The following is a 49208-nucleotide window of genomic DNA, read 5'->3' on the forward strand; positions in this document are numbered from 1 at the left end:
AATAGCCTCAGCGCCGTTGTAATCGTTCTTCTGACCTTTGACGAAAGGCTTGGTGTATTTGGCGGCGATGATACGGGGATCGAACCCCAGTTTGCGCAATGTTCGGCTAACAAAATGCGCACTCATGCACGCTTCCATGCCCACAATACAGCGCGGCAACTTCTCGAACGTAGCCACGAGGGACAGACGCCTGATCTTTTTCCGAAAAGCGTAGCTACCATCGTCATTGAACCCAACGATGTGTAATGTATCTTTGCCAATGTCGATGCCGACGGAAAGAAGTTCTGTGGTCATGGGACTGCTCCGGTTTCATGAGAACAGGATCACTATAGAGCCTGCGCCTTAGGGGAGCAGGCGGTCCATACCATTACCGGCCATTCGAGCAGTTCTAGCTGAGGTTGAGACATCCCCAGCCGAAGGCTTCTAAAATAAACATGTTCACGAACAAGAATTGCTCAACTGACCATTTGCAGGTTAGATAGACAGTGCTTTGTGCTCTTACCTCCTCTGATTACAAGCCATTTTGCAGTTTTTTCAGCAACTCTTCCGCAGCAGTTTCATTCCCGACAGCATGCGCCTTAAGCTCACCTGAGCAAAATGCTGAAAACCTGCTCAGATGATGGATAGATTCTGCAAACTGGCGTGGCACAATGACTTGGTAAGCGCTTGTTGAACCCGACCTGCCGATACTCGCTTTGCTGGTCTATCATGCGTGTAGTTTTAACTGCATGGATAATGATGATGACAGAAAGCCAAGGACGGCGTTGGAGTGATGAGGACAAGCGCTTACAAACTTGAGAACGTTCATGCTCTTTAATCCCTACCGATATTGGCGAGACCTTAGACAAAAAAGCTGCCTCTCGGCAGCTTTACTCTAAGTTTGGTTTTTCTTTGCACTCACTCATAGTTCCCCTGACAACCAAGCATTCATTGGCTTGTGGAGCCAGTTGTCAGGGAAGTACAGATACTAAGCAAACTGGAAATCATCCACATGAAGATCAGACTTCAACACATTTTGTAAGGTGATGACATTCTCTTCATCCAACTCAATTTCTGTGTTTCGTCCATTTTGAGTCGCTGCGGCGAGCACTGCATCTAGATCTGCAAACACATCAACATCAAACTTGATTATGTCTTCTGATCCTTCACCTGCTTCAAAGTCGGTGATTACATCCTTCCCAAAGGACGAGCCGCTAAAGACAAATGTGTCATTTCCGGACCCTCCACTCAGAAAGTCATCGCCAGCCCCACCATTCAGTGTGTCATTGCCACCATAGGCTTTCAGTAAGTCATCGTCGGCTTTTGCATCTATGGCATCATCACCATCAGCAGTGTAAAACTCCTCGCCTTCAGCGCTTCCTTGCATATCATAGGATGCATTTAGCCCGAGCTCGTTTGCTTCACTAATGACATCAGACCATTTTTGAGCAAGTTCACTTGTTGGAATTTCAGTAATTAGTTTATCAATCGCCTCTCTGTGTTCGAGGTAATTTTGATAGTCCTCTGCCACTTGAAGCTTATCCAAGGCATCTGTAACGATTGACGAGTTGCTCGGAAGGTTAGATGGGAACTGTTCCGGCCATCCATAGAGCTCCCTGAGTTCCTCAAATGTTTCAAACTCAGCATCTCGATGGAAAGGATTGCTCAAAACGAACGCGATTGGGTCAAGTAGATTTTCTTCAAAATACCCCCAAGCACCCATATCATAAAGTGTTTCACGAATTTCGATGAGCTCATCTCGATAACTATCGGAAGATTCTTTGATTTCCCAGAAGGGCTCTTCGCCTACCGGAGACTCACCAATAAACTCCTCAAAGTTCAGCCCATGCATGTAAATGAACTCTGCTTTTTGCAGTGTGACTTGACCTGCGAAGTTTGACTTCTCCAACGCCCTGATTATTGAAGCCTTACCTTCGAACTGTTCACTTACTTTCTCAATTAAACGAAACAATCCATTCGGATCTGAAACCGCTGAGTTGAGGATCGATTTCACGGTACTGTTAGACTTTACGGTTTCACCAGGCGAAGTTAGTTCAATGCGAGAGCCATCAGCAAACTGCAAAGTTTCAATACGGGTGTTATCGTTCTGCCAGCCTTTGATCCGAACAACATCTGAAAGCTGATCTAACGGAGCATCAGCTTGGTTTTCGTCTTTCACGTAGACTAGAAGGTCTGCTCCATCAGTACGCAATACAACATCATTCTGGCTAACATCTGACAGGAACAGCATATCCTTGTCACCAGAGCTTTCAGAGATAGTGTCTTTGCCATCACCGCGCTGATAGGTGTAAACATCGTTGCCTGCGCCACCTTCAAGGCGGTCAGAACCTTCTCCACCTGTCAGCACGTCTGTGCTGTCACCGCCTTTAAGCGTGTCGTCGCCTTTACCGCCAACAAGCGTATCGATGCCATCTCCACCTTCCAGTGTGTCATTGCCATCACGGCCCTGTAGAACGTCGTTGCCATTGCCACCACGCAAGGTGTCATTTCCAGCATGACCTTCAATCCAGTCGCGCAGTGAAGAACCTGAGACTGTCTGTGTGCCCGTTGCCTGCAGGAGGTTACCTTTCAGGTCTGTCAGCGAGAACGTTAGTCCAGAGGCAAAGGTCAGCGCTTCAACCGCCTTGTTTGTGTCTCTCCAGTTCTTAATGCGAATGGTATCAGTGACATCGGTCAGTGGGATCGCATGATTGTCTTGCGGCAACACATAGATCACCAGATCATTGCCGTCTTGGACAAGGCTGAGATCTTCAAGATCGATGTTAAAGCCAAAGGATATTGAATCTGCTGCGCCTGAAGTATCTTCGACAACATCTTGGCCGTCGCCGCGGCTGAAGAAGTAGGTATCGTCTCCTGAGCCGCCATATAGCTTATCAGAACCAGTCCCTCCGCTTAGCTCATCATTATCGCCATCTCCATGCAGCTCATCATTTCCAGACGAGCCAAAGAGAGCGTCTTCTCCCTCACCACCATAGAGTGTATCAGAGCCTTCGCCTCCTTGAAGGGAGTCATCACCACCATGGCCACGCAAAGTGTCATTGCCAATGCCACCGGACAAGATGTCATCGCCAGCACCACCACTGACTGTGTCATTGCCATCATTGCCAAAAATAGCGACTGTCTCAGTTGCTCCTGAAGCGGTGATAGTATCATCACCCTTGCCAGCATGGAGTGCTTCAACTCCATGACTTTTCAAGTCAAATGTGAGTGCAACTTCACCTGTATAATTGGCAGTATCAAATCCATTTCCACCAAGTACGACAGTATCATGCTCATCAAAGAAGAGGGTATCAGCCCCATCACCTCCCCGAAGCTCATCTGCTCCGCTACCACCGGAGATCAGGTCATCCTGATTACCGCCAGTCAAAACGTCATCTCCACCAAGACCAGAGATCTGAACCGCGGTATCATAGCCAGAGGCATCCAGGCGGTTGCTGCGCTCATCGCCGGTAGCTCCACCCAGTGCATCTGCCATAAGGTTTACATCTGACGAGCCGGAACCAGCCAAAACCCTGTATTCGTAGTTCTCATTGTTTTCAAACTCAATACGGTAACCAGTTACGGTTGCAACCCGACGCCACCCCTCTGCAGTGTAGGATAGTGACATATCGCCAACACCGCCCTCAATCACTTCGCCGTCGCGCGTGTAAGAGGCTAGCCCGAGGACTGAGTTGTCTTCAATGGTGACGTCATTGCTCAAATCAGCATAATCTGTCCCATCATCATATTTGAGATTGATCTGAGTGATACCAAGCTGTTCAAGAGACTTAAGTTCACCTGCATCAGTAATACCGTTCTGGTTCAAATCCTGCCAGACATGCAACTCACTCCATACTTCATCTTGAGCATCAAGCACGCCATCATTATTCCCGCCTCGACTTTCCCATTCATCGAAAGTAGCGAGGGCCTGAAGGTCTGTGGCACCATCCCAATCAAGCCACTTACTCAGCACAAGTTCGTTGGTCTGATCAATTTTGCCATCACCGGCACCGCGGGTGCCATCCGCATTCAAATCAAGTACCAGGAACCCATCATCCACATCTGCCCAAGCTGTTTGCTCCAGATAGCCATCGCCATCCATGTCAAAATTCACTTCAGCGCTGTCACTGACTTCAATGCCGTCTCCGTCCAGATCAATGATCACCGGTTTGCTGTTATCATCTCCCTTTCCATCGTTAGTGTCATTGTCACCAAAGATGGAACCAACGAAGTCACTGATCCCCTGACCAACCTTGCTGATGCCCTCCATGAAGGAGCTGCCGATCTCGCTTACAACCTCAGCAGCTGTCCTTCCAATTTCTCTGAAAGCGTTGCCGATCCCTTTGCCAATTTCTGCAATGCCACCAAAAATGTCACCCTCGCCGAAGCGACCGATACCTTTACTGATCCCAGTCCCGATAGCGCTGACAGCTCGCGTAGCTCCATCCAGGATCTCACCTGCAACATGGAACGGACTAGTGACAATATCACCGATGCCGTCACCTAGCGTGCCGAGCTGATCAAAGAATTTTTCATCGATCGTGTTTCCAACTTGCCCAAGGAAGCCAGATTGGTTGTGAACACGCACTCCGCCAGCAATATAAGTATGCAAACCTTCAACCTCGAAGTTGTAGGTTTTCCAGCCTTCTGGCACTTCTTCATCTAAAACACATTGTCCATCGGCATAAATGGTGCGCTTAGAACTGCGTTCGAACAGATCAGCGGTGTCAGCATCAAAGCGCAATAACTCAGAAGTAACTTCAACGACACTTCCACTTTGATCAATCACACGAGCTGAGCCGTTGCCATCATCAACAAGCTCACCAATCTTGGTAAAGCCACCTGTTTCGTCCAGGAACGCATGGCCAGGTGTTACAATCAAAGGTTCACGGCCATCGGCAAAACTCAGACGCAAGAACTCTTGGGTGACGTTTTGGTATAGCTTAACAACCGTGCCCGCCTCCAAGGAGCTACGACCAAGTTCAAAACTACCTTTATAGCTCGACACTTCACTGGCTTCAGAAAGGAGCTCGATTGGTTGCGATGAACCATCTGGAAGAGAGATTAGTGTTCCTGCAGCAAAGCATTTGTCATCAAACTCAAACAGTTCTAAGCGATACTCATTCTCGTATTTGAAGTCGACGATCAGGGCTTCAATATCGACTACGCCTTTTGCAATTAAGTCGAGTGAGTCAGCATCAATCACCAACCCCAGGCGCAGTGAGGTGTCTAATCCAACAACGACGCCGAATGCGCCACCTTTCACGGCACCAGCAATCTTCGCCCCACCAAAGCCTTCTGCGCTGATTACTTCTCTTTTTTGACTGTCCCAGACGACCTTAAAGTCGCCTCCGCCACCGAAGGCAGAACCGCCGCCCTTTACTGTAACAACCTCTGTCTTAGGATTGTGTGAGACTTCGAAGTTGATGCTACCAAGGCCTGTTCCATAATTAGCAGCGAACTGCTTTACATCCTGGTCAGGAGCCTGATCAGCCGCGACATCTTGAACAGCACTAATAAGCTTGGATTTTGAGACTTCCAGCTTAACATCATTGCTAGTAAATCCAATAAAGCTATTAGATGTCACCTTGAACCCATTTCGAGTGGGCGTATACTCAGCCATTGAAGTTACTTCCTTGTAATACTTTTATAAAAGCCAACAAAAACAACAATATAAACAGGCATCAACAACACGTAACCGACGATGATCTTATAGATCGCACTCCAATACAGATCAGATATCAATTGTGAAGGCGCTAGTGCTACGGTCATGCAGATCAGCAAGCCAACCCACGATTTGAAACTGTTGTTTGAGCACCACTCGATAGCGTTCAAAAATTTGCTCTTTAGATTGCTCATTGTCTCTCCACTCGCTTGTTACGAATGCTCTCTTTTTTCTTGATTTCAGATGCTCAAAGAAGCCTTGCATAGCTCCCTCCGATCAAACCAAACCCAGCTCTTTTTGCTAATTTGTGTAATCGTGGCAGCTCTACATCTGATGTCGCATGCAGAAGGAGCTCACGTGCGTTCCGAGCATTTGCCCACTGCTTTGCACCACTCAGAAGGCCGAGCGCTGCACGACCACCACTGAGGGAAGCACGTACTTCTTTGAGCACATTGATGTTGTGAATGGTGGCGAGAAGGATCCCCTCACCGATATGATACTCACCCACACTGCAAAAGAGCAGGCCAACCGGCTGCTCGGCTTTTAGTGCCAACATCACTGCATGTCTTGTGGGATCCTTGATCGCATTTTCTGCGATCTTCTGCGTCTTCGCTTCTGAAAACGGAATATAGCCAAGGCGACTTTCTTCATGCGCGCACCGCGCTAGTTCTATAACAGCAGGGATATCCTGCTTACTTTCTACCAACCGAAACGAGTATAATTTTCTTGCTTCAGCAGGTCCTCGATCTTCATCTCTTTTCATGATGGGATCAGGCATGGTCACCGTCTGTGTTAATTCATCATATTTCCGGATAACCCAGATATTATGCGACTTACACAGGGCGCACCCATTTTAATATGAGTTTTGCACTCATATTAAAATGGGTGATTAGCTCAAATTGTGTCTATCAGTTCAATCTTCCTAATAGTTGCAGCAATCATTCCAACGCTAAATCATGTAAACGAGGTCTTCACCAACTGCAGGGATCTTCCGCCCTAACCCCCATTTCATGGTGAGCATTCGGTGAGGCCGGCCTGGAAAGCGTAGGCTGCCCCTGTTACGCTGCTTTCTCAGCGTAACACCACGGCATGAGGTCGTTGAGGCGGGTGATCTTGTGATCTGCGATTTGTGTCAATACCCACGGGAGTCTGGCTTGGGGATCTGCGCTGTTGAGCTTGGCGGTTTCGATTAGGGTATAGGCGATTGCCGCAGCTTTACCGCCGCCTTATTGAAGTTTCCGAGTGGCAGCTAGTGGTCTTAGGCAATAATAGCTACCTTTCGGTTGCCGGAATTTTCGCGCTGCATCGAAAGCCCGCTTAGTCCGCGAGACTATACGTGTACCTTTATAATGAGGTATCTGCTGCCTTCATCAGTCAGTCAGATGGACAACACTTGAAGTTGAAGGCAAGTCCAAACTCAGGATGTTTAAAGGTAGTGCGAATGACCGCAATTGGTCACACTACGACATACGGTGTTCGCGAATATTCAAGCCAATACCTCCACATTCATGCTGTCAGTTCTTACCCCCCTCCTTTCAACCCCGCCTCAATCCTCTCCCCAACCGTCTCTGACAACACCCGTATAGGATGTGCATCGTGGTTCACATAGCGGTTGGTGATGGTCACGTTGCGATGGCGTAGAAGGTGGCTGATGAGGAAAGCGTTGCTTCCCGATTGCGCGGCGAAGGTGCCAACCGTATGGCGCAGATCGTGGATGCGCACATCTGGGATGTCGGCATGATGGCGCACGCGTTGCCATGCGTTCTCCACCAGCTCCTTGGTAATATGCCGAGTGGGATCATTGATGCGGGCAAGCACATAAGGCGAGCCATCCAAGCGCGGTATATCGGAGAGGATGTCGAGCACATTCCCACTGATCGGATGAGGCTTGCGGCCATCCCCTTTTTTTGAAGGCAAGGCAATAGCCCCTTCTTCAAAGTCTACATGCTTCCATTCAAGAGAAGCGATCTCCATTAGCCGAGCCCCCGTATAGAGCAGCAATTTGAGACAATAAAGCGCCATGGGGTTCACAGGTGTCCGGCGCTTTTCAATATCGTGGCGCAAGTGCTTGCGGTTCTCTGGGCTAGCCTTGATGATCCATGGAAGCCCCTCTTTCTCTGCAAGCTCCAGCGTCTTACCCAAGCGCTGTAACTCATCACCAGATAAGAACCGGTCGCGCTCATTCTCCTTGTAACGCTTCACCAATCGCACCGGATTGCTGTGCTCAGGCCTCAAGCCCCATATTTCAGCCAGATTGAACGCTTTGGAGATGATTGCCAGCACATGGTTTGCTTGTCGCGGAGTTCTGCGCATGGAGCGATGTAGTTTGGAGATATCCTGCCGTGTAACTGAAGCCAGTTTCGCTTTGCCTAGAGGCTTACGCACACACCGTTCAAGAATGCGCCGTATCTCAACAGCCGACTTTGGTTTGTTGTGCACCTCAACATGTTCGCTCAGATACATATCCAGTAAATCGTCAACCGTCGGTGCATTGCGGATGATCTTGCGGTTAACGGTTGGGTCTTCCCCATTCCGCACCTTGGCCAGAACATCGACTGCCAGTCCTCGTGCCTGATCTGGTGTCAGCTCTCCGTATTTCCCGAGTGTCAGACGGCGGGAGCGCCCTTCTAGTGTGCGATATTGGACAATGAAGGTTTTACGCCCGGTTGGCGCCACCTGCAGCCCAAATCCTGAGAGCTTACCGTCCCAGACGAAGTACTTCTTCGCTGTTGGCTTGGCTGCATCGACCGTCCGTTTCGTGACATTGGGCATCAGACAAAACTCTCCCGCTGACGGCCCATGACAAGAGCCGCCCCACATGCGAAAATAGAAGTTAAAAGTATTCCCCGAATGCTGCTGTTTCTGACGGCCTGACAGCTTGTGACGACCTTTTGGGCTTCTCTAATGGCCCTGTGCAAAACACGGCCTCATCCCCTTACAGATCGCTTGCGCTATGCCTACCGTTTCTTGTCAGCATATTGTAAGCAAATGTACGAGTTTCGCAGCGAAATGCAAGGTAGGCAGGAGCAAATAATTTTCTACAACTCATTGAATCATAGTACTGAATCGTAGTAGAGTGTAAGTGGACGTGAGTTGCAAATTGCAACTTGCGATCAGGGGGGCGCCGGTTCGATCCCTGCTGCCGGCACCACTCTTCTTCTTGATTTATCAAGAGAATTTCAGAGCCTCACTCGAGAGGCTTTTTGCTTTTCTGAAATGAGCTCACCCCTCCTCATCCAGATCAATCGGATCGCTGTCAAACGATAGCCCAGGGACGAGCACGACAGAACCACCCTCTTCATTCCTTGCTGCCAGTGACAGATACAAGGTTCCCATGGATCCCACATCCATGATGGCGAAGAGGTAGGGGGTGTCGGGAGTTCCCATTCCGGTTGGGTGGTCCAGGCGACCTGTTGCGAGGCCAACCAGTGCGGCTCCCCATGCTTTTAGAGTTTCGCGATCGCCGGCAACTTTTTGGACCCAGTTCTCAATGGTCTCAGGCACATCACCGCCATTCGCGATCAGCAAGAGCCAGTCGATTGCAGGCACTTCACCCAGATCTCCAACATGGCCACCAAAACCGATAGCTGGAAAAAGAAGCGGATTCCATTTACTGAATTCCTCAGCAGCATTTTCAGCCTTATCACTGCTGCCTTTCTTCATGGCCTGCAATGCATCTTTTAGGCAACCGTTGAGATCTTTGCTGACGGTTTGTAGCTGCTTACGCAATTGAGCGATTGGGTCTTTCAACCAGTCTTTGTTGAGTTTGTATTCTACAGGGTCTTTCCCCTCGGGAAGAAGCAGCCCCACCAGAAGTCCAAACTCCAGAGTTGCAGCATCCAGCTCATCGGCTCCTATTATTTTTTTCATACCAAACTCCTCACGGTATTTGCGTTAAAACACTTGTGAGGAATGACGAGAGCCTGGCGACTGCGTGAATATCTGGACTTGTAGAACTCAGTAGATGGTTAAGGAATGAGAAACCCATCAGCAAGTTGGCCCCTGATGAAGCCGTTAAAATTCTCATAGAACTTTCGGGCAGGGTTTAGGCATCGACTTACCTCAACTCCAACGGACAACGCTCAATACCTCATTTTATGGCTATATGCTAATTACATATCGCCATAGGCACGACCGCATGCTCCCCCAGAACGAGGAGACCTGTAATGAGCTTAGAGAACCCAAACACTGGTGAAGATGTAAATGCGCTTGAAGGGATTATGAGCACCTATCATTCAGAAATCGCAGACAACACGATTTTGCTGGCAGAGCTGGCCAAACTGAAAGGTTTTCTGGAACACAGTGGCCAACATTCTCTCAAAGAGCGCGTACAGGTCTTTGACCATATTCTGGAAGAACTTCAGGAAAACTCCGGCGATCACCTTCGTATGACGGAAGAGAGCCCTCAACTGGATCACCACGAAGTAGAAGCCAACCGGCATCTGGATGAACAGGAAACCTTAAGAGACGCACTGAACAGGTTCGGCTCCCGCTACCTAAACTGACTTCCAACGCAAAGCACTCAAAAGCATCGCCAATTAAGGAGTGCTGCGTACGCCCCAGCACGTAGCACGGCAGTCTTGACGGCAAAGTCGGCAGCCTCTGTGCTTATGGCGATGTAAATATTCTCACTCCAGACCTTGGCACATCCAAGCTGGCACAGGGCAACTGCGGTCACACAGTCATCGCAGACTTTGAGAAGTTCGAAGGCGAATTGCCAGAAGTCAAAGTCTTCACCGCTCCAAAGAACGGATAAATCAGGAACCAAATCAACATCGAAAAGGGTTGCCACGCGCAGCCCTTTTTTTTGCACAATCCCAGCATTTTAGTCGATATTTAGGGCCGTCTATCAACTTTCAATAACTGCCATCACATAGCATTCAGGCTAGAAAACACGAGTATGCTAGAACCATCTATGAAATAGTCTTGCGGGGAAATGATGACAGAAAAACAGCAGAATACATCGGCCCATACCAAGGAAAAAATGGCGCGGCGCTATGACGACGATCATGAGCACAAGCATGATAAAGATCGACAAGAGTATGAGCGCGGCCAGAAAAGCCATCCGGAAACCCAACATGGTGGAGATCCGGAGGGCCACAAACACCCACACAAGCATCGCCCTGGGAAAAGTCATTCGGACGACGGCCACCACCATGCAAAAATGCATGACCATAAAGAGCACACCAGAGAGCATCATAAGAAAGACGAGCATTGATCTCTGGCTATAGATTCTCACAAAAACACCCCGACCATTTCTGATCGGGGTGTTTTTTATTCTCAGATTGTCAGCTGTATCAGCTACCCAGCAGCCCGTTCAGTATCTCCCAGGCACCGGCCAACGGAGCCATAAACCGCGTGGCCAAGGTCAAAAAATTCAACCAAACTAATACAACAAAGTAGTTCAGCCATCCACCAAGCATCACCCAGACAACCGCCAGCGGAGCGACGATCCGCATGATCCATGTGAAGGCGCCCATCCACTTGAAGGTCAAAGATCCGTCGTTGCTCAACTCTTTGCCCATCTTCTCAAGCACAACCCAACCAGCAAACAGCGAGGTCAGAATACCACCGATTGGCAGGGTGTAGTTGTCAACCGCATAGACCATCAGGTCGAAGAAGTTCATGCCGAACAGCTTGTACTCGCCCCAGACACCCAGAGCCAGTGAACATGGCACGCCGATCAGGAAGATCACAATGCCCACCACAATAGCAGACCACTTGCGCTCAATGCCGTATTCCTCTGCAAAGTAAGCCACCGGAATAGCCAACAAAGAGATGGAAGAGGTCAACGCTGCAATCAGCAACATAGCGAAGAAGATGATCTGAAACAGATAACCACCAATCATCTCGCCAAACACAGCTGGCAGAGTGATGAAGGTGAGGCCCGGACCTGCACCTGGATCCATGCCGAAAGCAAACACAGCTGGCAGAACCAGCAGGCCGCCCAGCACACCAACCAGCGCTGCTAAGAACACCACCCAGCAAGACGCATTCGGAATGTCTGCATCCTTATCCAGATAGGAACCATAGGTGATCATCGCGCCCATACCCAGCGACAGACTGAAGAACGCCTGACCAAGAGCTGCACGCAGCATCTCGCCATTCACCTGCGACCAGTCAGGGACGAGGAAGAACTCAATACCTTCCCAGGCACCTGGCAGGGTCACACTGCGCACCACCAGAACCATCAGGAGGATGAACAGCAATGGCATCAGGACTTTAACGGAACGCTCAATACCCTGGGCCACACCTGCGATCACAATCCCCATGGTCAACACCATGAACACACCGTGATAGAAGATTGGCTCCCATACAGCAGAGACCAATCCGCCAAACTGGGCTTCCAGAAGCTCAGGCTGCGCAGATTCAATGGTGCCAGCGATACTCTTCACCAGATACGCGATCGTCCAGCCGCCAACAACGGAGTAGAAGGATAGGATCAGGAACCCCGTGATCACCCCAATCACACCCGTAACTGACCACAAACGACCACCCAGCGCACGGAACGCACCAACGGGATTCATCTTCGCTGAACGACCAATGGCAATCTCTGCCATGATCAGTGCTGCGCCGATCGTCGCCATGATGACAAGATAGACCACCAAAAAGGCGCCACCGCCCTGTGTGCCTGCCAGGTACGGGAATTTCCAGATGTTACCAAGACCGACCGCAGACCCTGCAGCAGCCATAATGAAGCCGAAGCGGCTTCCCCATTGCTCACGTTTCATTTTTTGTTATTGCCGATCAACATGTGATGGTTTGTTTCAATCAAGCGCAAAAGCTTGAAATGAATTCGTTGTTCCAGCTCTTTTGATGAAATCTTTAGCCTTGTTGACCTGACAGATTGTCGCAGGTAATTTCACTTACCTCAAAAAATATAGGTTTTTTACAGCTGCACTTAATGGGCGAATTCAAAATATAGTCACATACACCCATATTCTACCAACAAACAACGAAACCAACCATTAAATACATAAATATTGGCTGATCATACCACTTATTACGTTAACCACGCGACAGCAACGCAACTTCCTGCCACCACATGCAGCCCACAAGTTTTTTCGTCGCAGGCTCGGCTCACGCACCGCACCAACACAGGTCAGACACAAAAAAGCACCGCTCAAACGGTGCTTCTTTCTCTCGTTGGGACGGTGATAAGGCCTTATTCCTGAGGCCAACGTCCCCTTACACTGCGATACCTGGCCTGTTTTTCCTCGTCCAGACATACCATCTCACGCGGCAATCTGGCATTCATGGAATGCACCCAATAGCGCTTCAGCTGCCTCAACATAACCCTGTTCCTTATCAAGACCATCTCGGGTGAAGGGACTATGCCCAACAGGTACATTCTCCTCCCTCTTCCGGCCCAGATTAAGTCAAACTACGGATGACCATAAAACAGCATTAAAAAAGGCCACCAAAACTGGCGGCCTTTTCATTGTTTTTGAGTGAAGCTTTATGCTCCGAAGATGGAATGGACCATCACCCAGATGATCGCAAGCGGTGCAACCACACGGCACATCCACTTCCATGCTGTCAGATAGGCAAACGGACGCTCACCGTTATTGGTCACTTCCGCAGCAAACTTGTCATAGCTCACCCAACCAGCAACCAGACAGGTCGCAATCGCGCCAAGTGGCAGGAAGTAGTTGTCAGTGAGGTAGCCAAGGAAGTCGAAAATGTTCAGCTCGAAGAACGTGATATCGCCCCACACGCCCAGCGCCAAAGAACTTGGAACACCAAACAGGAAGATCACAATACCAACCCAGATGGTGGCCGCCTTACGGCCAACATTGAACTCTTCGCAGATGAACGCAACCACGACCTGCAGCAAGGAGATTGCCGAGGTGATCGCAGCCACAAACAGCAGTACGAAGAAGCAAAGCTGAATGAACATACCGAACGGCAGCTCAGCAAAGATCGCTGGCAGTGTGATGAAGGTCAGTCCTGGGCCTGCAGCCGGATCCATGTTGAACGCAAACACCGCTGGCAGAATAAGGAAGCCAGCCAGAACAGCGACCAGAAGATCAAGACCAACAACCCAAAGGGCTGCGTTTGGAATGCTCTCTTTATTACCCAGATAAGAACCATAGGTGATCAAAGCACCCATACCCAGAGACAACGTAAAGAACGCCTGCCCCAGAGCTGCGGCAACCATGTCCGCATTCAAATGAGACCAGTCAGGAACGAGGAAGTACTCAACACCTGCCATTGCCCCATCAAGGGTCAGAGACCGGATAACCAGCAAAGCCAGCAGAACAAACAAAAGAGGCATCATGATCTTAGATGCCTTTTCAATGCCGCCGGAAATACCGTTGATCACGATCAGCACGCCAATCGCCATAAAGGCAGCGTGATAAATGATCGGCTCAACTGCGTCTGTCACCAGCGCACCAAAGTGTCCCTCAAACTCCGCGCCTGAATAGCCAGAGAAGCCACCGGTGATTGTCTTAACCACGTAGGCGATGGTCCAGCCACCAACAACGGAATAAAACGAGAGAATAAGAAACGCGGTGAGAACCGCCATGAGACCAAAAATTGACCAACCTGCGCCGCCAACACGTTTAAACGCACTGAATGGATTGGCCTGAGCATGACGGCCCAGCGCAATCTCCGCGATCATCACGCACACGCCGATCGCGATCAAAAACGCAACATAGACAACGAGGAACGCCCCGCCGCCTTCCGCGCCAACCAAATATGGAAATTTCCAAATATTACCTAACCCAACCGCTGAACCTGCAGCAGCCAGAATGAAGCCGATACGACTTCCCCAATGCTCTCGTTGCATGTGACCTAAGCCATTCTTGTTGATTTTGCTTAAGTGTATTTTTGAAATCAACTTTCACAAGTTGCCCGATTCTAGCAATATAACGCTAGAGATACACCCATTTCATGCAACAGAGTTTCTCATATATGACCATCAGGTGTCACGATACCTATAAAAGTGTAATACTGATTACTACGCGGCATTTGGTGAGATTAACTCAACAAGATAAGTAGTATTGATTACTTTAGGCATGCAGCAACCAATACTACCAGTGATATATCTTATACTCAATTACACTTGGCGCAAGAGTTCGGCCATAGTGTCGTATTGCAAAGGGACTGGATGTTACTGACGATTGCATCCGCACCAACAGCTTTCGCACTCTGACAAGCACCGTTTGCATTACCCACGGACAACTTGCCATTCGAGACAACGGACAGCGGAAAACTCAGGTTGGTGCGTTGATAAACCAGCGAGTTTTGACCGCATTTGATCATCGGCATAGGTCCGTCTGCACTGCTTCCATCCGCATACAGCACATCACCACGGTTACAATACTGTGTCATGGGTGGAGTGACCTGGTTGGAACTCCCCTGAGCATAGCCTTCAGAGGCAACCATGAAAGGAACGGCCAGTAGAAGGCCGAGACACCAAAAGATACGCATTTTTCTTCCTTCTTGTTTGGTCCCGCCTCTACAAAAACATGGCAGGACATTGATAAGGACGAAACATCCGCACAGATGTGAAAGAAAAGGCTGCTGAGCCAAACCCAGCAGCCTTGTATTATGTATCAATATCGAGCTGGCTTGCCGGTATCACGCAAACCACCACGCAAGACCAGCTTACTCAGTCGGCTCCAGTACAGAGGCTTGTTCCGTCACCGCTTTGCGAGCGGCATCATACTCTGATGACAACCGTGCAACCAGATCGCCAGTGCTGCCGATGGTTTTCACCGCACCAATACCCTGGCCGCAGCCCCAGATCTCTTTCCAGCTCTTCGGCTTTCCCTTGTCAGCACTGTGAAAATCCATAGTCTTCAGATCGCCTTCCGGCAGATTGCTCGGGTCCATTCCTGCCTGCTCAATGGATGGCTTCAGATAGTTGCCATGCACACCAGTAAACAAGTTGGAATAAACGATATCCTCTGCACCGCTATCAACGATCATCTGCTTATAGGCCTGCTGAGCATTTGCTTCCTCAGTCGCAATAAACGCAGACCCGATGTAAGCCAGATCAGCACCCATCACCTGTGATGCAAGAATAGACTTGCCAGTACTGATGCTGCCTGAAAGCAGAAGTGGCCCATCATACCATTCACGGATTTCCTGAATAAGTGCAAACGGCGATGTTGTGCCTGCATGACCACCAGCACCAGCGGCAACAGCAATCAGACCATCAGCACCCTTCGCAACCGCCTTATGCGCATGGGTGTTGGTAATGATGTCATGCAGCACGATGCCGCCGTAAGAATGAACCGCATCAAACACCTCTGGGCGCGCACCAAGAGAGGTAATCACGATTGGCACCTTGTACTTCACGCAAAGCTCAACATCATGCTGCAGACGATCATTGGAGCGATGCACAATCTGGTTCACAGCAAACGGAGCTGACGGTTTGTCAGGATTAGCCGCATCATAAGCTGCCAGCTCTTCCGTAATCTGGATCAGCCACTCTTCCAGCTTTTCCTGCGGGCGAGCATTAAGCGCTGGGAAGGAACCAACAATCCCTGCCTTACACTGTGCAATCACAAGGTCTGGATTGCTGATGATAAACAAAGGACTGCCAACAACTGGCAGGCGCAACTTATTCTTCAAAATATCCAGCAAAGCCATTTCAAACACACTCCCTTACAATTCAATCTGCTGCCTGTTTGATCTCAAAATCAGGCAACATCACCTCTCCGACGCTTCAATCTCTCCTGAATGTCCTGCATCATCTCACCACTCTGGTCATCAACCAGAGCCAGAACATCCCGGGCACTCAATTCTCTGTAGTCTTGCGAAAGCACGCGCACATCACGCACAGGCTCTCCGCTTTGCTTGTCCAGCAATTCCAGTCTCGGTCCGCCTTCACGAGCTTCCCAGCGCTCACTCCATTGGTGCAGCGCAATCATAACTGGATAAAAGTCCATACCCTTCTCGGTGAGCAGATAGACCGTTCCGCGCTTATCCTGCTGGTCTTGCTCCTTCCGCAGCAAACCGGCCTGAACCAGACGCCTTAGTCGGTCTGTCAGCACACTGGTGGAGATCTGCAAATGCCCCTGAAAGTCATCAAAGCGCTTGATGCCCTGAAACTGACATCTCAGGATAAGCAGGATCCATGGATCACCCATTTGCTCGATCGCTTGAGCAACCGCACAGTCAACACCTGCAAAGCTTCGTCGCGCTCCACTCATTCCCGGCTCCGGCACTTTCAATTTAACTTCGTTTAAAGAAGCTATTTCTAGTTGACCTAATGGGCAACCTATCTCTTTGGCCTAGTCCTCAATCGAACCACTGAGTCTTTTTCAAAACCTCTGCACAGCACCAAAATCGCTCTGGGTTGCCGCATTCAGTAGGGTCTCAGCAAACAGCCAATCTGTGTGCGAGCATTTCGCCCCGCCACTTACTAACTTCGCTTAAGAGCTGGTTCATACAGACGGCACACTGGCGGAACTTCTCACAGAGGAAAACAACAATGCATTCACTCATTTCTTTGGTATTCGTGGCAAAGAAATGCAGGTGAATAACGCAAAGATCCTGGAAACAGCCTGAAGCATCAGGCAATTCCAAAACAAAAGGCTTGGGTGCTCACACATCCAAGCCTAACTTTTTAAGCCACTAAAACCCACTTAGAAACGATAGGTGATACCAGCACCAACCAGCCAGGGATTCAACTCAGCTGTGCCCTTCAGCTTGTTACTGCCAACTTTCACGTCAAAGTCTGGCTCAAGGAACAGCTTCTTGACGTCAAGGTTTACACCCCAGTTGTCATCAATCATGTAATCGAAACCAACCTGAAGCGCTGCACCAAATGTGTTTTCAATATCAAGATCATCAACATCGTTGGCATCTTGATTATAGAAAATCGTGTAGTTCACGCCCGCACCGATATAAGGCTTGAAAGCGCCAAAGTTGGTGAAGTGATACTGCAAAGTCAAAGTTGGCGGCAGGATCCATGTGTCTCCCACATCGGTACCAGCAAGAGCACCATCACCATCTACGTTTGCCCACGTCGTTCCCAAAATAAGCTCAGCAGCAATATTTTCAGTGAAGTAATAGGTGATATCCAGCTCGGGCACCACTGTGTTGGAATAGGACAGATCTGAGCCGGAAACACCATTAACGTGCCCGCTATCTTCAGTAATCACACCCAGAGCGCGCACACGGATCTGCCAAGGGCTCTTCTCAGATGCAGCCGCAGCAATGATATCTTCCTGTGGCACAGGCATATCTGCCGCCAGAACCTGACCAGCAGGCACCACCATCGCAGCAGTGACCATAAGGCCCATCACCCTTTTCAAACTCATCTCCACCTCCAGTTGTATAAGCGAGCTTTACACTTATTCCAATTATTGAGAGTGGAGCACATGAGCATTGAGGTGCATCAAACCAGCATTGATAATATAAGTACTATTTATAATAGTAATTTTGCCGGATAAGAAATGTGAAATGTTGATTTCAAATAGACATTTCTTGCAGGAAAACTAGCACAATAGCCGGAACACAACAAGGCTAAGGAAACTCTCATCACTTCATTTCATCATAATAATTGATATGTAGCCCGTACAACAATGCCTCCTACCATCACAATCACCAACTGAAAACACAAAGGCTTCCATCACTCCAACGTTTGTCACTGCGCCCAGAACCCGCTATGAAGTGGAGACTTCGTGTAGGCAGATCCGTAAGGCACACACCTTCCTTGCAACATCTGGCTCTGACCGAAGTCTCTTCAGTTTTAAGTCTAGCGGGTTTTGTGAGTGGGGGAATAAATGGCTGCGCAGTGGTGCATCGGTCTGATGACCGGAACGGTAATGGACGGCAACGTCGACATCGCCATGCTGAAAACCGATGGACAAACCATCGAAGAGTTCGGCCCTTACACACTGGCAAGTTATCCCCCTGAAACCAATCAGCTGATCGCCGAAGCCATGGCCGCCGCTCAGGACTGGAATTTCGCATCCGAGGAACCTGAAATTTTTTCACGAGCGGAGAAAGCACTCAGCGAGGGACAAGCCCACGCAATTTCACATTTCCTTTCAAAAAACTCCATTTCAACGCAAAATATTGCGTTGATCGGTTTTCACGGCCAAACCGTCCTGCACCGCGCACCCAAAGGCGGCCAGAAAGGCGCAACCCGCCAACTCGGTGACGGCCAGATCATCGCTGATATCCTCGATATTCCAGTGATTTACGACTTCAGAACGCAAGATATCGAAGCAGGTGGACAAGGCGCCCCCCTCGCCGCCATCTACCATCAGGCCCTTTTAAGAAGCGCCGGTCTATCCGACAATCCAACGGACACAGCGATTCTGAACCTCGGCGGCGTCGCCAACATCTCATGGTGGGATGGGCATAACACCCTGATTGCCTTCGACACAGGCCCCGCCAACGCGCCCATAAACGACTGGATCAGCTCCCATAATCGTGGCGACATGGACCGCGACGGCCTTATCGCAGCCAGCGGACAAGTGGACGAAGACCGCCTCAAAACGCTGCTGGACCACCCTTACCTCACAGCCCCGTTCCCAAAATCTCTCGACCGCAACAGCTTCACAAAAGACATGGCAACCGGCCTTTCTCTGCAAGACGGCGCAGCAACACTCACTGCATTTTCAGCCAGCGCAGTCGGCAAAGGGTTGGACATGCTACCAAAACGCCCGGCCTGCCTGGTAGCATGCGGTGGAGGACGCAAAAACCCGCAGCTTCTGAAAGAGATCGAAGCACGGGCAAACGTAAAAATCATTCAGGCAGAGGAACTTGGCTGGCGCGGTGATGCAGTGGAGGCCGAATGCTTCGCCTTCCTCGCCGCCAGATGCGATCTCAATTTGCCGATCAGCTTTCCGGGAACCACAGGCGTTCCAACAGCTATGTCAGGTGGCACCAAGGCGCTTCCACACCAACACACCAGCTAAACAGCCGTACCAGAAGTAAAAAGGTGGGAGCCCTTGCCGCCGCGCAAGAGCTCCCACCGACCTCTTGTTTAAAGCTCAAAAGGTCTCAACTTCAAATATCTATAAGAAAAGGTAGGCAGTATATTCTGGTCGCAACATTGTAGATAATTGATATCTTAAAAGAATTTCAACTATCTGCAACACAATCAACATACTCGAAAGTTATTTTAACAAAAACCCCTCCAAACAACCGAAACAACGACTGTTGCAATTCAGTACCTTGATGTTTATTCGAACACAAACAAGTAGTATTGCACAAATACACAACACAATACTTATAGGGTCTATGTATTTTTTACAGTAAAAACGGGCAAGGCATGTGCTAATCCATTGGCAATCCCACGAGAAGCGACATAAAGGCAGTTTGAATTTTCCCAAAGTCATGCTACCTCCTTTTTGAGGGAGGAGCCGTCTTTGAAGAGAAGAACTATCAACCGCATTGCCTTTGCTTCCAGCGATACGCCAGAAGCACTTGCTGCACGCCAAGCTCTTGAAAAGATGTACGGATCTGCCTCGCAAGACGATGCGGACGTCATCGTCGCGCTCGGCGGCGACGGAGTTATGCTCTCTTATCTACATAAGTTTATGAACAAAGGCATGCCGATCTACGGCATGAATCGCGGTTCAGTCGGCTTTCTCATGAACGAGTACAAAACCGACGGTTTGATCGAACGCCTTGAAAAAGCAGAGATAACGCCTCTCCATCCACTCAACATTGAAGCTGTCGACAAAGACGGAAACGAGTTCACCGCCCGCGCAATCAATGAAGTGTCTTTCCTGCGCAAATCCCATCAGGCTGCGAAACTTCGCATCTCCGTTGATGGACGCGTCCGCATGGAAGAGCTGGCATGCGATGGTATCATTATCTCTACTCCCCAGGGCAGCACAGCTTATAACCTGTCAGCTCATGGCCCAATCCTGCCGATTGACGCTCCCCTGATGGCACTTACACCCATCAGTGCCTTCCGCCCAAGGCGCTGGCGCGGTGCCCTGCTCTCCACGCAGAATACCGTTAAAATTGAAGTGCTTGAGGCAGATAAGCGCCCGGTCAACGCAGCAGCTGATCACCGTGAGTTCCGAAATGTTATCAGCACGACAATCTATCAGGATGCAACAGCTCAAAGCTGCATCATGTTTGATAATGAACACAGCTGGGACGAACGTATCCTCTCTGAGATGTTTAAGTACTAAGACACAACCTGTTGATGCTGTGGCCACAGCTAAATATGCTACAAGAAGCAACTTCGGATTGGAATTGCTCGTAAAATAGTTAGATATTATTTCGAATTCGAAATATAATCGTGCCTACAGCAATGCAGGCTCAGGAATTACGCAGGACAATGGCTTCTTTAAATGGTTCAGATAAATCTTCTCAGGAACGCATCCGCGTTCCAAACGACCTTTCCAAAAAAGTCCGGAAGATGTCGACCATTGAAGCTGCCAAATTCGATCCAGTCAAAGCAGCTGAAGAAGCCATCGAGAAACTTTCTGACAAGTTCGAAAGTTGGATGGGGTCGGAAGTTGATTGCCTGAAAGAAACCCATCAGGCAGCACAAAGCGCTGATTTTACAGAGGAAACCTACGACGCATTATTCCGCTGCGCCCACGACATCAAAGGCCAGGCGGAAACTCTGGGCTTCCCACTGATTGGCCGTGTTGCAAACAACCTGACACTGCTGCTCGTCGCAGCCAGAACACAAGAGAGTTTCCCGAAAGAGCTCATCTCTCAGCACGTAAGCGCAATCAATGCAATGATTTCTGAAGATGCTCGCGATGATACCAATCGGCTTGGTGTCGCGCTTGTGACAAGGCTGGAAGAAGCAAGCGCACCGCTCACGGAACTCGTCGACAGCTAATCAGGCAATAAGCTGAATACCTTAAGCAACGTCGCCCAGCATTTCAGCAACACGAGTACGTGCACTTGCGCGCGCCGCCTCATTGGAGAGGCGATGCAACAAGTCTTGCAGATCTCCCAGGTCCTCAATACCCAGCTCATCTTCCAGTGCAATCAGATCACCCGCAACAATACGTGACTTAGACCAATGGTCGATCTGCATGTTTTCGACCCGCTGCCAGCTGGCAATGCACTCCTGGAAAAGCGCATGCGTGCGATCAGGCAAGCCAGCAGCTGACAAGACACGGCGCAGCGAAGCACCAAATGGCGTCGCCAATGCGTCAAACACCTGATCCTCATCATAATCAGATAAGCGAGCCAACGAGCTTGTAAGCAGGTTAAAGCAACCGGTTACTGCTGAACGAAGCAAAAGAACGCTTGTCATCTGAGCGGAAACAACCAGATGTTCAACAAGCCCGTGCAGCTCTTTGTCAGAGGCACTCCAGGCCAGTGAAATCGTGGAACGATCCTGCGCATCAGCGACCAGTTGCTCGGGAGCACGCATATTCCTTGCACCAAGCACCTGCGGATGATCACCAAGACCTTCAGTGTAACGCCGCAGCATCATATGTCGGATTTGCAAGGGAACATCATCACGAGACATCAGAGCATCTTTCACGTCCCGGCTTTCACCAAACCGCGCAACAACACGCTCCATGCTATTGGGTGTGATCTCTGCTTTCTCATTTGCAAGCAAAGCAACACAGGCCTCTTCGCAAGCAACTTCACAGATAGCAGCAGACAAACCCACGGTAATTTCAGGCCGGCTGGCGACTGCAACACAACGCTGAGTGGAGCCTGTCGCAACAAGATCCACCAGCTCACCTTCTGGAATAGTCGTCACACCAGAAAGCAAAGGCAGCGCAACTTCATCTTCGTCCACGAGCAAAGCAGAAATGATGTGAGAAGGAACAATCTTTGCAGCGCCAAAGGCTTCTGCAAGGGCGATCCGAACCGTAACATCACGATCATCAAGCAGGAAGGTCAATGCCGCCTCTGCTTCGCTGTACTCAGAGCTTTCAAGTTCAGAGTACAAGAAAGCACGCACCAAAGCACCAGCCGCCTGTGCGCGACTTCCACTTGGCGCATACTGCACCCAATTCAGAAAACTCTTGATAATCATGGCACTCAGAAACCTGTATCCACCAACTATGGGTAGAAATAATTAATCATAATTCTTAAGGCTTCGTTCACCGCACCCGCAGTTTCTCGTAAAACTTGTTTTTTGAAAGATTAGAGCAGCAAGAAACACCTGTAAGTCACAGGTTCTAGACCTTCTTACTTAAGGACTTTCCACTTGCTTGGGACGGCGCAAGAAATTTGGTCAGGTCCAAAGGTGCACCAGATGGTCGCGCAACTGGTTTTGGCGCAACAAACTGTTGGCTAATTGATTCCTGAACCTCAACACCGGATCGCTTCGTCTCACTCACAGCTTTGGACGCAGTTAATGCTGCCGCTTCATCAGTCCGAAACAGGGACTGAAAAGGAGCCTCATCTTTATCAACCGTCGTCGCACGCCATGCTGTCAGAATACGACTTTCAACGCGATGGCTGTCAATCGGCTTAGTGATCGGCCCCTTACGCACACCAACTGCCAGACGGTCTGAACCAGCAATCGTTTCATTAAAGCGCCCAACCAGGCGGCCATGCACATCACTAACAGTCCGTGCCTGTCCATCCTTGTTGTAAAATACAGCCTTATTGGACCGCGCTTGCAGCGGAAACAGGTCCGCAGCCGGGTGCTCTGGTCGGTCCTGAGCAGCATTCAAAAGCCGTAGACTACCATTCACCCCAAGAAAATGCGCAAGATACAGTTCACCAGCAGACGGATCCCGCCCCAGATTTGAGGAAAGCCCGGAGGCGTTATCTTTCGCCAAAGCACCGGCAACAAGCGAAGAGATATCAGGGTCATAACGCAGATCCAGAAGCTGTTGCTTCAGGTGGTTGTTATCGACGCGGTATTTGCCATTTGCATCAACACGAATGTGCTGCGCATAGTCTTGCAAACCCAATTCTTCGCCATTTTTCTTCAGCGTCTCAAGCCAGGTGGACTCGATGAATTGAAAAAGCCCTGAGGCAGAGGAGGTTTTAGCTTTGGCGTTCGGGTCAAAGGAAGATTCACGGGCAGCCGCTTGCAGCAGAAAGTCAAAAGACGTACCTGTTTTGGAACTGGCCTTTTGAAAAGCCGATTCAATACGCCCTGCAATGGAAGGATCGCCTGCAACCTTCACGAGAATCTGCCCCCTATGATACTATTAGTTAATATCCCTTAATATTAGTTAACAAATAGTTAAATTTTAATTTTACCCTACTGAGCTCACTGAGTTATTTGAGTTAAAACAGATTTTTCGCCTATCCTGTTCTCTACGAATTATGCATTACAATTCAATTTCTGATTGGATTCGGAGAAAAGCAATGAACTGCCTGCTGAGCGCGATGGCTTCAACATTCGATAAGACGGAAGAGCTGAAAGCTCTGAGGAATGTATCATTCGCCATCCTGGCAGAAAAGCCCGTCAGCGAGTTCGAGCCTTATGGCCCGCCAAACACTCTGGCAGAGCTGGGCAAACACCACGATCTCTACCTCATGCTGAACGAACCATCAGAGAGCACGATCCTCTCAACGCTCAAGCCCTATGCTCATGTGAAGCCAAGAGGCGTCATTCCAACCTTCATCAAGTCTCGGGCCGATATTGAACGTTTGCACGCAATACTTTCAGTCTTTGAGGCCGAACACGCATTGCAGGATTGCATAATGAAGATCATTCCTGAACTTGGCAGATATCCTGTGGCGTTTCACAACCTCATGAACCTCTCCGACACCAGTCCGCGCCTAACCGCGCTGACATGGAATGAAGAGGCGCTGAAAGAGGCACTGGATGCAAAACAGTCCAGAGATCAAAACAGAAGTTTGCTACCACCATTTCAATATGCACAAACACAATGCCTGTTTGCTGCAAAATCGGCTCATCTGATTGCTCTGGATACGGCACCAATCGCAGCACTCGAGGATCTGGAAAAATCAGTAGCACTCGGCTTTACCGGCATGAACGCAAACACGACTGAAGACGCACAACAGATACAACAGGTATTTTCGAGATAAGAAAAGGGGCGCCTAAGCGCCCGCCATCATGCTTTTTCTGGAAGAACTGGCCGGTCCATCTGAAATACAGAATCAACCACCGAGTAATCCATATAACCCAACCGGGCCAAGGGCTTCATTTTCGCCACATTGAGCATGCCGTTTTCGAGCACACTCTCGTCGATATGCACACCAACAACCTGACCCAGTATAAGCCAGCTGTTGGTCTCATTTCCGTCAATATCGACCAGACGCTGCACATTGACCAGCTTACATTCCAACGCAGTTTTTGCTTCTAAAACACGTGGAGCCTTGATCAATTTGGATGGCTCTGCCGTTAAACCGGAAAGCTCGAACTCATCAACATCAGAACCAACCATTGCAGAGGACAGGTTCATCGCATCTGCGAGTTCCAACGTGGCTTGGTTGCAGACAAACTCGCCAGTTTCTTCAATGTTGCGAACAGAGTCTTTGTAACCGCTGGAACCAATCACAACCATCGGCGGTGTATCACACACCGCATTGAAGAAGCTGTACGGAGCCAAATTGCGCACACCGTCTTTAGAGACGGTAGAAACCCAGCCAATCGGACGAGGCACAACAACAGCCTTGAATGGATTGTGGGGCAATCCATGCGGCTTATTCGCTTCATAAAACATATACTTACCTCAACTCCTACGCATCAACACCGGAAAGAGAACTTTCAAAATATTCAGTCAATCGGGCAACATCAGGCCGAGGGCGCTCACTCGGAACAATGCTAGCGCTTCCGATATGAATGAAGCCTGCAAACCGCTCCCCATCACGAGCGCCAAGATAGGCAGCTGCCTCATCATCAAAAGCATACCACTCAGAGAGCCACTGGCCTGCAAAACCCATTGAAAAGCAGGCATTGAGGAGCGAAACACAAACCGCCCCAACAGCAAGCTCCTGCTCCCAGACCGGAACTTTATGTTCCCGGTTTGGAGAAGACAAAACGCCAATAACCAACGGCGCACGCTTGAATCGCTCCAGCTCCATTGCCTTGGTGTTCTCACCAAGGGAGCCCTGACGTTTTTCTGCAATTTCAGCAAGCTTTAGACCGATAGGATCAGCCTGTGAATTGTCATAGATAATATACCGCCAAGGAGAAATTTTTCCGTGATCTGGAACACGGCAGGCCATTTCAAGAAGCTCTGAAATTTGTGCTTGATTGGGACCAGGATGCACGAGCGTTGCAGCGAGATGGGAGCGACGAGTTTTGAGAAAACTCTTCAGTTCTGGAAGGTCTTTAGTTTCCACGGTCTCGATTCTTTTCAGGATTTCAACGATTAAAGCTACGCAATAGTCCTATACAGAATATCAACTGTGTCAATTAAAGGATGGTCTTGCCCCATTCTTGCCACATTGACTACCAATCCCCAACCCACTTAGTAAAAATTTATAAAACACTTCCAAATCACAGTTTGTCACTGTAATCTGATTTCACTCGATCGGGTGTCGGTTTTGTATTTACTGTCGCACACGGGTAACACTTTCTGAAGTAGTAGCGAGAGCACACGTGAAGTTAGAGCGGATATCGACGTTCAGCAAAGCGCTACAACGCGCAGCAACCGCCACAGCATTTTGTGCTGGATTGGCCTTGCTTGGAAACGCCGCTCAGGCTGCAGGTCCTATTCCTGTTTCCAAACCTGCTTTGCCATTCTCTAAAGAAGTGCTGGACTTGGGCGCAAAGCCAGACAAGACCATCGCACCTCCTATCAGCTATGATCCGCTCAGCGGTTATCAGGGACAATCCCTTGCACCAACAATGGGTACGAGCTTTTTGCCGTATGCTCCCCCATCTGTAGGCGCAGAGCAGGCACCTGTCGGCGCACAGCCTGTCCTTTATCTGGTAGCAAAGCTGGCTGAGGGAACACCAAACCTCACACGCGGCTTGAAATGGCGTGTCTACTCTTCAAAAGAAAATGATGACGGATCTTTGACTATGGTTGCGTCCTCTCAAGATCAGGACGCAGAATTCCGCCTCGATCCGGGTACTTACCTCGTTCACACCTCTTTTGGCAAAGTCACTGCAACCACTCGCTATGAACTTAAAAGCGGTGTGAAGACAGGAACAATCATCCTGAATGCAGGTGGCATTCGTCTGGACGCTGCTCTGGGTAACGATCAACAGATGCCACGCAAAGATGTGCGCTTTAACATCTACGATATGACTTACGACACCACGGGCAACCGCGGTCTCATTGCATCCGGCATCAAGCCGGGCGAGCTGGTTCCAGTGAGCGCAGGCACCTACCATATTGAAAGCCGCTACGGCGATGTCAACGCTGTCGTACGCGCAGATATTCACGTTCAGGCAGGCAAGCTGACCGAAGCAACCCTTTACCATCAGGCAGGCAACATCACGCTGAAACTGGTAAGCGTCAAGAACAAAACATCTTTGGCCAACACGTCTTGGACGATCCTCTCTCCAGGCGGCGACACCGTTGCAAGCGGCAATGGCGCATTCCTTGACCTCACCCTAGCAGCCGGAACCTATACGGTTATGGCGCGCAACAATGGTGAGATGTATCGCGAAGAGTTCACGGTCAATCCAAGCGTAAACAATGTGGAAGTGGAAGTGCTTGCAGAAAACCCTCTGTAAGGCTTGCACAAGATTAAGAATGACCAAGGCGCCTCACTCGGCGCCTTTTTTATTGGTTTACGCACGCGTTAAGGAGGAGGCCCTACGGGAGAGAAAAGGTTTCCGCCCTTGGCGTCTCAACACAATCCCGCAAACTCATAACAGTTTGCCTGAAGTTCATCCATCATTTCTCTCTGGCTCTCGCATCCCTCTAAAACCTCAAAGGAAATAGGAGAGCCAATCCGCGCAAGAATGGTTTGTCCCAGAATGCTCTTAAATTCGCGGATGAGAAGCGACAATCGTAAACTCAGGGAAAAGCGACTGACCATGTGGAACAATGCCGAGTTCTGCCCCTCAAAATAAACTGGCAACACCGTTGCTCGCGCATTTCGAATGAGCTTGGCACTTAACGTCTTCCAAGGAAGCTCCTCAGCCCTGCCAAACGGCTTAGCAGCTGTAGCAACTCCACCTCCTGGAAAGATCACAATCACCACCCCTTCCCGTAGCAGTCTAAGGGCTTCCTGCCGTGTTTTCAAGTTGGTCCGCAAGGCTTCTTCGGTTTCTTCAAAATCTACCGGTAAGGCAAAATGCCTGATCTCAGGCACCTTCAACAGCTCGTTATTGATCAGCACGCGATAAGGACGGTTCAGCTGCTCAGCAAGTGAAAGGATCGCAATGCCACTGCAATACCGTAGGGATGGTTTGCAATCAGCACCAAAGGCTTTCCATCTAGATCAGAGGGCGGCCAGTCGTGTCCAGAACATTCCACACACAGGTCAATCTGATCCAGCAGATCTCGCCAAAGCGCTCGATCAGAAACTGAGAAGCCTGTTCGCCAGCCCTCATAAAGGTTCAGCAGCGCTCGTCTGCCAGAAAGACCTTCAATGCCGCGAATAAGCCACCGCTTCAATAAAGGATGAGTATTATTGGCATAGCTCAAATCGGCGTAGTTCACGACATCCTCACTTCACATAACTCATTTTCATCTGAGCGGGTTTTGTAAGCTTTCGCAAACTTACGTGAAGTTTAGGCGACAGTGAGGCCAAAAAGAAAAAGGCTGGCAACAGAAACCTGCAGCCAGCCTTCAAAATTTCACTCAGTCGAAAAGATCAGGAAGCCTGCTCTTTCAGGTCTGGAGCTGCTGCTTCATCAGTAAGGCTTGCCACCGCCTCATCCAATGTCATTGATGTTTGATTACGCGAACCAAGACGACGGATGCTCACTGTCTTCTCTTCTGCTTCACGCTTACCAACTGCAATAATCACTGGGATCTTGGCATGAGAATGCTCACGCACTTTGTAGTTGATCTTCTCATTACGAAGATCCAGCTCACCGCGCAAACCAGCTTTTTTCAGCGCCGCATGCACTTCTTTTGCATAATCATCTGCATCAGAGGTGATTGCTGCCACAACGAAGTGCTGAGGTGTCAGCCACAACGGGAAATGACCAGCAAAGTTCTCAATGAGGATGCCGAGGAAGCGTTCCAAAGAACCACAGATCGCGCGGTGAATCATCACCGGCTGCTTCTTCTCGCCATCGCTATCGACATAGAACGCACCAAAGCGCTCTGGCAAGGTGAAATCGACCTGAGTGGTACCGCACTGCCATTCACGACCAATAGCATCACGCAAAGTGTACTCAAACTTAGGACCGTAGAACGCACCCTCGCCTTCAAGAATGCCTGTCTTGATCTTGCCGCCAGAGTTCGCTTCGATCTCCTTCAGCACTTCTCCCATCACAGCTTCAGCGTGATCCCAGACTTCATCGGAACCAACACGCTTTTCAGGACGGGTTGAGAGCTTCACAACGATCTCTTCAAACCCGAAGTCCTTGTAGACGGACATAATCAGATCGTTGATCTTGTGGCATTCCGCAGCCATCTGCTCTTCAGTACAGAACACATGCGCATCATCCTGCGTAAATGCGCGAACGCGCATCAGGCCATGCAATGCGCCGGATGGCTCATAGCGGGAAACAGCACCGAACTCAGCCATACGCAGAGGCAGATCACGATAGGACTTCAGGCCGTGCTTGAAGATCTGGACGTGACCAGGACAGTTCATCGGCTTAATCGCAAAGACGCGGTGGTCTTCGGTCTCAGTCGCAAACATGTTCTCGCGGTACCATTCCCAGTGACCGGAGGTTTCCCAGAGCGACTTATCCAGAATCTGAGGTGCGTTCACTTCCTGATAGTCATCAGCAAGACGGCGACGCATGTAGTTGGTCAGGTTCTGGAACAGCTGCCAGCCCTTATGATGCCAGAAGACAACACCCGGACCTTCCTCCTGGAAGTGGTAGAGATCCATTTCGCGGCCAAGCTTACGGTGGTCACGCTTCTCAGCTTCCTCAAGCATATGGAGGTAAGCTTTCAGATCTTTCTCATTAGACCATGCAGTACCATAGATGCGGGTCAGCATTTCATTGTTGGAATCGCCGCGCCAGTAAGCACCAGCAACAGTCATCAACTTGAATGCCTGACCAACCTGGCCAGTGGATGCCATATGCGGACCACGGCAGAGATCCAGCCAGTCACCCTGCTTATAGATCTTAACGGTTTGATCTTCAGGAATCGCATCAACAAGCTCAACCTTGTAATCTTCGCCCTTGGAAGCAAAGTATTCCTTCGCTTCATCGCGGCTCCAGATTTCCTTGGTGAACTTCGCGTTGCGCTGGATGATCTGCTGCATCTTCTTTTCGATTTTTGGCAGATCTTCAGGTGTGAACGGCGTTTCACGCTTAAAGTCGTAATAAAAACCGTTCTCGATAACAGGGCCGATTGTAACCTGTGTATCAGGCCACAGCTCCTGCACAGCTTCTGCCATCACGTGCGCCGCATCGTGGCGGATCAATTCCAGCGCACGAGGGTCATCGCGAGTAACAAATTCAATCGCAGCACTTGCTGGAATAGGATCAGAAAGATCGCGCAGCTCACCGTCAATCGCGACGGCAACAGCTTTCTTCAAGAGAGATTTAGAAATGCTCCCCGCAACGTCAGCTCCGGTGGAACCAGCGTCATATTCGCGAACGGAATTGTCAGGGAAAGTCAATTGCAGCATATCAAGTCTCCAGCTCACTCCTGCAAACAAGGCAGGTAAGCGGTTTGGTGTTAATCATGGATTGCCTGAATAAACAATTCTTGAAGACGCGTCCAGATGATTTTAAGCGCACCCAACTCTGTTTTCCTCGGGAGAGATCACCTAATCGACAGGTTACACACCTTGAATTACCACTGGTTAGCAAGGGTTTAGCTAGCCTTCCCCCTCCCCACTCCGCATACTGTTTGCAACAACAGGATTCGCAAACTCCATCACAAGGAATGCATGACGCACACTCTACCAGCAACCAGGAGCTGAGCATGACGACGCCAAAGCCAAAGCTCTACTTTGATTTGACCACCTTGAGGCAGAACCGCTCTACCTCATTACAGGCGAATGGCGTCACCAGAACACTCTATGAAACAGCCAGACGCTTTTATAAGGATGACCTTGAAGTCACCTTCATCTGCCATGACGCCCGAACAAACGAATATGTGAGTGTGCAAGCCGATCCTCTGTTTAAGGATGATGACCTTAACCCTGCATATCTGCCCGATTTGCTGGGCGCTCCTGTAAAAACATTCCATCTTGAAAAATACAGGAACCGCAAGATCAAAGGACTATTTCACAGGTTGCGGCATACATTGCGCTCACACGCGGATGAAACCATCGGAGCTTATGATGGAGAAGCGCTTGGAGATCCACTCTCCGACATTGACGCTCCCTTCCTTTCATTGGGAAACTTGGAAGAAGCTCGGCGTCTAACTGAGTATGTGAAGAGCCGCGCACCATATGTACCAGTCTATGTCATGATCCATGACATATCTCCTTTGCGTCTCAACGACCCTGAAGAAGACCTCGGCGCAAAACTTTGGCTGGAACATCTAAGGCGAACCGTCACTACAAGACCGCACGTTCTGGCAAACTCTGAGTATACGAGAAGCGATCTGCTGAAATTCCTGGCAGAGCAGAAACTCCCATCCCCTCAGAGCACAAGCGTTGTCCATTTGGCTCACGAATTTCAGGAAACAGAGCCGATCTACCCGCTCAGACAACGCCCGGAGAATGGTTTCTTTTTGCTGTTAGGTGACATTAGATACCGAAAAAATGCGAAGCTGGTTTTTGACGCTTACTTGCACATTCTGGAGCACAACGAAGATACCCCACTGCCACAGCTCATATGCGCAGGCGCAATTCCAAATGGCGCCTTCGCAAGCCTCAACAAAGATCAGCAGTATACGGCTATTGGCAAGTACGTGACGATTGTCCAATCGCCCTCGCAAGCCGAGCTCACCGCCCTTTACAAAGAAGCAATTGCGCTGGTGTATCCGAGCTTGTTTGAAGGATACGGCCTGCCCGTCGGCGAAGCTCTTTGGATGGGGACACCTGTGCTTGCCTCAAAGGCGACCTCTATTCCAGAAGTTGGCGGTGATCATTGCCGATATTTCGACCCGCACAACGCTGAGGAACTGGCTGCCCTGATCCAATCAACATTAAAAACCAAGGACGCCTTACGCGCAGAACTACCCTTAAGGGCTGAGCTCCGGCAATGGCAGAATGTTAAAGAGGATATCTGGCAGGCTATTCAAAGCCACAGCACATCACCGGACAAGCGATCATCCGGCTCAGAGAGCATCTCACAAAAACTGGAAGAGACTTAATTCGGCTTAGCTTGATCGCGTTCGAAGATCTTTACCAGCTGGAAATACTCACAAACCAACTTCATATCTTGAGCAAAGACACCGTTGCGCTCAAAATATTCACGATGCGCGTCCTGCCAAAATTCAAGGCTAAGATCGCCTTCACCTTCCAGCACAGCCCAAATTTCATCAATCTCGTCGAACTGGCGCACATCAACCGTAACCATCTCAATGACGCAAGCGGCTTGCCCCTTACCATCAAGAATAACGAACTTATCACCCGGCTGAGGAAGCGGCTCCCCTTCTTTCTCATAGGAAAGCAGATCGCCACAGGTAGCCGTCTTTGTTCCATTCAGAACAAGCTCAAGCAAGCTGTCAGCAAGGTCAGGGCTGTCGCCAAAAGCATAACTTGGGAGGTCTTCAAAACCTTCAATAGACATGCATCTCTACCGTAACAAACTGATTTTATGAAAGAAAAATGGTGGAGGAGGTTGGATTCGAACCAACGTAGGCATAGCCAGCGGATTTACAGTCCGCCCCCTTTAGCCACTCGGGCACTCCTCCGTCGCATTGGCCAAGTTGGCCGCGCCGTGTGAGGACGGGTTATCTTCATTTGAGCCCCTCTTGTCAACGCTCCTTTGAAATTTGGGTTGGGAAAACATATGAAAAAACGTTTTTGGCCCTCAATCTGTGAACAACACGCCTCTAGGCAGCTCTCACATAGGCAAAATCACGTATTCCGCACACAAAAATTTCATGAATTTCAACACCGACAGATAGCTTTTCATTAAGCCAAGAACCCGGAACCACTTCAAGTTGCTGGACGCAACTCTACATTAAGCCATTATCTTCAAACGAAATTATGAGTTTCTGTATTGGAGTGCACACCACACTGATCATCCAAAGGTATTCAAATGAGCAGGCACTGGCTTTTCACATATCTTGTCGTCATGGGGTTTGCGCTCACGTCTGGAGCGAGTCCTGCTCACGCTCAGATATCTATTGAACCCTCTCTTGGAACCTCTGGAACTGTCGAACCAGAGCCAGATAATGCAGAAGAAGACCCATCCATGATGAGTGGCATGCCGGAATACCAAATGAGCAATCCGCACGACATGCCGGCACCATCCGAACCGACAACTGATCCAACCGCTACTGACAATGAGCAAAGCGAGAGTGACAAAGGAAGTTTTTGGTCGCAGTTCTTTCAGTAGCCTTTGAACTCAATCAAACAGCGGCAAGAATGAAAACAGGATAACCCAATGAAACCCTTAGCAATCCTGAGCGCAAGCGCAGTCTTGTTCATTCATTCATCTGGTCTGGTAGCGGTTGCACAGGTTACGGGAGATGGCCCGCCCGTCCCAACCAGCAAAAGTCTCCAAAGCGACATCCATACACTCGCAGAAACTGGAAGTGGCGCTTCCGCTGCAAAAGCCGCCGAGCAATGGTTAGGGAAATCATTGAATTTCGCCTGGACTATTACAAAGGAAGGCGCAGAGGCGATCGAGGAGAAATTCACGACCTTCATTTGCAACAGTGAAGCACTCGCTTGGAACACCACCTCCAAACTTGGCAAGAGCAAAGGATCTGCAACCTACACTGTGCAGCAGATCACACCGGAAATTACTCAATTCTCCTGGAAGGATAATCCGCAGGAATCCAATCTCGGATGGGTTTGGACATTAGATGCTGCCAGCGGAAAAGCATACGGCGTTGTTATCAACTCACAGCCCTATGAAAACCTCTCCATTGAGGGAGAGTTCGCGGTTTTGCCAGTCCTCACTGAAGAAGAGAAAAACGAGTTCACCTGCCCTTAGCAACAGGAACGGTTTCTAGTCCGGCAGATCAAAGCGCGTCTTGGGGTCAATATGGTGTCCAGTCCAGTGCCCATAGCGCCAGGGCAGATACCATCTGGAATGCTCGGGCAGACTTGCAGGCACAGGATCATACCCGCTGGCCCCATATGGGTTGCAACGGATGATCCGTGATAGCCCAATCCAACCGCCACGCCAAAAGCCGAAACGCACCATCGCCTCAGCTGTATAATGTGAGCAGGAAGGCTGATAACGGCACGCACGCCCGAGTATCAACGACAAACTGTGTTGGTAAATCCAAATAAGCCCGATCCCAACCCGCGCCATCAGGCTGGCAGGCCTCACTTTGGGGAGCGGTTCGGGCTTACACATTTCAGTTGGCCTTAAGCAACGGTAGCTTCAACATCGTCAAGCGCTTTCACCAGGGCTTCAAACGCAAGCATGGTGGACGCATGACGCGCTTTATAATCGCGCACCGGTTCAAGGAAGGACAGATCAGCGAAACGACCATTCGGCGGTGGTCCACTTTCCTTCAACATCGCATGGAGCTGCGCATAAGCCTCCCGAATTTCAGAGGGTGAAGCCCCAATAACATGCTGGCCTAAAATAGAGGCTGAGGCTTGCCCAAGCGCGCACGCTTTCACGTCCTGCGCAAATGAGGTTATTAGACCATCGGCTACACAAACCTCAACGCTCACCGTCGAACCACAAAGCCGCGAGTGTGCTTTTGCCTGAGCTTGCGGGGCATCGAGATGTCCCAACAAAGGGATATTCCCTGCAAACTCAAGGATCTTAGTATTGTAAATGTCGTCCAACATGCAAAACTCTGGCTACTATTCTGACACTCGCTTTATAACTTAAAGCGACCTTGGATCACTCAGTAGTAAGGGAAGACCCTTTCCTAACCAAGACATCTATCTTATATAGGTGGTGCTGCCGAGACCTTGCTAGAGGTCAAAAGCGGAATATCGCAATCTAGCACACATTACCTAGAAGAAACCATAGGTGCCAATTTATTGGCTGTCTAAACGGGTTGTCGTAGTTTATACCCTGCGCCATACTCGCATCTCCTTAGGTAAGCTATAGATTTGCGTATGACAATGGGAAGAGCCTGACTGAAAACAGGCCGACAAAAATAGTTGTTGCGCAGGAACCTATGGCGGGTTCAGTGTTTTTTTAAGAGAAGTATGTCTTAAATTACACTCATCGACTGCGTATTGTTGGAGACATAATATGGACGCTGTTTTGAGACCGGTTACAGAGACCGATCCCACGGCTACAGAAGACAACAAGCTCCCCAACCGCCCTAGCCGGGCTGAAGCTGAGGCTGCTGCACGCGTACTTCTTCAATGGATCGGTGATGACACCGAACGTGAAGGACTGCTGGATACACCAAAACGCGTGGTAAAAGCCTACGAAGATCTCTTCTCTGGATACAAAGAAGATCCTCGCGAGCACTTGGAACGAACCTTCGAAGAAGTCGGCGGCTACAATGATATTGTGCTGCTGAAGGATATCTCTTTCACTTCTTTCTGTGAGCATCATGTGCTGCCGTTCACCGGAAAAGCACATATTGCTTATTATCCAGATCATGCTGTGGTCGGCCTGTCCAAGATCGCACGTGTTGTAGAAATTTACGCACGTCGCCTTCAGACACAGGAACATCTGACCGTTCAGATCGCAACGGCATTGGAAGAATATCTGGCTCCACGTGGCGTCGCCGTCATGATTGAGGCAGAACACCAGTGCATGTCCATGCGTGGCATTCAAAAGCAGGGTGTATCAACACTCACCAACCGGTTCTCTGGTGTTTTTGAAGACAACGCATCTGAACAGGTACGCTTTATGACAATGGTCCGTTCGTAAGCTCGGACCATTCATCACAAAATTCGAGCATTTTATGTCGACGAATATTAAAGCCGACGGCTTCGCGCCGCGTGCTGACAAAAAAGCAATTGAGCTGGGTGATGAACTCTGCCCAAAATTTGACGATAACGGTCTGATCGCAGCTGCAGTTACGGATTTCGAGACCGGTGAGCTACTCATGGTGGGCTATATGAACACCGAGAGCCTGCGTCGTACAATTGAAACCGGCGAAGCTTGGTACTGGAGCCGCTCCAGACAGGAATACTGGAAAAAGGGCGGCACTTCCGGGCAGGTGCAGGAAGTCATTGAAATCCGGACCGATTGCGATCAGGACGCCATATGGCTGCGCGTCAAAGTGCACGGCAACGGCGCAACCTGTCACGTCGGTTACCGCTCCTGCTTCTTCCGAAAAGTGGACAGCAACGACACAGGCGACGTTTGGCTGGAGAAGACGGAAGTCGCTCCGGTATATGACCCCCAAGAAGTTTACGGGAAAAAACAGTAGGTTTCGCTGTGCCCCGATTCAGTCTTTTTATAGGTTTAAATAGCATAGTTACCCCAAGGTAATTTTGATTATTCAACCGTTGAAAGACAGTCGGGGAGATAGCAGTGCTGCAAAATCTACCTCTGTGGCCAAACAGCAAACAGCCTGTAGAAGAAGAGCCTGAGACACCACCCACCACACCTGAGCCAGAGATCACACCAGGTATCGGATTGGCTCTGGGCGGTGGTGCGGCTCGTGGTTGGGCGCATATTGGCGTACTTAAAGCCCTTTCAGAAGCAGGCATTCAGCCGGACTTTATAGCAGGCACGTCTATTGGCGCTGTTGTCGGCGGCTGTTATCTCTGCGGCAAGCTGGACCAACTCGAAGAGTGGGTTGTGTCGCTTTCTCGCCGCCGGGTCTTCAGCATGGTCGACCTTTCCTTCGGCGGTTCCGGCCTCATCTCAGGCAAAAAAGTCCTTTCATTGTTCGAAGACCACTTCGGTGGGATCATGATCGAGGACCTCGACCGACCGTTTGCAGCAGTTGCAACGGAGCTTGGAACCGGACACGAAATCTGGTTGAAGAAGGGTCCACTCACGCAGGCAATGCGTTGTTCCACCTCCCTCCCCGGCGTGTTCGAGCCGGTCGCATATGGTGGCCGCTGGCTGGTGGACGGTGCGTTGGTCAATCCAATCCCAGTCTCAGTTTGCCGCGCGATGGGTGCACGAGCTGTGATCGCAGTCAACCTCAACTCCGACACATTCGGCCGAGGCTCTACAGTTGTCCATGAACTGCCCCCAATCCCGAAAGACATGATCCCGGAGATCGATAGCAAGCTGCAAAAAGATCCGGGCGGCGCAATCAAGCGCGTCTTGCGACGTCAAATATTCGGTGGGAAGCCAAAAGGATTGCCGGGCATCTCCGGCGTAATGATGGACAGCTACAATATCATTCAGGACAGGATTGGACGCTCACGGCTTGCAGGAGACCCACCAGACAACATTCTGACACTACGTCTCTCACATCTGGGTTTGTTCGACTTCCATCGCGGTGAAGAGGCAATTCGCGTCGGGTATGAAACCACTTGCCGTGCGCTTCCAGAACTCCATCAACTGGCAGAAGTGCAGCCTTGACGCAGTGCTCTAAACACCGATGCCAACAACAATGATTTGATGAGAACTGGTCAGAATTGGAACTGCTGTGCCCTAAAAGCACAGCAGCTAAGGCACAGATCATACGGCCTGAATGTAACTCCGCATGTCGTCCGCTTCACGCTCAACCTGAGCGATACGGAACTTCACGATATCACCGATTGAGACCAATCCGATAAGCTTACCGTCTTCCACGACTGGCATATGCCGGAACCGCCCTTCAGTCATACGCGCCATGACACCGTTCACGGAATCCATCTCGTTACAGACGGCAACCTCTTTGGTCATGTAATCGCTGACAGGCTGTGCAAGCGCGTCAGTACCTTCCATCGAAATTGCCTGAACCACATCACGCTCCGACACGATCCCAACAATCACACCCGGCTTATCACACAACACAATTGCACCTACGCGGCGACCACAAAGGCTTGCGCAAATCTCGCTTAAACTACGTGTACTCGGCTCCGTAAAAACGTCTCGCCCTTTGCCGTTCAATATGGCAGCAACTGTCATGGCGACCTCCTCGTTTGTTTATGTCATCCTTCTTTCTCAGAGAAAAAAGAGGAAGAGAATAAATCTAACCCTACGGCATCATGACACAAAAAAACAATGCTTGCCTAGTCACCAACTTAGGTGCTGTTAACATATGTAGTTAGCTAACTATTAAACCCCTCACTTCAACGCGGTTTAATCGGATCCAATAATGGGAATAGGATCAAGCCAGCGATAAATCCACCTACGTGAGCTTGCCAGGCAATACTAACGCCCTCACCCGCAATTGGCGCGGACCACATGCCAAATAGGAAGTTCAAGCCAAACCATACCAGAATAAAGGTAAGGACACGACGATCGCTCAACGCCTCCATCAAAGGTCGGGCAGGAATAGAATAGGCTGCATTATCAAAGCGCCGAAACGAGCTCATCGGACCACCAGCTTCAAAGATAAAACGTAAGGAAGCTGCCATCTGTCCTGAAACTGCCGCCGATGCACCAATCACCGGGATACTCTGCCCCCAGTTTGTAGCAAGGTGAGCCCCCGCGCCGGCAACAGCGCATACAGCCGACAGCAGCAGAAAACGGGTCGCACCAAAACGTCGTGCAACAGCACTCCCGAACACTGCCATCCAAAGCACATTGAAACCTACATGCTGCACGCTACCATGCAAAAATCCGTAGGTCAGAAAACTCCAGATCGCCGAAACGGTTTCTCCTGGCCAGGAATATTCAGCCATAAAACCACTAAGATATCGGACAGGCCAGAACGCAAATAAAAGCAGCGTCTGCAAATCCGCGTTGGGCGTCAACACATAGGCACGAACCAGATGTATCCCGATAAAGATCAGAGACAGTCCAACAACGACGGTTGGCAGATTGAACATCGGCTCCCGTGCTGGTCTCTGAAGGTTGGGGCCGTGAGGTGCCATATGGTCTTCATTGGATTGGTTCATTTTATTACAGATCCAAAATTATTGTCCCATTTTGAACTAAGACAACTTGGCACGCTTCGCAAGGCTTGCCGCAAAATGTAAGGATCAAATGAAAACAATAAACCGCCAGCACTCCCCCAAGCGCTGACGGTTTATCGGAGCTTCTCCCCGTTAGGCGTTTGATTTCCCGACTTTTTATCAGCACACGAAATGCTGAAAACCTAGGTTTACCGCCAACAATAGCTCAATTCTTAGGGCCTCAAGGGTTCAGGTGAGGCAACTGCAACCAAGATTATACAAGCCCCCCAACAGCACAACTTAAACTCTTTGTTAAGGTTAATATTTTATTAAATTTTTATGATATTTCTAACTTGGCACGCTCCATGCTTATTCCCCACCATAGACCAGCGGATAGTTAAAGTTGTCCATAAAAAGGACACTGACCCCAATGGGAAAACCCAATAAGCGGACTGGGGAAGGCGGGAATATGAAACACGGTGCATCACGGATACTCTTCGAATACTGGGACGAAATTCGGGCTGAACGACCAGCTCCCGACCGTGGCGATATTCAACCTTCCGCAATCAAAAGTGTTTTGGGCGATACGTTTATTCTGGAACTGGCACAGCAGAACAATTTCAGGTTCCGTCTCGCAGGGACACGATTGTGTTCCCTGTTCTGTCGTGAACTGAAAGGCCGCAGTTTCCTTGATGGTTGGGATGAGAAAGACCAGCAAGCCGTCACAGCCATGCTCTCTGCCATAACACAGGATGGCGCTGCAGCCGTGATCAGCTTCACCGGCACAACTGAAATGGGCCAGTCAGTAGATCTGGAACTCCTGCTCCTGCCAATCCGTGTTCAGGGGGAAGGTTGTACGCGTATTCTTGGCTGCATGGCACCGCTCAAGCGTCCATTCTGGCTCGGTGTTCAGGCGATCTCCAAGCAAAAAGTCAACAGCCTGAGGTTGATCTGGCCAGATGAAGACGCACCTCTCTTCAGTGACGAAAATGACTGCGTCCCACATTTTGGGACCCCAACACATCGCGCTGTTAGCTCAATGGAACCAAGAGTTAGCCGTGGAAGTCACTTGCAACGATCAGCAGCACCAAAGGCCGTTGAAATTCCAAACAGCCGACAGGTAGGACACCTTAGAGTTGTTGATGGGGGCAAAATATAAACCTGTACTCCGCACCACAGTTACCATTCTGTTAACCTTGTTTTCCTAGGGTGTGACCCAAGTTTCTACTAGTCAATAATCGCGTAGTCGGGATTCCTAGGAAAATGGCAGGGCGCACAGCGACCAACAGAATTGCTGCACTAGCGGCAAAAGCACCTGACAGACGCCGTTTTTCTCGCGTTGAAATCAACGTGCTGGGCCGTTTCATGCTGGAAAACCGACGTGAGTACCCTTGCCAGGTCGTCAACATGTCACCTGGTGGCGCCGCCTTTATCTCTCCGGTAATGGGCGAAGTTGGCGAGCGCGTTGTCGCTTATCTCGATCACATTGGTCGCGTTGAAGGAAAGATCGTCCGCGAGATCGATGGCGGCTTTGCAATGACGCTCAATGCCAGTGCACGCAAGCGCGATAAGCTGGCTTCTGTCCTGACTTGGCTGGCCAACAAAGACGAGCTTAATCTGCCAGAAGATCGCAGATTTGATCGCTTCACTCCAAAGAACCCGATTACGAAGATCATTTTGCCAGACGGCAGAGAATACGCCTGCCGCATTGTGGATGTCTCCCTCTCTGGCGCAGCACTCAAGACAGATGTACGTCCAGCACTTGGAACACCAATCACGCTTGGTAAGATGCGTGCGCGGATCGTTCGCCACTTTGAAGAAGGCGTCGCAGTCGAATTCACCACCGTCCAGAATAAGGAACTGCTGGAGCACCATATCTCCAACGCTGAAAAGCGCTAAGCCAGCCAGACCGATTCCTGTCTTATCAACGGTTAAGCCTCAGCTTTTCGATAAATTTATAAAAAAATATTTGCAGTGAGAATTACATGCAACTGACACAGCTTCACATGCCAACTCTCTAATTAACTGTAACTAAACCATAAAACTCTCGTTAGGTCTCATCAGAAACTCCAGTTTCCTGCGGAGTCTTAGTATAATTACAATTTGAATTAATATTGACTCTTATTTTCTGAAATATTGATTTAACTGATACTCAATCTTGATTTAAATACTGCTCAATTTTGATTAAATACTCACTTTAAAGATTATAACCAAATAAAAATGCGCGAAGGAAAGTAGAGCCTGCCATGATTGGAGGGCGCTACTTGTGTTTGAGTATAAGCTGTTCGCGAAAAGTGTTTTGGGGGTCGCATTGGGTGGGCTAATCAGCCTGTCTCAGGCTCACGCTGAGCAAGTTCCAGGACGCTTTATGCCAATTATCGGACAAGCCACTGCCCCCGTTGGTCATATCGAATTCTGTCAAAACTACCCGCAACAGTGCCGCTATGGTACCAACACGCCGCTGGTTGTCCGCTTGACCAAAGAGCGCTGGCAGGAATTGCTGGATGTAAACGCCTCAATCAATACACAAGTTCGCCCGCTAACAGACGAGCAACTGTTCGGAGTGCCTGAATACTGGACATACCCGCAAGGTGCGGGTGATTGCGAAGAGTACGTTCTGGAAAAACAGCGGCAACTCATTGCCTTGGGCTGGCCGCCAAGCTCCCTGCTCATAACGGTCGTGAAAGACCTGAGTAACGGCGGGCACGCTGTCTTAAGCGTGCGCACTGATCAGGGAGATCTCATTCTCGACAATCAGATCTCTTCAATCTTGCCTTGGTATTCAACCCCATACCGCTACGTGAAACGCCAGTCCGCTCGCCATGCTTCTGCTTGGTCCGCTATTTCGGATAAACGCGTCACCACCGTTGCAAGTATTCCAGAATAAAGCTGCCAAGATCTTGGCAAACAACAAAGCCGCGGGAAATGCCGCGGCTTGTTTTGTTTTCAAAAGTCGTGATGGCTTCAGAGTTCAACCAGCTGCTCTTTAAAGCGCTGTGCATTCATCACGTAGCCATCTGCTGAGCGGATAAGCATGGCCTGAGCTTCATCATCCAACTCACGAACCACCTTCCCCGGCATTCCCACAACCAGATAACCATCTGGAATAACCTTGCCTTCAGGAACCAGTGCATTTGCGCCGATGATACAGCCCTTACCAATCTTAGCGCCGTTCAAGATTGTCGCGCCCATGCCAATAAGCGAGCCCTCCCCCACAGTGCACCCATGCAAAATCGCCTTGTGACCAACCGTACAGTTTGCGCCAACAACCAGCGGATACCCCAAATCTGTATGAAGAACTGATCCGTCCTGAATGTTGGACCGCGCACCAATATGGATAAGCTCATTGTCACCGCGCAAAACAGCGCCAAACCAAATATTCGCTTCTTCATCCAGCTGCACATGCCCAATCAGACTTGCACATGGCGCGACCCAGTAGTTTCCATTTTCAGGAACATTAGGGCTTCTGTCTCCAAGCTTATAAAAAGGCACAAGGTTCTCCTAGATTGCACAAATCAAATCCTGCGCAATCTAGCATATGGCTTGCTCAAAGTGCCAAGAGAAAACTCAAAACAAACGTACCGGAAAGAATGCTCCACATAGCGGTGAGCCCTCCCGCGGCGGCCAGCATCTTGGGGCTAAATGACTCCCGGTAATAACCTTGGATCGCATTGCGCATAAATATAAAAGGACCAGCAACAAGCCATAACCCGACGACAATAAGCCAGGACAACGGCCCTTTCATCTCAGCAAAAAAACGCGGTGGCTCCCCAGTCACCAAGTGATAGAAGCTACCCAGAATTCCTGCAGTCACAAAACCAGAAGCCGCTATAAACGCAGCCAACAAGAAATCGCCCAGCATGCACTTCCCCCCATTCTCAGCTGGCTCAATCCAGCTCAAACGCGTTACTGTGCAGTTGAAAGCAATTCCTATGCCGCGTGCTATCCTCGAGTTAACCTCCTGTTAATATTTACATATGAAATCCGCATAGGAAATAAAGGCAGGTGAACAAACTCCATTCCGTTTCAATTCAGGACGCCCACAGCCCTTAGGAGTCTCATTTTGATGCAAAAAGGGCCCCAAAACGGAGCCCTTCAAATCAATCAGATTTTGCGTGAAGCCTTAGAGGCCTTCCACGTCAATATCAAGGATAGCCATCTGGAAGTTCCAGCTCAGTTCGCCATCTTCCTCGTCGCGGAAGATAACGCCAAGAAACTCATCATTGATATAAACTTCTGCGGAATCATCTTTACGGGGACGCGCACGTACTTCAAGTTCTGGCGACTTGAAAGTATTGCGCATGTAGGTTTGCACCTTACGAATTTCATCAGGCTTCACAGCCGTCTCCTTACCAATTTCACTTCAAACTTGGGGCACAAACTATACAAGTTTATCGCCCTGCCAACCCTAGGAAACTAGCTTATCCTTGTTTGTTTTGCGAGGAAAGTCCTTGACCTTGACCGATCATTTGATCCATGGCACGAGCCGGCTGGTCGCAACCAGCTTCACCCACAACCTTGGCAGGAACACCCGCCACAGTCGTGCACGGATCAACGTCTTTAAGAACCACAGATCCTGCTGCAACACGTGAGCAATGGCCAATTTCCAGATTGCCTAGAACTTTGGCACCCGCACCAATCAGCACGCCCTGACGGATCTTCGGATGACGGTCGCCAGAGACCTTGCCCGTACCACCAAGTGTCACACCTTGCAGAATAGAGACATCGTCTTCAATCACAGCAGTGCCGCCAACCACAATGCCGGTACCATGGTCAAAGAAAACGCCCCGCCCGATTGGAACCTGAGGATGAATATCCATCTGGAACACTTCAGAGCAACGGCTTTGCAGGTAAAGCGCGAAATCCTCTCGCCCCTGCTTCCACAACCAGTTGGCTAACCGGTGTGTCTGCAGCGCATGGAACCCTTTGAAATAAAGCAGAGGTTCCAGAAACCGGTCACAGGCAGGATCGCGATCAAAAACAGCACCCAGATCAACACGGAAGGCCTGAACAATATCAGGAGCCTGATCCAGAACATCCAGATAAGTCTGGCGAATAAGAGAAGAAGAGACAACCACATGGCCTAGCCGGTCAGCCACACGATGAACAATCGCTTCCTCTAATGAAGAGTGGTTCAGCACCGTCTCGTAAACAAAAGACGCAAGTGCTGGCTCAGAGCTGGCCATCGCCTGGGCTTCGGCTTTCACGCGATCCCAAACAGGATCATGCGATGCGAACTCCTTGGGGCTACTTGAAGAAAATTGCACCATGAAAGAGCGTTCCTTTATGGATAGGACCTATTCAACCTTACATAGGTGCAGACTGTCTCGATCCAAGCCCCACCCACTCACTATGAATTATCCGCCTATAGTACATCACGCAGTATTGCCATTAGAGAAAGCGCGTACCAAACCTACATAGACAATTAGAAAGTGAACCTACATTTCTTTCAAAAACCAGAAACTGGTTCTAATTTTAAGCTGCCGCTTGGTACTCTTTTAAAAATGGCATGATCGCAGCAGTGAAAATATCATTCACATCGCCTGCCACCATATGACCAGCTTCTTTCACATCTGTGAATTGTGCATGGGGAACCAATGCGAGAAATTCATCTACATGGCTCTGTTTCACAAGCTCTGATGCTGCTCCACGAACAAGCATACTCGGCACTTTGAGATTAGCTGCTGCCTCCAACAGCTCACTCTGCACCTTATCTTTTATATCAGCACGATCAGCGTGATGCGTGATAAAGCGAGGGTCCCAGTGCCAGCGATAGCGCCCATCATCCCGTAAACGCAGGTTTTTCGAAAGGCCATCCAATGTCTTGGGGCGCTTTCGATGCGGAAGATAAGAGGCAATCATGTCCGCCGCTTCTTCTACACTGCCAAACCCGTCCTCAACCTTTTCAGCCATAAACGACAGGATCTTGCTCACCCCGCCTTCATCTAGGCGCGGGGTCACGTCAACCAGAATAACGCCAGCCAACACACCTGGACGCAAAGCACCCTCAGCCAGAATAGACGCAAGACCACCTAATGAGGCACCGATTGCAATTGGTTTGAAACCGGTTTCCTCATAGATTTGCGAGGCAGCTGCAGCAACATCTGCGCCGAAGTCAGAAAAGAAGTACTTCTCCCCTTCAACCCACGCACTGTCACCGTGCCCACGCATATCAAGACAAAACGCCTGCATGCCTGCATTGGCGATCATCTCAGCAGTCTTGCCCCACGAATGTCTCGTCTGCCCGCCACCATGCATCATCATCACCGGCTGACCTTGTGAGCCAAACCGGTCTGCAACAATGCGGTTGCCATCGGCTCCGATAAATTCGTGGGTGCCTCTATTCATGAAAATTGCTCCAAAAACTCTAATGTGCCTTTTTTAAAAATCTTGTCGCCAACAGCGGTCATATGATCCCGGTTGGTAATCTCCAGATAACTGGCATTCGGCATAAGATCAGCAAGCGCCTTTGGATCACCGGCCACGTCATCGTTTGTACCAACAGCAACAAGTGTCGGCGCCGTAATCTTAGATACCATATCCTCAGAAATAGGCTTCCGGGCTGACTGCATACACGCTGCCAGCGCACGCCGGTCTGATTTGGTCTGCTCGGCAAAGGCTCTGAAGGCACGACCCGTCCGGTCTTTCACATCAGAGATCTTGTCGGCCAACAACCCTTCAATGATTGGCTCTGGATTACCAACACCAGAAATCAACCCATACCCCATCCCGCCAAGGGACAGCGAGCGCACCCGGTCCGGTGCTTGCAGCGCACAAAACGCAGAAATGCGGGTGCCCATGGAATAGCCAAGCAAATCCGCTTTATCGATATAGAGATGATCCAGCAGTTTCAGCGCATCTTCAGCCATAACCGGAGCGCCATAATCCTCTGCATTGTAGTACTTATAGCTTTCACCATGACCACGATTATCAATCGCAATCACACGGCGGCCATCCTTCACCAACAAATCAACCCAGCCGGGATACACCCAGTTGACGAACTTGTTGGATGCGAATCCGTGGATCAGCAGGATCGGATCGCCCTCTCCTTCATCAAGATAAGCGATAGGGTGATCATTATTATTGAATATTGGCATATTACCTAACGTTTACGTAAAGGAAAACTATGGGATCATGGGAGGGTAAATGTAAGGGTGGAGAAAGAAAAGGCCAAAGAACTATCAATTTGGACTAGTCCATCAACTATTCACAGAGGCTGAGACAACACCAGTTCCGCGGTAAAACCTCGGTCCTAGGTGAAAAAACGCAGTACAGTTGTGGACCGCATCGATCTCAAGGCAATCAATCAGCGAGAAAAACTGTCTTTTTAACCAGAACCAATTTAATGTCGGTGGCAAATTTTTGTTCCATGGAGCTTGGCGAAAAAATGGCCGGTAAAGTCGTACCCCACTTTCACAACACCAATGGCGTTGACGCCATTAAAATCGGCGCTAAAGAATTTATGTGCATTGGCGCACGCCCCCCACAGGACCACCCACACGTCTTCCTCGACATGGGTGCTGATGACAACATAATCTGCCCATACTGCTCAACGCTTTACCACTTCGATGCTGCACTCGCTTCCGCAGAATCTAATCCGGCTGACTGCGCCTGGGCACCTGATGCTGCCTAACAACCTCATCATCTGATCGATAAAACGAATAAACAGTAATCACATTGCTTTGCCTGAACCCGATAACCTCAGGCAAAGCACGGCAGGCAAGCTGCGTAATGATACCAAAAAATATTGCTATCGCAGGAGCCGGGATCGCCGGACTTACAGCTGCGTTATACCTTGCCCGTAAGGGCCACAGTGTTTTCCTGTTCGACGCTGCCCCAGAGCTTTCCGAAGTCGGCGCGGGAATTCAGTTATCTCCCAATGCAATGAGATGTTTGCAGGCGCTTGGCTTAGGCCCTGCACTCATGTCCAGAGCCGTCTCTCCGGCCAGCGTCAATATACGCTCCGGCCAGGATGGGTCTCAACTTGCAACCGTTCCGCTTGGCCGCATTGCTGAAGACCGCTATGGCGCACCATACTACGTGATCCACCGGGCAGATCTGCAACAGCTGTTATTGGAAGCTGTCCAGAACACACCGGAAGTCACTCTGCGGCTGGATACCAAGGTAGAATCCGCCGAAATCAACGGTGACACTGTCACGCTCAAGGGAGCGGCTTTCTCAGAAGCTCTTGCAGGTATACCGGATCAGTTTGACCTGCTTATCGGCGCCGACGGTGTCCGTTCAAGCATCCGCCAGACCACATTGGGTGGCGCACCTGCCAAACACACCGGTTTCGTGGCCTACAGAGCAACAGCAGAGCCGCCGTTCAATCTGGAACCTCTCCTAAGCACCTCGGGCCTGTGGCTCGCTCGTGACGCTCATCTGGTTCAGTATCCAGTAAAGAATGGCAAGCTACTCAACATCGTCGCCATCACGAAGGAAGACTGGGAAGAAGACAGCTGGTCCCATCCGGTTGGCAGTGATCATGTCCGCAAGCACTTTCGCAACTGGGCTCCAGAGGCCTTGCGTCTGGTCTACCTGCCGGAAACATGGACCCGATGGTCATTGTGCGAGGTCGACACCCGCCCTGCATGGACCCAGGGCCCTGTGACACTTATCGGCGACGCCGCCCACGCGATCCTGCCATTTTCAGCTCAAGGCGCTGCAATGGCAATCGAAGATGCTGCAGTCCTGTCCAAAATGGTCGACAAACACGGCGCAACACCACAGGCCCTGCAGGCCTATGAGGCTGCCCGCCGTCCACGCATTGAAAAAATGAGCAAGCTCGTGAAGTGGAATGACTGGGTCTACCATATGGGCTTCCCTCTTCGTATTGCACGAGATCTCGTCATGCGGTCCAACACCCCAAGTCAGCTTCTTGATCGGTTTAACTGGATCTATGAATGGACGCCGGAAGACCATACCGACTAAAAACTGATACATGTTCCCGAAAAGTGGGGCCGGTTTTCGGGTAAGAATGCGCATAAGAATAAGCAGCTATAGCTTGGCGCGTGAATGCAAATGAACGCGACACGCTCTGGCTGTCAAAGCCACCCATATTTCAGGAATACAGAAAGCCATGACCAATAAGATCATCACAGCGGGATATGTCGTTATTGGCGATGAAATCCTGTCTGGCCGCACCAAAGATAAAAACATCGGCTTTCTGGCAAGCTATCTCACGGATATCGGCATCGACCTGTCTGAAGTGCGTGTCGTGCCTGACGTAGAAGAAAAGATCGTCGAAGCCGTCAACGCTCTACGCGCAGAATACACCTACGTGTTCACATCCGGCGGGATCGGCCCGACACACGATGACATCACAGCAGATGCCATCGCGAAAGCTTTCGGTGTCTCAATTGATCTGGACCCACGCGCTTACAAGCTTCTGGAAGATCACTACGGCGCTGAGAACTTTACCCCTGCCCGCAAGCGCATGGCCCGCCTGCCTGATGGCGCCGACCTGATTGAAAACAAGGTGTCCATCGCACCCGGCTTCAGAATGGAAAACGTGCACGTCATGGCAGGTGTACCGGCCATCATGCAATCCATGGTCGATGCCATCGCACCAACACTGGAAACCAGTCAAAAGATGCTTTCTGTGACTATTGAGGCCTCTCTTCCTGAGAGTCGCATTGCCACAGACCTAGGGGAAATCCAGAAAAACTTCCCCGAAACCTCAATTGGCTCCTATCCGCAGTCAAAAGATGGAGTATTTTCCACACAGGTTGTTGTGCGATCTAGGTCAAATGATGTACTGGAACAGGCCAGTGAAGCCGTCCGAGCAGCCGTAGAAGCTGCAAAGACAAAATTTCTTTGAAAGAAGACACATGGATAATCAGCAGCAATCCAAAGCATTCCCGGTCTCTTGGGACCAATTCCACCGCGATTGCCGTGCCCTCTCTTGGCGCCTCGCCGACAAAGGCGAATTTACAGCGATTGTAGCCATCACACGTGGTGGCCTTGTTCCAGCTGGCATTATTGCGCGCGAATTGGGTGTTCGCACCATCGAAACAGTTTGCATTGCATCTTACCACGACTACGACGATCAGGGTGAATTGAAGGTCATCAAGCCAATCGACCCGAAAGTGGTCGGCTCTGAAGGCGGTGAAGGCATTCTCATCATCGACGATCTGGTCGACACCGGTAAGACTGCAAAAGTTGTTCGCGAAATGCTGCCAAAAGCACACTTTGCAACCGTCTACGCCAAGCCAATGGGTCGCGATCTGGCTGATACCATTGTGACTGAAGTTTCTCAGGATACCTGGGTGTACTTCCCATGGGATCTGGGCATGCAGTTCCAGCCGCCAATCTCTAAAGATACCGCAGGCTAATCAGCCCACCGGAATTCTGCATAAGAGTTTCAAAAGCCTCGGCCTCACCGCCGGGGCTTTTTCCGTTCATAAGCCGGTAATGATCCAACCTTCACGAATGCATTTTGGCAGCACGAGACGAAGCGATGAATAACATCGGACTAGCGGCTATCTTAGACAAACTTATCCCCCTTGCTCAAATGTGCCCCCATACTAACTTCATGCCCACGTGACGGGCAGCTGGCGGACCGTCCGTCAGCGTGTCGTGGGCTGGGTGGGGCTTTTGAGAGAGGTAACGCATCTTTCAA

General features: G+C 50.0%; 51 protein-coding genes, 1 tRNA gene and 1 pseudogene. 20 read left to right on the plus strand and 33 right to left on the minus strand.

Annotated elements, in window-relative coordinates; genetic code table 11:
- From PsWM33_RS28465 to PsWM33_RS15505, 7 genes and pseudogenes are all read right to left on the minus strand, one after another.
- A pseudogene (locus PsWM33_RS28465) lies at positions 1–294 on the minus strand (IS110 family transposase); the annotation flags it as partial.
- Positions 295–967: 673 nt separating this feature from the next.
- Positions 968–5602: a calcium-binding protein gene (locus PsWM33_RS28680; protein ID WP_063300825.1), complete on the minus strand. Its 4635-nt coding sequence runs from the start codon at positions 5600–5602 to the stop codon at positions 968–970.
- Positions 5603–5713: 111 nt separating this feature from the next.
- On the minus strand, positions 5714–5908 hold the full coding sequence (locus PsWM33_RS15490; protein ID WP_063296025.1) for a hypothetical protein: 195 nt from the start codon (positions 5906–5908) through the stop codon (positions 5714–5716).
- Positions 5892–6422, minus strand: coding sequence for a hypothetical protein (locus PsWM33_RS15495; protein WP_063296024.1), 531 nt, complete (start codon positions 6420–6422; stop codon positions 5892–5894). Before PsWM33_RS15495 ends, PsWM33_RS15490 begins: the two co-directional genes overlap by 17 nt.
- A gap of 280 nt (positions 6423–6702) precedes the next feature.
- Entirely contained in the window at positions 6703–6849 is a 147-nt protein-coding gene (locus tag PsWM33_RS26845; RefSeq protein ID WP_208991810.1) for a transposase domain-containing protein, read from the minus strand.
- 316 nt (positions 6850–7165) lie between these two features.
- Positions 7166–8416: a tyrosine-type recombinase/integrase gene (locus PsWM33_RS15500; protein ID WP_063300826.1), complete on the minus strand. Its 1251-nt coding sequence runs from the start codon at positions 8414–8416 to the stop codon at positions 7166–7168.
- Between the two features lie 450 nt (positions 8417–8866).
- On the minus strand, positions 8867–9514 hold the full coding sequence (locus PsWM33_RS15505; RefSeq protein ID WP_063300827.1) for a hypothetical protein: 648 nt from the start codon (positions 9512–9514) through the stop codon (positions 8867–8869).
- Positions 9515–9810: 296 nt separating this feature from the next.
- Here PsWM33_RS15505 and PsWM33_RS15510 point away from each other — a divergent pair, with 296 nt between their 5' ends.
- Positions 9811–10149 (plus strand): hypothetical protein, encoded by a 339-nt coding sequence (locus PsWM33_RS15510; RefSeq protein WP_063300828.1) that lies wholly within the window; start codon positions 9811–9813, stop codon positions 10147–10149.
- Positions 10150–10166: 17 nt separating this feature from the next.
- Here the strand turns inward: PsWM33_RS15510 and PsWM33_RS15515 are convergent, their stop codons facing one another.
- Positions 10167–10436: a hypothetical protein gene (locus tag PsWM33_RS15515; RefSeq protein ID WP_153039847.1), complete on the minus strand. Its 270-nt coding sequence runs from the start codon at positions 10434–10436 to the stop codon at positions 10167–10169.
- A gap of 147 nt (positions 10437–10583) precedes the next feature.
- On the opposite strand from PsWM33_RS15515, the gene PsWM33_RS26850 reads away from it, so the two are divergent.
- A complete protein-coding gene (locus PsWM33_RS26850) occupies positions 10584–10862 on the plus strand; it encodes a hypothetical protein (RefSeq protein WP_082827057.1) in 279 nt (92 codons plus the stop codon).
- A gap of 79 nt (positions 10863–10941) precedes the next feature.
- On the opposite strand, the gene PsWM33_RS15525 is transcribed toward PsWM33_RS26850, so the two are convergent.
- The 6 genes from PsWM33_RS15525 to PsWM33_RS15555 form a co-directional block, all read right to left on the minus strand.
- Positions 10942–12375 carry a sodium-dependent transporter gene (locus PsWM33_RS15525; protein ID WP_208994581.1) on the minus strand — a complete coding sequence of 478 codons (1434 nt, stop codon included), beginning with the start codon at positions 12373–12375 and terminating at the stop codon, positions 10942–10944.
- Between the two features lie 728 nt (positions 12376–13103).
- Positions 13104–14438, minus strand: a complete 1335-nt coding sequence (locus tag PsWM33_RS15535) for a sodium-dependent transporter (RefSeq protein ID WP_063300829.1) — start codon at positions 14436–14438, stop codon at positions 13104–13106.
- Between the two features lie 266 nt (positions 14439–14704).
- The gene (locus tag PsWM33_RS15540) at positions 14705–15082 is read right to left on the minus strand and encodes a hypothetical protein (RefSeq protein ID WP_063300830.1); all 378 of its coding nucleotides are present in this window, start codon (positions 15080–15082) and stop codon (positions 14705–14707) included.
- A 177-nt stretch (positions 15083–15259) separates the two neighbouring features.
- Positions 15260–16249 carry an NAD(P)H-dependent flavin oxidoreductase gene (locus PsWM33_RS15545; RefSeq protein ID WP_063300831.1) on the minus strand — a complete coding sequence of 330 codons (990 nt, stop codon included), beginning with the start codon at positions 16247–16249 and terminating at the stop codon, positions 15260–15262.
- Positions 16250–16299: 50 nt separating this feature from the next.
- The gene (locus PsWM33_RS15550; RefSeq protein WP_063292704.1) at positions 16300–16812 is read right to left on the minus strand and encodes a winged helix-turn-helix transcriptional regulator; all 513 of its coding nucleotides are present in this window, start codon (positions 16810–16812) and stop codon (positions 16300–16302) included.
- Between the two features lie 435 nt (positions 16813–17247).
- Positions 17248–17925 (minus strand): OmpW/AlkL family protein, encoded by a 678-nt coding sequence (locus PsWM33_RS15555; protein ID WP_057462502.1) that lies wholly within the window; start codon positions 17923–17925, stop codon positions 17248–17250.
- 465 nt (positions 17926–18390) lie between these two features.
- Here PsWM33_RS15555 and PsWM33_RS15560 point away from each other — a divergent pair, with 465 nt between their 5' ends.
- From PsWM33_RS15560 to PsWM33_RS15570, 3 genes are all read left to right on the plus strand, one after another.
- Positions 18391–19533 carry an anhydro-N-acetylmuramic acid kinase gene (locus PsWM33_RS15560; protein ID WP_063300832.1) on the plus strand — a complete coding sequence of 381 codons (1143 nt, stop codon included), beginning with the start codon at positions 18391–18393 and terminating at the stop codon, positions 19531–19533.
- A 453-nt stretch (positions 19534–19986) separates the two neighbouring features.
- Positions 19987–20763: an NAD kinase gene (locus PsWM33_RS15565; RefSeq protein WP_063297968.1), complete on the plus strand. Its 777-nt coding sequence runs from the start codon at positions 19987–19989 to the stop codon at positions 20761–20763.
- 149 nt (positions 20764–20912) lie between these two features.
- The gene (locus PsWM33_RS15570) at positions 20913–21428 is read left to right on the plus strand and encodes an Hpt domain-containing protein (protein ID WP_208994582.1); all 516 of its coding nucleotides are present in this window, start codon (positions 20913–20915) and stop codon (positions 21426–21428) included.
- Between the two features lie 21 nt (positions 21429–21449).
- Here the strand turns inward: PsWM33_RS15570 and PsWM33_RS15575 are convergent, their stop codons facing one another.
- Together PsWM33_RS15575 and PsWM33_RS15580 are read right to left on the minus strand one after the other, a co-directional pair.
- On the minus strand, positions 21450–22589 hold the full coding sequence (locus PsWM33_RS15575) for a DUF2336 domain-containing protein (RefSeq protein WP_063297970.1): 1140 nt from the start codon (positions 22587–22589) through the stop codon (positions 21450–21452).
- A 145-nt stretch (positions 22590–22734) separates the two neighbouring features.
- Positions 22735–23697 carry a lytic transglycosylase domain-containing protein gene (locus PsWM33_RS15580; protein ID WP_063300834.1) on the minus strand — a complete coding sequence of 321 codons (963 nt, stop codon included), beginning with the start codon at positions 23695–23697 and terminating at the stop codon, positions 22735–22737.
- 184 nt (positions 23698–23881) lie between these two features.
- On the opposite strand from PsWM33_RS15580, the gene PsWM33_RS15585 reads away from it, so the two are divergent.
- On the plus strand, positions 23882–24568 hold the full coding sequence (locus tag PsWM33_RS15585) for a hypothetical protein (RefSeq protein ID WP_063297972.1): 687 nt from the start codon (positions 23882–23884) through the stop codon (positions 24566–24568).
- A gap of 26 nt (positions 24569–24594) precedes the next feature.
- On the opposite strand, the gene PsWM33_RS15590 is transcribed toward PsWM33_RS15585, so the two are convergent.
- Positions 24595–25206 carry a flavin reductase family protein gene (locus PsWM33_RS15590; protein ID WP_063297973.1) on the minus strand — a complete coding sequence of 204 codons (612 nt, stop codon included), beginning with the start codon at positions 25204–25206 and terminating at the stop codon, positions 24595–24597.
- 16 nt (positions 25207–25222) lie between these two features.
- A complete protein-coding gene (locus PsWM33_RS15595; protein ID WP_063297974.1) occupies positions 25223–25828 on the minus strand; it encodes a nitroreductase family protein in 606 nt (201 codons plus the stop codon).
- A 259-nt stretch (positions 25829–26087) separates the two neighbouring features.
- Here PsWM33_RS15595 and PsWM33_RS15600 point away from each other — a divergent pair, with 259 nt between their 5' ends.
- On the plus strand, positions 26088–27173 hold the full coding sequence (locus PsWM33_RS15600) for a hypothetical protein (protein WP_063297975.1): 1086 nt from the start codon (positions 26088–26090) through the stop codon (positions 27171–27173).
- Positions 27174–27289: 116 nt separating this feature from the next.
- Here the strand turns inward: PsWM33_RS15600 and PsWM33_RS28795 are convergent, their stop codons facing one another.
- The 3 genes from PsWM33_RS28795 to thrS form a co-directional block, all read right to left on the minus strand.
- Positions 27290–27757 (minus strand): 1-acyl-sn-glycerol-3-phosphate acyltransferase, encoded by a 468-nt coding sequence (locus tag PsWM33_RS28795; RefSeq protein ID WP_342585934.1) that lies wholly within the window; start codon positions 27755–27757, stop codon positions 27290–27292.
- Positions 27758–27798: 41 nt separating this feature from the next.
- The gene (locus tag PsWM33_RS28800; RefSeq protein WP_342585935.1) at positions 27799–28107 is read right to left on the minus strand and encodes a GNAT family N-acetyltransferase; all 309 of its coding nucleotides are present in this window, start codon (positions 28105–28107) and stop codon (positions 27799–27801) included.
- 154 nt (positions 28108–28261) lie between these two features.
- A complete protein-coding gene (thrS, locus tag PsWM33_RS15610; protein ID WP_063297976.1) occupies positions 28262–30208 on the minus strand; it encodes a threonine--tRNA ligase in 1947 nt (648 codons plus the stop codon).
- A 299-nt stretch (positions 30209–30507) separates the two neighbouring features.
- On the opposite strand from thrS, the gene PsWM33_RS15615 reads away from it, so the two are divergent.
- Positions 30508–31848 (plus strand): glycosyltransferase family 4 protein, encoded by a 1341-nt coding sequence (locus PsWM33_RS15615; protein ID WP_208994583.1) that lies wholly within the window; start codon positions 30508–30510, stop codon positions 31846–31848.
- Here the strand turns inward: PsWM33_RS15615 and PsWM33_RS15620 are convergent.
- Both PsWM33_RS15620 and PsWM33_RS15625 read right to left on the minus strand, forming a co-directional pair.
- Positions 31845–32267, minus strand: coding sequence for an ASCH domain-containing protein (locus tag PsWM33_RS15620; protein WP_063300836.1), 423 nt, complete (start codon positions 32265–32267; stop codon positions 31845–31847). The genes PsWM33_RS15615 and PsWM33_RS15620 overlap by 4 nt on opposite strands.
- A 39-nt stretch (positions 32268–32306) precedes the next feature.
- A tRNA-Tyr gene (locus PsWM33_RS15625) sits at positions 32307–32391 on the minus strand.
- Positions 32392–32741: 350 nt separating this feature from the next.
- On the opposite strand from PsWM33_RS15625, the gene PsWM33_RS15630 reads away from it, so the two are divergent.
- Together PsWM33_RS15630 and PsWM33_RS15635 are read left to right on the plus strand one after the other, a co-directional pair.
- The gene (locus tag PsWM33_RS15630; protein ID WP_063300837.1) at positions 32742–33041 is read left to right on the plus strand and encodes a hypothetical protein; all 300 of its coding nucleotides are present in this window, start codon (positions 32742–32744) and stop codon (positions 33039–33041) included.
- Positions 33042–33089: 48 nt separating this feature from the next.
- Positions 33090–33644, plus strand: coding sequence for a hypothetical protein (locus tag PsWM33_RS15635; RefSeq protein ID WP_063300838.1), 555 nt, complete (start codon positions 33090–33092; stop codon positions 33642–33644).
- Between the two features lie 15 nt (positions 33645–33659).
- Here the strand turns inward: PsWM33_RS15635 and yidD are convergent, their stop codons facing one another.
- A complete protein-coding gene (yidD, locus tag PsWM33_RS26855) occupies positions 33660–34013 on the minus strand; it encodes a membrane protein insertion efficiency factor YidD (protein WP_082827031.1) in 354 nt (117 codons plus the stop codon).
- Between the two features lie 11 nt (positions 34014–34024).
- Positions 34025–34459 (minus strand): iron-sulfur cluster assembly scaffold protein, encoded by a 435-nt coding sequence (locus PsWM33_RS15640; RefSeq protein WP_057462519.1) that lies wholly within the window; start codon positions 34457–34459, stop codon positions 34025–34027.
- Between the two features lie 415 nt (positions 34460–34874).
- Between PsWM33_RS15640 and folE the strand changes: the two genes are divergently transcribed.
- The 3 genes from folE to PsWM33_RS15655 all read left to right on the plus strand — a co-directional run bounded on the left by folE (position 34875) and on the right by PsWM33_RS15655 (position 37124).
- The gene (folE, locus tag PsWM33_RS15645; protein WP_057462520.1) at positions 34875–35507 is read left to right on the plus strand and encodes a GTP cyclohydrolase I FolE; all 633 of its coding nucleotides are present in this window, start codon (positions 34875–34877) and stop codon (positions 35505–35507) included.
- Positions 35508–35541: 34 nt separating this feature from the next.
- Positions 35542–36012 (plus strand): phosphoribosyl-AMP cyclohydrolase, encoded by a 471-nt coding sequence (hisI, locus tag PsWM33_RS15650; RefSeq protein WP_063300839.1) that lies wholly within the window; start codon positions 35542–35544, stop codon positions 36010–36012.
- A gap of 98 nt (positions 36013–36110) precedes the next feature.
- The gene (locus PsWM33_RS15655; RefSeq protein ID WP_063300840.1) at positions 36111–37124 is read left to right on the plus strand and encodes a patatin-like phospholipase family protein; all 1014 of its coding nucleotides are present in this window, start codon (positions 36111–36113) and stop codon (positions 37122–37124) included.
- Between the two features lie 99 nt (positions 37125–37223).
- On the opposite strand, the gene PsWM33_RS15660 is transcribed toward PsWM33_RS15655, so the two are convergent.
- The gene (locus PsWM33_RS15660) at positions 37224–37655 is read right to left on the minus strand and encodes a CBS domain-containing protein (RefSeq protein WP_063297984.1); all 432 of its coding nucleotides are present in this window, start codon (positions 37653–37655) and stop codon (positions 37224–37226) included.
- Positions 37656–37819: 164 nt separating this feature from the next.
- Positions 37820–38590 carry a rhomboid family intramembrane serine protease gene (locus PsWM33_RS15665; RefSeq protein ID WP_063300841.1) on the minus strand — a complete coding sequence of 257 codons (771 nt, stop codon included), beginning with the start codon at positions 38588–38590 and terminating at the stop codon, positions 37820–37822.
- A 466-nt stretch (positions 38591–39056) separates the two neighbouring features.
- Between PsWM33_RS15665 and PsWM33_RS15670 the strand changes: the two genes are divergently transcribed.
- The 3 genes from PsWM33_RS15670 to PsWM33_RS15680 all read left to right on the plus strand — a co-directional run bounded on the left by PsWM33_RS15670 (position 39057) and on the right by PsWM33_RS15680 (position 41474).
- Positions 39057–39746 carry a PAS domain-containing protein gene (locus tag PsWM33_RS15670; RefSeq protein ID WP_063300842.1) on the plus strand — a complete coding sequence of 230 codons (690 nt, stop codon included), beginning with the start codon at positions 39057–39059 and terminating at the stop codon, positions 39744–39746.
- Positions 39747–39850: 104 nt separating this feature from the next.
- Positions 39851–40486 (plus strand): PilZ domain-containing protein, encoded by a 636-nt coding sequence (locus tag PsWM33_RS15675; RefSeq protein WP_063300843.1) that lies wholly within the window; start codon positions 39851–39853, stop codon positions 40484–40486.
- Positions 40487–40853: 367 nt separating this feature from the next.
- Positions 40854–41474, plus strand: coding sequence for a transglutaminase-like cysteine peptidase (locus PsWM33_RS15680; RefSeq protein ID WP_063300844.1), 621 nt, complete (start codon positions 40854–40856; stop codon positions 41472–41474).
- A gap of 77 nt (positions 41475–41551) precedes the next feature.
- On the opposite strand, the gene PsWM33_RS15685 is transcribed toward PsWM33_RS15680, so the two are convergent.
- The 6 genes from PsWM33_RS15685 to PsWM33_RS15710 form a co-directional block, all read right to left on the minus strand.
- The gene (locus tag PsWM33_RS15685) at positions 41552–42079 is read right to left on the minus strand and encodes a gamma carbonic anhydrase family protein (protein ID WP_063300845.1); all 528 of its coding nucleotides are present in this window, start codon (positions 42077–42079) and stop codon (positions 41552–41554) included.
- A gap of 55 nt (positions 42080–42134) precedes the next feature.
- A complete protein-coding gene (locus tag PsWM33_RS15690; protein WP_063300846.1) occupies positions 42135–42449 on the minus strand; it encodes a DUF6949 family protein in 315 nt (104 codons plus the stop codon).
- Positions 42450–42710: 261 nt separating this feature from the next.
- Entirely contained in the window at positions 42711–42926 is a 216-nt protein-coding gene (locus tag PsWM33_RS15695; RefSeq protein WP_008547690.1) for a DUF3126 family protein, read from the minus strand.
- Positions 42927–43008: 82 nt separating this feature from the next.
- Positions 43009–43857, minus strand: a complete 849-nt coding sequence (cysE, locus tag PsWM33_RS15700) for a serine O-acetyltransferase (protein WP_063289536.1) — start codon at positions 43855–43857, stop codon at positions 43009–43011.
- Between the two features lie 205 nt (positions 43858–44062).
- Positions 44063–44935: an alpha/beta fold hydrolase gene (locus PsWM33_RS15705; RefSeq protein WP_063300847.1), complete on the minus strand. Its 873-nt coding sequence runs from the start codon at positions 44933–44935 to the stop codon at positions 44063–44065.
- Positions 44932–45684: an alpha/beta fold hydrolase gene (locus PsWM33_RS15710; protein WP_063297991.1), complete on the minus strand. Its 753-nt coding sequence runs from the start codon at positions 45682–45684 to the stop codon at positions 44932–44934. Before PsWM33_RS15710 ends, PsWM33_RS15705 begins: the two co-directional genes overlap by 4 nt.
- A 290-nt stretch (positions 45685–45974) precedes the next feature.
- On the opposite strand from PsWM33_RS15710, the gene PsWM33_RS15715 reads away from it, so the two are divergent.
- The 4 genes from PsWM33_RS15715 to gpt all read left to right on the plus strand — a co-directional run bounded on the left by PsWM33_RS15715 (position 45975) and on the right by gpt (position 48921).
- Positions 45975–46220, plus strand: coding sequence for a zinc-finger domain-containing protein (locus PsWM33_RS15715; protein ID WP_063301102.1), 246 nt, complete (start codon positions 45975–45977; stop codon positions 46218–46220).
- A 98-nt stretch (positions 46221–46318) separates the two neighbouring features.
- On the plus strand, positions 46319–47518 hold the full coding sequence (locus PsWM33_RS15720) for an FAD-dependent oxidoreductase (RefSeq protein ID WP_063300848.1): 1200 nt from the start codon (positions 46319–46321) through the stop codon (positions 47516–47518).
- A gap of 148 nt (positions 47519–47666) precedes the next feature.
- Positions 47667–48407 (plus strand): competence/damage-inducible protein A, encoded by a 741-nt coding sequence (locus PsWM33_RS15725; protein WP_063300849.1) that lies wholly within the window; start codon positions 47667–47669, stop codon positions 48405–48407.
- A 10-nt stretch (positions 48408–48417) separates the two neighbouring features.
- Complete coding sequence (gene gpt / locus PsWM33_RS15730; RefSeq protein WP_057462537.1) at positions 48418–48921, plus strand: xanthine phosphoribosyltransferase; 504 nt, start codon at positions 48418–48420, stop codon at positions 48919–48921.
- The last annotated feature ends 287 nt before the right edge of the window (positions 48922–49208 follow it).

It is taken from the genome of Pseudovibrio sp. WM33 (assembly GCF_001623165.1).
In the GTDB taxonomy this organism is placed as follows: domain Bacteria; phylum Pseudomonadota; class Alphaproteobacteria; order Rhizobiales; family Stappiaceae; genus Pseudovibrio.

What these genes read in the sequence shown, in the direction of transcription:
- PsWM33_RS15620 (WP_063300836.1), bottom strand. Translation starts at nt 32,267, where the DNA reads ATGTCTATTGAAGGTTTTGAAGACCTCCCAAGTTATGCTTTTGGCGAC.
- thrS (WP_063297976.1), bottom strand. Translation starts at nt 30,208, where the DNA reads ATGCTGCAATTGACTTTCCCTGACAATTCCGTTCGCGAATATGACGCT.
- PsWM33_RS15590 (WP_063297973.1), bottom strand. Translation starts at nt 25,206, where the DNA reads ATGTTTTATGAAGCGAATAAGCCGCATGGATTGCCCCACAATCCATTC.
- PsWM33_RS15510 (WP_063300828.1), top strand. Translation starts at nt 9,811, where the DNA reads ATGAGCTTAGAGAACCCAAACACTGGTGAAGATGTAAATGCGCTTGAA.
- PsWM33_RS15715 (WP_063301102.1), top strand. Translation starts at nt 45,975, where the DNA reads ATGGCCGGTAAAGTCGTACCCCACTTTCACAACACCAATGGCGTTGAC.
- folE (WP_057462520.1), top strand. Translation starts at nt 34,875, where the DNA reads ATGGACGCTGTTTTGAGACCGGTTACAGAGACCGATCCCACGGCTACA.
- PsWM33_RS15505 (WP_063300827.1), bottom strand. Translation starts at nt 9,514, where the DNA reads ATGAAAAAAATAATAGGAGCCGATGAGCTGGATGCTGCAACTCTGGAG.
- PsWM33_RS15710 (WP_063297991.1), bottom strand. Translation starts at nt 45,684, where the DNA reads ATGCCAATATTCAATAATAATGATCACCCTATCGCTTATCTTGATGAA.
- PsWM33_RS15660 (WP_063297984.1), bottom strand. Translation starts at nt 37,655, where the DNA reads ATGACAGTTGCTGCCATATTGAACGGCAAAGGGCGAGACGTTTTTACG.
- PsWM33_RS15535 (WP_063300829.1), bottom strand. Translation starts at nt 14,438, where the DNA reads ATGCAACGAGAGCATTGGGGAAGTCGTATCGGCTTCATTCTGGCTGCT.
- PsWM33_RS15495 (WP_063296024.1), bottom strand. Translation starts at nt 6,422, where the DNA reads ATGCCTGATCCCATCATGAAAAGAGATGAAGATCGAGGACCTGCTGAA.
- PsWM33_RS15635 (WP_063300838.1), top strand. Translation starts at nt 33,090, where the DNA reads ATGAAACCCTTAGCAATCCTGAGCGCAAGCGCAGTCTTGTTCATTCAT.
- PsWM33_RS15675 (WP_063300843.1), top strand. Translation starts at nt 39,851, where the DNA reads ATGGCAGGGCGCACAGCGACCAACAGAATTGCTGCACTAGCGGCAAAA.
- PsWM33_RS15640 (WP_057462519.1), bottom strand. Translation starts at nt 34,459, where the DNA reads ATGTTGGACGACATTTACAATACTAAGATCCTTGAGTTTGCAGGGAAT.
- hisI (WP_063300839.1), top strand. Translation starts at nt 35,542, where the DNA reads ATGTCGACGAATATTAAAGCCGACGGCTTCGCGCCGCGTGCTGACAAA.
- PsWM33_RS15585 (WP_063297972.1), top strand. Translation starts at nt 23,882, where the DNA reads ATGAACTGCCTGCTGAGCGCGATGGCTTCAACATTCGATAAGACGGAA.
- cysE (WP_063289536.1), bottom strand. Translation starts at nt 43,857, where the DNA reads ATGGTGCAATTTTCTTCAAGTAGCCCCAAGGAGTTCGCATCGCATGAT.
- PsWM33_RS15575 (WP_063297970.1), bottom strand. Translation starts at nt 22,589, where the DNA reads ATGATTATCAAGAGTTTTCTGAATTGGGTGCAGTATGCGCCAAGTGGA.
- yidD (WP_082827031.1), bottom strand. Translation starts at nt 34,013, where the DNA reads ATGTGTAAGCCCGAACCGCTCCCCAAAGTGAGGCCTGCCAGCCTGATG.
- PsWM33_RS15615 (WP_208994583.1), top strand. Translation starts at nt 30,508, where the DNA reads ATGACGACGCCAAAGCCAAAGCTCTACTTTGATTTGACCACCTTGAGG.
- PsWM33_RS15560 (WP_063300832.1), top strand. Translation starts at nt 18,391, where the DNA reads ATGGCTGCGCAGTGGTGCATCGGTCTGATGACCGGAACGGTAATGGAC.
- PsWM33_RS15665 (WP_063300841.1), bottom strand. Translation starts at nt 38,590, where the DNA reads ATGAACCAATCCAATGAAGACCATATGGCACCTCACGGCCCCAACCTT.
- PsWM33_RS15670 (WP_063300842.1), top strand. Translation starts at nt 39,057, where the DNA reads ATGAAACACGGTGCATCACGGATACTCTTCGAATACTGGGACGAAATT.
- PsWM33_RS15690 (WP_063300846.1), bottom strand. Translation starts at nt 42,449, where the DNA reads ATGCTGGGCGATTTCTTGTTGGCTGCGTTTATAGCGGCTTCTGGTTTT.
- PsWM33_RS15545 (WP_063300831.1), bottom strand. Translation starts at nt 16,249, where the DNA reads ATGGCTTTGCTGGATATTTTGAAGAATAAGTTGCGCCTGCCAGTTGTT.
- PsWM33_RS15630 (WP_063300837.1), top strand. Translation starts at nt 32,742, where the DNA reads ATGAGCAGGCACTGGCTTTTCACATATCTTGTCGTCATGGGGTTTGCG.
- PsWM33_RS15705 (WP_063300847.1), bottom strand. Translation starts at nt 44,935, where the DNA reads ATGAATAGAGGCACCCACGAATTTATCGGAGCCGATGGCAACCGCATT.
- PsWM33_RS26850 (WP_082827057.1), top strand. Translation starts at nt 10,584, where the DNA reads ATGACAGAAAAACAGCAGAATACATCGGCCCATACCAAGGAAAAAATG.
- PsWM33_RS15555 (WP_057462502.1), bottom strand. Translation starts at nt 17,925, where the DNA reads ATGAGTTTGAAAAGGGTGATGGGCCTTATGGTCACTGCTGCGATGGTG.
- PsWM33_RS15540 (WP_063300830.1), bottom strand. Translation starts at nt 15,082, where the DNA reads ATGCGTATCTTTTGGTGTCTCGGCCTTCTACTGGCCGTTCCTTTCATG.
- PsWM33_RS15500 (WP_063300826.1), bottom strand. Translation starts at nt 8,416, where the DNA reads ATGCCCAATGTCACGAAACGGACGGTCGATGCAGCCAAGCCAACAGCG.
- PsWM33_RS28680 (WP_063300825.1), bottom strand. Translation starts at nt 5,602, where the DNA reads ATGGCTGAGTATACGCCCACTCGAAATGGGTTCAAGGTGACATCTAAT.
- gpt (WP_057462537.1), top strand. Translation starts at nt 48,418, where the DNA reads ATGGATAATCAGCAGCAATCCAAAGCATTCCCGGTCTCTTGGGACCAA.
- PsWM33_RS15550 (WP_063292704.1), bottom strand. Translation starts at nt 16,812, where the DNA reads ATGAGTGGAGCGCGACGAAGCTTTGCAGGTGTTGACTGTGCGGTTGCT.
- PsWM33_RS15720 (WP_063300848.1), top strand. Translation starts at nt 46,319, where the DNA reads ATGATACCAAAAAATATTGCTATCGCAGGAGCCGGGATCGCCGGACTT.
- PsWM33_RS15725 (WP_063300849.1), top strand. Translation starts at nt 47,667, where the DNA reads ATGACCAATAAGATCATCACAGCGGGATATGTCGTTATTGGCGATGAA.
- PsWM33_RS15570 (WP_208994582.1), top strand. Translation starts at nt 20,913, where the DNA reads ATGGCTTCTTTAAATGGTTCAGATAAATCTTCTCAGGAACGCATCCGC.
- PsWM33_RS15525 (WP_208994581.1), bottom strand. Translation starts at nt 12,375, where the DNA reads ATGAAACGTGAGCAATGGGGAAGCCGCTTCGGCTTCATTATGGCTGCT.
- PsWM33_RS15490 (WP_063296025.1), bottom strand. Translation starts at nt 5,908, where the DNA reads ATGCAAGGCTTCTTTGAGCATCTGAAATCAAGAAAAAAGAGAGCATTC.